Below are 55,835 nucleotides of genomic sequence, written 5' to 3' on the forward strand. Positions count from 1 at the left end.
TGGTCGGCGGCGACGGTGACGACGTCGCCGAGGCTCGGCAGCAGCTCCCGGATGTGCCGGATGTGCGGCAGGAAGCGCGTCCACATGGCTTCCATCAGGAAGAGGTTCCGCTCCTTCGCCAGCGCGACGAGGTCCCGCGCCTCTTCGGCGTTCATGGTGAACGGCTTTTCGACCAGCACGGGCTTGCCCGCTTCCAGGGCGAGCCGCGCGTTGCCGTGGTGCAGGGGGTGCGGAGTGGCGACGTAGACGACGTCGACGTCCGGGTCGTTCGCGAGGGCTTCGTAGCTGCTGTGCCGGGTCGGGACACCGCGCGCGTCCGCGAACCGCTCGGCGCTCTCGGCCGTGCGCGACCCGACGGCCGCGACGACGCCGGAGTCCGTCAGCTTCAGGTCTTCCGCGAAGGCGCCGGCGATGCCGCCGGTGCCCATGATTCCCCAGCGCAGGGGCTTGTCGGTCATGCCGGAACCCTATGTCGGCAAAAGCACGGTGGGTGCCCGCCGCGCGGTCGGGCACGGTGGGGGTTCCCGAGTCGAGCGGAGGCTCGCCGTGCCCCGTCGCCGTGTGCCCGAACGCGCCACCCCCGTCGGCGCCGGCCGGATCTTCCTGCCGGTGATGCTGGTCGTCTTCGGCCTGGGGACGCTGGTGCTCCTGGTCGCCACGGTCAGGGTGCTGGCGAGCGACCCCGACCGGTCGCCGTGGCTGGTGCTGTCGGCGTTCGCGACGGCGATCCAGCTGATCGCGGTGGTCGCGCTCGGCTTCAAGCGCCGCTGGGGCGCGCAGGTGCTGGCGGCGGCGTTCGTGGCGAGCGTGCTGCTGGACTTCGCGTCGGTGAGCGGGCTGACCACGGGCGCGGCCCTGATCAAGATCATCGCGGCCGGCGTGCTGGCCACGGCGGTCCTGGTGCGGTGGGACGACCTGGTCGCTTGACCGCCCCTGGTCGACGTGATCGACACCACAGGCGACAATGGAGGACGTGACCGCCACCCTGAGCAAGCCCGCCCTGAAGATCGGCCCCTACCAGGTCGATCCCCCAGTCGTGCTCGCTCCGATGGCCGGCATCACCAACGTCGCCTTCCGGCAGCTGTGCCAGGAGTACGGCGCCGGCATCTACGTGTGCGAAATGATCACCGCGCGAGCCGTCGTCGAACGGCACCCCGGGACCATGCACATGATGACCTTCGGGGCCCACGAAAAGCCCCGGTCCATGCAGCTCTACGGCGTCGACCCGAAGACCATGGCCGAAGCGGTCCGGATCATCGTCGGCGAGGGGCTCGCCGACCACGTCGACTCCAACTTCGGCTGCCCGGTCGCGAAGGTGACGCGCAAGGGCGGCGGGGCGGCGCTGCCGTACAAGCGGAAGCTGTTCGAGGCGATCGTCCGGGAGTCCGCCCGCGCGGCGGGCGACGTGCCGTTCACGGTGAAGTTCCGCATCGGCATCGACGACGACCACCGCACGTTCCTCGACGCCGGCCGCATCGCCGAAGCCGAGGGCGCGGCGGCGGTCAGCCTGCACGCGCGCACCGCCGCGCAGCGCTACTCCGGCCAGGCCGACTGGACGAAGATCGCGGAGCTGAAGGAAGCCGTCACGAGCATCCCGGTGCTGGGCAACGGCGACATCTTCACGGCGGACGACGCGCTGCGCATGGTCGCCGAGACGGGCTGCGACGGCGTCGTCGTCGGCCGCGGCTGCCTGGGCCGGCCGTGGCTGTTCGGCGAGCTGGAAGCGGCCTTCGCCGGACGCCCGCTGCCGACCCCGCCGAACCTCGGCGAGGTGGCCCGCGTGCTGCGCCGCCACACGGAACTGCTCATCGAGCACGACGGCCACGACAAGGCGATGCGCGACATCCGCAAGCACATGGCCTGGTACCTGATGGGCTTCCCGGTCGGTTCGGAGCTGCGCCGCGGGTTCGCGATGGTGTCGTCGATGGACCAGCTGGACGACCTGATCGCCCAGCTGGACCACGCCGCGCCCTTCCCCGAGGCGGCGACGGGCCCGCGCGGGCGTCAGGGCTCCCCGGGCAAGGTCACGCTGCCGCACGGCTGGCTCGACGACCCGGACGACGACTGCGTCCCCGAGGCGGAAGACATGCACTCAGGAGGCTGAGCCCGAAGAGCAGCACCCCGAGCGGCACGTGCACGACCTTGACGTGCGCGATCCCCAGCGCGACCTGGGCCAGCACGAGCACGAGAAAGCCCGCGGCGAACCCGATCGGCCGCGGTGAGCCGCCACCGGGCCGCCACGCCAGCACCGTCGCGATCACCTGGACCACCGCCACGCCGAACACGGTGTACGCCGCCGCGCTGTGGAGCGGATGGCCGGCTTTGGTGGTGAGCAGCAGGCCGGCGGTGACGGCGGAGAGGAAGACCGCGAGGGTCTGCACGAGGCGCAAGAAGGTTCCCATGCGGACCCGACGACGCAGGCACGCGGAATGTGAGGCCGTGACATCTGTCAGGCCGAAGTCGTGGCGGACGGCATCCGTGCCGGACCTCCCGCGGCGCCAAGCTTTTCCCATGACGAACAACGGTTCCCCGCTCAAGTCCCTCGCGATCGACATCGCGGTCCCGATCGGCGTCTACTACGGGCTCCACGCGCTCGGCGTCAGCGTCTTCCTGAGCCTCGCCCTCAGCGGTGTCGTCCCGCTCGCCCGGACGCTCCACCAGTTCGCCAAGGAGCGCACCCTCAACGGTCTCGCGCTGGTCGTCCTGGTCACGAACGTCGTCGGCATGCTGCTGACCTTCGTCTCCGGCGACGCCCGGATGATGATCGCCAAGGACTCGCTCGGCAGCGGCATCACCGGGCTCGTCATCCTCGGCTCCGCGTTCACGGCGGCGCCGATCATGACCAAGACGATCCAGCCGTTCATCACCCGCGGCAAAGCCGAAAACGAAGCCGCCTGGGACCGCGTCAGCGGCACCGCGCAGTTCCACCGGATCATGCGCCGCACCAGCGTCATCTGGGGCATCGGGTTCGTGCTGGAGTCCACCGCCCGCGTGATCGGCGCCTTCACGCTGCCGGTCGAAACCATGGTGTGGCTGAGCACTGTCATCTTCGTGAGCGCCTTCGCGGCGATGATGGTCATCGGCGGGAAGACGGCCGAGCGGGCCGGCAAGCTGGTCGAAGCCGAAGCCAGGCAGCTCGTCGCGGCTTGACCTGCGACAACACCAGGGTGTACAGGTGTGTACATGTACAGCAAGCGGCAGCAGCTCGTCGGTGACCTCTCCGACCTGATCCGCTCGGGCCGCCTCGCCCACGGCGAACGGCTCCCCGGCGAAAACCAGCTCGCCCTGCAGTACCAGGTCAGCCGCGGCACCGTCCGCAGCGCCCTGTCCGAGCTCCAGCAGCTCGAGCTCATCTCCACCCAGGCCGGCGTCGGCTCGTTCGTCACCTTCGACGGCGTCCAGCTCGACCAGCGGATCGGCTGGGCCCGCGCCCTCGCCGACGCCGGCGCGCCCGTCACCACCGAGCTCCTCGGCATCGAGGCCGTCGAAGACCAGGCCCTCGAAGAGGAGTTCGGCGAGACGGCCTACGTCGCCGTCCGGCGGCTGCGGCGGGAACACGACCGAGGCGTCTCGCTCGAAACCGCCACCGTCCCGGCCACCGGCCTGCTCGCCGACCTCCCCGAGACCGGCCTCCGCGACGGTTCCCTCACCAAGACCCTCGAAGCCGCCGGGCGGATCTCCGTCGGCGGCGATCAGTGGATCAGCACCGAACGCCTCGACGCCGGCGCCGCCGAACTGCTCGGCCGCAGCATCGGCGAGCTCTTCCTCCGCGCCGAACGCACCTCGGTCGACATCGAGGGCAGGCTCGTCGAACGCGTCGTCAGCCTGCTGGACCCCGACCGGTTCCAGTTCCACCTCACCTTCGGACACCGGTGAGCGCGCGGGACCGGGCGGTCGGCGCGTTCACCGGCCTCGCCGTCGGCGACGCGCTCGGCATGCCGACGCAGTCCATGTCCCGCGCCGCGATCGCCGCCGCCTACGGGCCGGTGACCGGCCTGCTGACCGCCGTCGCCGAGCAGCCGGTCGCGCCGTCGATGCCCGCCGGGTCGGTCACCGACGACACCGAACAGGCCGTCCTGCTGGCCCGCCTCCTCATCGACGGCCGCGGCACCGTCGAGCCGCACGTCTTCGCCGACGCCCTGCTCATCTGGGAGGCGGACATGGTCCGCCGCGGCTCCGCGGACCTGCTCGGGCCGTCGACGAAACGCGCGCTTTCCCAGCTGCAGAACGGCGTCCCGGCCGACGAAGCCGGCCGCACCGGCACGACCAACGGCGCCGCCATGCGCGTCACGCCGGTCGGCATCGCCACGCCTTCCGAGGACCTGCACCGGCTGGTCGACGCCGTCGTCGCGACCGCGCGCGTCACGCACAACACCAGCCTCGGCATCGCGGCCGCCGCCGCGGTCGCGGCCACCGTGTCCGCCGGGATCGACGGCGCGAGCCTGCCCGAAGCGCTCGACGCCGGCGAGCGCGCGGCAGTCGTCGGCGGGGAACGGGGCCACTGGGCGCCCGGCGGGGAGATCGCCGCCCGGATCCACTGGGCGCGCGGCTGGGTGCGGGGCATGGCGCCGGACGCCGTCGCCGACGCCGTCGCCCGGGTCATCGGCACGTCCGTCGCGTCGCAGGAGTCCGTCGTCGCCGCCTTCGCGCTGGCCGAGGCCATGGGCGACGACCCGCCGGCGGCGTTGCGGCTGGCCGCCGGGCTCGGCGGCGACACCGACACGGTCGCCGCGATCTGCGGGGCGATGCTCGGCGCCGCGCACGGCGTCGGCGCCTTCCGCCCCGACGTCGTCGAGACCGTGCTGACCGTCAACCGCCTCGACCTCGGCCCGCTGGTCGACGAGCTGCTCAAGCTGCGCCGCCGATGACCGGGCGGCTGGTGCACACCGGGCAGGTCGTCCTCGACCTCGTCATGGCGGTACCGGCCCTGCCCCCGCCGGGTGGCGACGTGCTGGCGTCTTCGACGGACCTGGCGCCCGGCGGCGGTTTCAACGTCATGGCCGCGGCCGCGCGCTCCGGCGCCCGCGTGCTCTACGCGGGCAGCCACGGCACCGGCGTCTTCGGTGATCTCGTGCGGGCCGCCCTGACGGCCGAAGGCATCGAGCTGGCCCACGACCCGACCCCGGAGCTGGACACCGGGGTCGTCGTCGCGCTGGTCGACAGCACCGGCGAGCGCACCTTCGCGACCGGCACCGGCGCCGAAGGGCGGCTGACGCCCGCGGCGCTCGCCAACGTCCTCCCAACGAGTGACGACGTCGTGTACGTATCCGGCTACAGTTGGTTGCACAAGAGCAATCGCAGGGCTCTCGCCGAGTGGCTTCCCCACATCTCTGGCTCGAGAACCCTTTTCGATCCCGGCCCGCTGGCCGGTGACCTCACTCCCGGAGACCTGCACGAGTTACTGTCCTATGTAGACATATTGAGCTGCAACGCGCGCGAAGCCGACGTGCTCGGCGAGCTGCCGGAAGTGGCCATCATCCGCGACGGCGCGAAAGGCTGCCGCGTCCACGACCACGGCCGCGTCACCGACGTGCCCGGCTTCCCCGTGGACGCGGTGGACACCAACGGGGCCGGCGACACGCACTGCGGCGTTTTGGCCGCGGAACTGCTGCGCGGCAGTACCCTCCTCGACGCCGCCGTGCGCGCCAACGCGGCGGCCGCGCTTTCGGTGACCCGCCGCGGCCCGGCGACGGCACCGCGCCGGGCGGAGATCGACGAGCTGGTGGAGGCCACGACATGAGCGGTACCGAAACCCGCGGTCTGAAGGTGGAGACCAACGGCCTCGACGTGATCGACGACGCCGAGCGCCGCGGGCGCCCGCGGCAACTGTTCTGGCCGTGGTTCGGCGCGAACGTGTCGGTGCTGGGGCTGAGCTACGGCTCGTTCACCCTCGGCTTCGGCATCTCGTTCTGGCAGGCACTGGTCGCCGGCGTCGTCGGCATCCTGTTCTCGTTCCTGCTGTGCGGGTTCATCGCGATCGCCGGCAAGCGCGGCTCGGCGCCGACGATGCTGCTCTCGCGGGCGGCGTTCGGTGTCCGCGGCAACCGGCTGCCGTCGGCGATCTCGTGGCTGCTGACGGTCGGCTGGGAAACCGTGCTCACGGCGTTGGCGACGCTGGCGACGTCGACGGTCTTCGAGCGCCTCGGCTGGGGCGGCGGGACCGCGACGAAGGTGATCGCGCTGGTCGTGGTCGCCGCGCTGACGGTCGCCGCCGGCGTGCTCGGCTTCGACGCGATCATGAAGCTGCAGACGTGGATCACCTGGATCACCGGCGTGCTCACGGTGGTCTACGTGGTGCTCGTGGCCGGTGACGTGCACTGGGCCGCGGTCGGCGCGCTGCCGTCCGGCTCGGCGCAGCAGTGGGTCGGCTCGCTGGTGTTCCTGATGACCGGCTTCGGCCTCGGCTGGGTCAACGCGGCCGCGGACTACTCGCGCTACCTGCCGCGTTCGGCGTCGGGCCGGGGCGTGGTCGGCTGGACGACGTTCGGCGCGTCGGTCGCGCCGCTGGTGCTGCTGGTGTTCGGGCTGCTGCTGGCCGGCTCGTCGCCGGACCTGAACAAGGCCATCGCGGCCGACCCGATCGGCGCGCTGACGACGTTGCTGCCGCTGTGGTTCCTGGTGCCGTTCGCGATCGTCGCGGTGCTCGGCCTGGTCGGCGGCGCCGTGCTCGACATCTATTCGTCGGGCCTGGCGCTGCTCTCGGCGGGGTTGCGCGTGCCGCGCCCGCTGGCGGCGTTCGTCGACGGCGTGCTCATGGTGGCGGGCACGATCTACATCGTCTTCTTCGGCGGCGAGTTCCTCGGCCAGTTCCAGGGTTTCCTGGTGACGCTGGGCGTCCCGGTCGCGGCGTGGTGCGGCGTGATGCTCGCGGACGTCCTGCTGCGCCGGCGCGACTACGCCGAGGCCGACCTGTTCGACCCGGCCGGCCGCTACGGCGACGTCCGGGTGGGGCCGATCGCGCTGGTCCTGGTGTCCACGGCGCTCGGCTGGGGTCTGGTGACGAACACGTCCGCGGACTGGCTGAAGTGGCAGGGCTACCTCTTGGAGCCGTTCGGCCTCGGCGGCCGCGACGGCTCGTGGGCGTACGCGAACCTGGGCGTGCTGCTGGCGCTGGCGCTCGGTTTCGTGGTGACGTTGTCGACGCGCCAACGCATCCGCGCGCAGGAGGCAGCGGCGTGAGATCGGTCCTGGCGGTCATCGACCTGCAGAACGTGTTCGCCGACCCGGCGAGCGAGTGGTTCACCCCGCGCTTCGCCGAGGTGGTGCCCCGGATCGCCCGCCTGGTGACGGCCTTCGGCGACGACGTGGTGTTCACCCGGTTCATCGCACCGGCGAAGCCGGAAGGAGCGTGGCAGCAGTACTACGAGCAGTGGCCGTTCGCGTTGCAGCCGCCGGAGTCCCCGCTGTACCAGGTGGTCGACGCGTTCCACCCACAGTCCACAGTGGACGCGACGACGTTCGGCAAGTGGACGCCCCGCATGGCCACCCGGGTGGGCGGCGCGCGCCTGGTGCTGGCGGGGGTCTCGACGGACTGCTGCGTGCTGTCGACGGCGCTGGCGGCGGCGGACGCGGGGGTGTCGGTCACGGTGGTATCGGACGCCTGCGCGGGAGTGGACGACGAGAGCCACGCGAAGGCACTGGACATCATGCGGCTGTACGGCCCGTTGGTGAAGGTGGCCACCACGGAGGAGGTGCTGGGCTAACGTTGGCGCGGTGAGCCTCGAAGCCTCGGCGATCGCGTTGACGACAGCGGTGGTGAAGGCCGCCGCGAAGATCTGGCTGGGCGACCGCCCGATCGCCGCCGACGCTTCGGCCAAGGCACTCGACCTGCTGGAGAAGCAGGTCACCGGCCTGAACGACCGCCGCAAGCTCCGCCTGCTGTTCACCAACCTGGAATCGCGGGTAGCGGACCGGCTGCTGCCCTTCCTGGACGTCGAGTTCCGGGCGCTGCCGGAGAACGAGCGGGCCGCAGCGGTGGACGCGGTCCGCGAAACGTTCGACGAAGCCGCCCTGACCGACGACGACCTGTTCGCCACCGACCTCGACGCGGCGTACCTCTACCGCTACCTGCTCCGAACGGTCCCCGGCGTGACCACGCTCCTCTCGGCGGACGCGACCGAGCTGTACCAGCGGGTCCTGCGGGAGTGCTGCGCATACCTGGTGCAGGTGACGAGCACCTTGCCCCGCTTCCAGCCGGGCGCGCTGGTCGAAGTACTGCGCCGCGAGACGGAGATCCTGGAAACGGTCCGCAACGTCCTGGCGGCATTGCCCGAACGCCGCCACCCGGAAGACTTCGCGGCGGACTTCCGCCGCCAGGTGGTCACAGCGCTGGACCGGATGGCCCTGTTCGGCGCGGGCCTGACCGACGCGACCCGGCTGTACCCGCTGTCGGTCGCCTACCTCAGTCTCACCGTCAGCACCGACCGGGAAGGCATGCCGGCGGACCGGATCGAGCACGTCCTTCCCCAGACCCGGCGGATCCTGATCCGGGGCGAAGCGGGCTCCGGCAAGACGACCATGCTGCAGTGGCTGGCCGTCAAGTGCGCGAACCGGGAGCTGCGGAACATCGACGGCTGGGACGATCTCGAACCGTTCCTGGTGCGGTTGCGGCAGTTCAGCTGGTCTCCGCTGCCGGCACCGGAGCGGTTCCTCGACGACGTCGGCCGGCACATCGCCGACGAAATGCCGAAGGGCTGGGTGCACCGGCGCCTGCGCCAGGGCCGGGCCGTCGTGCTCGTGGACGGGATCGACGAGCTGCCCGAGGAACGCCGCCCCGAGGTGCGGGAATGGCTCGGCGAGCTGATCGAGACGTTCCCGCGCGCCCGGTACGTCGTCACGACGCGTCCGGCCGCGGTGGGGCCGGGCTGGCTCTCCGCCGAGGACTTCACCGAGGTGCGGCTGCAGCCGATGACGCCACGCGATGTCCGGACGTTCGTCACCCGCTGGCACGCGGCGATGGGCGAGCACCTGGCCGAGCGCCGTGACGCTCTGGTTGCGGCCATCGGCACGCGCAGTGCCTTGCGGCGGCTGGCCGAGAACCCGTTGCTGTGCGCGCTGTTGTGCGCGTTGCACCACGAAGGCAACGGGCAGCTTCCGGACAACCGGATGGAGCTGTACGAAGTCGCCCTGCGGATGTTGCTCGACAGCCGTGACGTCGAACGGCGGATCGAATCCGACGTCCGGCTGTCGCTCACCGAAAAGCTCGTGCTGCTGCGGTACCTGGCGTACTGGCTGGTCCGCAACGGGCACGCGGACATCGCTGCAGAAGACGCGGAGACGCGGATCGCGGCGAAGCTGGCGTCGATGGGTCAGATCGACGCCAGCCCGCACAAGGTGTTCCGGCACCTGCTCGATCGTGGCGGGGTACTCCGGGAGCCGGTGCCGGGGAGGATCGACTTCGTGCACCGGACCTTCGGCGAGTACCTCGCGGCCAAGGCGGCGGTCGAAGAAGACGACATCGGCATCCTGGTGGCGAACGCCGATCGTGACGATTGGCGTGAGGTCGTCGTCCTGGCAGCCGGTCACGCGTACCCGGCGCAGCGGGAGAAGCTGATCCAGGGCATTCTCGACCGCCGGGTCACCCAGCTCAGCCTGGTGGCGTTGGCGTGCCTGGAAACTTCACCCGAGCTGCCCGACCGGTTGCGCTCGGAAATCCACCGCCGGACCGCGGCACTGATCCCGCCCAAGAACAAGGGCCGGGCGGAATTCCTCGCGAAGGCGGGCGAGTTCGTTCTCGACCTCCTCGCCGAATGCGATCCCGCCGAACCCGAGACCGCGGCGGCGACCGTCCGCGCGATCGGGTTGATCGGTGGCCAGGGTGCACTGGAACTGCTGACCCGCTTCGGCGGGCGGTCGGACCCCGCTGTGGTGAAGGAACTGGTCGCGGCGCGGGAACGGTTCGATCCGGCCGAGTACGCCGAGAGCGTGCTCGCCCATGCCGTCTTGCCGGACGGCTACCTGCACGTGACCGACCCGGCGCTGCTCGATGGCCTGGAACACCTGCGGTACCTCGAAAAACTCGACTGTTGGTTCGAGGCGGGCTACGGAGACCTCGGGTTCGTCCGGAAGCTGCCCCGGCTGCGCAGCCTCGGCGTCGGCGACCTAGCCGGGTTCGACCTGCGTTCGCTGGCCGGAACCGCGCTGGAACGCATCACCTTGATGGGAAATCCGCTGCCCGGGTCCGTCGACATCGGCGTGCTCGCGGACATACCCGGCCTGACCACCTTCATCACCGACGTGGAGACCCACGGGTGGTCGCGGTTCGCGCGGCTGCGGCACCTGGAACACCTGCAACTGAGCTGGGTCCAGGACCCCGGGACGCTGGCAGAGCTGACACCGCTGAGCTATTTGCCTTCGCTGGCCCTGTACCAGGTCGCCGACCTCACGGACTTGAATCCAGTGTCCTTCTTGGCCGCACCGCGCACGCTGAGCTTCGACTCCTGCCGGGCGCTCCGGGACATCTCGGCCGTCACCGAGTGGTCCGCGAGCCTGACCGATCTCCGGCTGCGCAGCTGTCCCGCCGTGGACCTGGCACCACTCGGCAGGCTGACCGAGCTGCGCACGCTTCAACTCGTCGACGTCGACGAAGCCGACCTCACGCCGCTCGCCGGCAAGGCCGGTCTCACGGTGCGCGTGACCGACGGCACCCGGCTGGCCGGTGCCGGCCTGCTGGGTCCGGGCAGCGAAGTCGAGCGACGCTGACACCGAACGTTCAACCGGGCGAAGTAGATTCGGCCTCGTGATCGACCACATCAGCATCCCCACCGAAGCCGGTTCCTTCGACGCCATCGCGGCCGGGCCTGAAGACGGCCGGCCCGTGTTGCTGCTGCACGGCTTCCCCGAGGCCGCCGTCGAGTGGGAGCACCAGGTCGCCACCCTCGGGGTGCTCGGCTACCGGGCCGTCGCGCCCGATCAGCGTGGCTACTCGCCCGACGTGCGGCCCGAGCAGGCCGCCGACTACTCCATCGATCACCTCGTCGGGGACGTCGTCACGATCACCGAACGGCTCGGCTGGCAGCAGTTCGACCTCGTCGGGCACGACTGGGGCGGCGCCGTCGCCTGGTGGACCGCCGACGCGCACCCCGAACGGCTGCGCAGCCTCACCGTCGTCTCCACGCCGCACCCCGCCGCGCTCGCCGACGCCATGAAGACCGACGAGGACCAGCACCTGCGGACGCGGTACATGACCGAGTGGCGCCAGACCCGCGTCACCGAGCGGCGGATGCTCGAGAACGACGGCCGCGCGCTGCGGGAGATGTTCGAGCGGCGGCTGCCGCCGTCGAAGGTCGACGACTACGTGCAGCGGCTGTCCGAGCCGGGCGCGCTCACCGCGGCCCTCAACTGGTACCGCGCCGGCCGGCCCGGCGGGAAGATCGGCAAGATCTCCGTGCCGACGCTCTACATCTGGAGCACCGAGGACGTCTCGTTCGGCTCGACCGCCGCGCTCGACACCGCGAACTGGGTCACCGGCCCCTACCGGTTCGAAATGCTGGAAGACGTCACGCACTGGGCGCCGGAAGAGGCGCCGGAAGCCGTCACCACGCTCATCGTCGAGCACCTCGACGCGCGGTAACGACCCGTCACCCGGCCGGGCGGACCGCCGGTAACCCACCCGCATCGCGGTACGGGCGCCGGTCGTCCGTCGTGTTCACTGGGGTGGTGGACATCGCGACCGAACCCGAGACCGAGCAGGTCGTCTTCGTCACCGAAGACGGCGTGCCCACCGGCGAAACCGGCCCGAAGCTGGCCAGCCACCACGAGCACACCCGGTTGCACCTGGCCTTCTCCTGCTACGTCTTGCGACGCGCGGACAACGCCCTGCTGATCACCCAGCGCGCGCTGCACAAGAAGGTCTGGCCAGGGGTCTGGACCAACAGCGTCTGCGGCCACCCGGCGCCGGGCGAGTCCCTCGAGGACGCCGTCCGCCGGCGCGCCGGCTACGAGCTCGGGCTGCCGTCGCTGTCCGGCCTGCACTGCGTGCTGCCGAAGTACCGGTACCGGACGCCGCCGTTCCAGGGCATCGTCGAGAACGAGTTCTGCCCGGTCTTCGCCGCCTGGGCCGACGCCGAGCCGGAGCCGAACCCGGCCGAGGTCGGCGACTGGCGCTGGGTTCCGTGGACCGACTACCAAGAGCTACTGAACGACGAAACGGCTAATGTGAGTTACTGGGCCAAAGACCAGTTCGCCCAGCTCAAGGGGATCGAGCCGTTCTCCGGACTCTGACGGTTTGACTCCGGAGCGTCACTGCCGTACTCCCGTTTGAGCGAAATTCACCTTCGTCCTCAAGCGCGACCTCCGCTACGACGACAACCAATGCGTGGTGGAGGTGGGCATGGTCGCCGGGGACGAAGCCGTGCTGCGCCGGAGCCCGGACGCGCCGGACCTGCTCCGCCTGCACGAGGCCGTCGCGACGCTCTTCGCCACCCAGGGCGACTGGCGGCGCGCCTACCAGCACCTCCGCTCGGCGCTGGACATCGCCCGCGACGGCAGCCTGCGCGACGCGCTGACGTCGAGCTACAACCGTCGGTACCTCGACGAGCGGTTGTCCGGACCGTTCGCCGACCGGCAGCCAGGGCCGCTCGGCATCGCGCTCGTCGATCTCGACCGCTTCAAGCGCGTGAACGACACGTACGGTCACCTCGTCGGCGACCGCGTCCTCCGCCGGGTGGCCGACCTGCTCCAGGAAAAGCTGCCGCCGGACGGCTTCTGCGCCCGCTACGGCGGCGAGGAGTTCGTGCTGTGGCTGCCCGGCGTCGACGCCGGGCACGCCGTGGAGATCGTCGACGCGGCCCGCGTGCGCGTCGCCCGTCATCCCTGGTCAGAACTGCAGCCGGGACTGCGCGTGACCATCAGCGCCGGCCTGGCCCACGAGGGGTCGGGCGCGCCGGCGCGCCAGCTGCGCAGCGCCGATGACCTGCTTTACGCCGCGAAACGGGCCGGACGGAACAAAGTCGCCTATCAGGGCGCGCAAAGCACGCGGTTAATAACCCACTCTGAGTAACGTAAACGGCCCATTACCCCGGAAAGCTGCGGGCATCGGTCACCCGTTTGTCGACGGCCAGCGGCCGTTCGTCGACTCAAGGTGAAGAAAATTCCGGGAGGGTGTCGTCACGAACGGGGGGTATCCGTACGATAACGAAAACCTCCGGGGGAACGATCACCTCTCGCGGGGGAAGACGGCCAAGTCACGACCCCGCCTTCGATCGCGCGAAAGGAGACCGAGTGCCGGACGAGCACGACAGCCCGGGAACCGGTCGCCGTTCGGACGGTCCCGCGCGGCCCCGCACCGGCAGGCGCCGGTCGATGGAGGACCAGGGCGGGATCAGCGTCTCCGACGTCGTCGCCAAGTCCACCGGCGTTCGCCCCCTCCCGGCGCGCGAGGACCGTCCCGAACAGCCGGGACGCCGGGCCCGCGCCGCCGAGCCGCACTCGCGGTCGGCGGAACCCGCCGAAGACCCAGTACCCACGGACGCCACTCGTCAACCACGCCCGCCGAGGCCGCGCCAGCCGCGCCGCACGACGGCGGCGGCACCGGCACCCGAGGCCCCGCTCCAGCGCAGGCCCCCGGCGGCCAACCCAGGCCCCCAGCAGACGGCGGCGGCCCCCCAGCCCCCGCGGCGCATGCGTCGGCCGGCTCCGGAGGGGGAGAGAGCCGCACCGCAGCGCCCGGCGGCGCCCGGTGGTCCGGCTCGCCGCGGCGCAGTGCCGGAGGGGGCCGAGGCAGCCGCGCCGCGTCCGGCAGGCCGCCGCGCGGCTTCCGAAGGTTCTTCCGAGGTAGCTGCGCCGCGCCCGGCCCGACGCCCCGCCGAAGGACGCCCCGGTTCCGAAGGTTCTTCCGAGGCAACCGCGGCGCGGCCGGCCCGCCGCGCCGCCGAAGGACGCCCCAGTCCGGAAAGCTCGGCCGAAGCCGCCGCACCCCGCCCGGCCGGCCGACGCGCTGCCGCCGAAGGCCGCCAGGGTCCCGAAGGCTCCCCCGAAGCGGCCGCACGCCCGGCAGGTCTCGCCCGCCGGGCTGCTGAAAGCGCTCCCGACGCACCTCAACGCCCGGGCGCCGCCGCTCGGCGCGGCACCTCCGACGGCCCCGCTGCCGCTCGGCGCACCGAAAACTCTCCGGAAGCGGCCGCACCGCAGCGCCCCGCGGCTCGCCGGGCCGGAGCGCCCGAAGCCGCCTCCCGGCGCCCCGGGCCCGACAGCTCCGAGGCGGCCACTCCGCAGCGGCCGGCCCGTCGTCCCGCGGCCGAAGGGCCGCGCCGCACGCACGCCGACGGGCCCGCGCCTCGCCTGGCCGGAGCAACCGGGGCAACCGAAGCGGCCGGACCTCGGCGCCCGGGTGCCACGCCCGACAGCCCCGGCCCGCGCCGCGCCGCGGCCGATGGTGCCGTCGCACCCGCCGAAACCGGCGTCGATGCTCCCACCCAGAAGCGTCCTCCGGTCGCCGATGCTCCCAAGCGGCGTCCTGGTGCGGTGCCGGCCCGCACCGAGCTCGATCCGCTCACCATGACCGACGAGATGGAAGCGATCGACGAGGCCACGCAGTACCGCCGCAAGATCGACCACACCCTCGCCCGGTTCTCCGCCGCCCACGACGAGATGGAAGCCGAGGAAGCGAAGCGCCGCGAACGCCGCGAACGCCTCTCGCCCGCTTCGCTCATCGAGAGCACGCGTACAGCGCTTCAGCGTGTCGTCACGCCTACGCCGTCGCCCGAAGAAGCCGCGGAAGAAGCCGCGCAGACCCGGCTCCAGGAGAAGAAGGCCCGGAAGATCGAGCGCTCGGCCCGGTTCGGCCGGATCGCCGCTGCCGTCGTCGCCGGGCTCGTCTTCCTCGGCATCGGGGGCGCCTGGGGCGCGCAGACCTACTTCGACGCCAAGTTCACGCAGGTCTCCGCGCTCGACGAGAACTCGTCCGACATCCAGGACGCCGACGCGCAGGCCAACGACGAGAACTTCCTGATGGTCGGCTCCGACACCCGCGACGGCGCGTCCGCCGAGGAAGGCGTCGGCACCGCCGACAGCACTCCGGGCGCCCGGAGCGACACCGTGATGGTCGCGCACATCCCGGCCGACCGGAAACGCGTCGTCGTCACCTCCTTCCCGCGCGACCTCGAGATCAACCGGCCCGAGTGCCAGCGCTGGGATCCCGCGCAGAGCAAGAACACCGACGAGAAGGTCCCCGCCCAGAAGATCGCGAAGCTCAACACCGCGTACGCCGTCGGCGGGCCGTCGTGCGTCACGAAGGTCATCCAGCAGATCACCGGGCTGCGGATCAACCACTTCGTCGGCATCGACTTCAACGGCTTCAAGGAGATGGTCGACGCCGTCCACGGCGTCACCATCCACAACGAGATCCCGATCGACGACTCCGTTCTCGGCAAGGTGCTGCTGGAGACCGGCGACGTCACGATCTCCGGTGACCAGGCCCTGAACTTCGTGCGCGCCCGGCACGTCAAGGGCGACCCGACGTCCGACTACGGCCGCATCAAGCGGCAGCAGGAGTTCATCGGCGCGCTGCTGCGGAAGGTCATGTCGTCGGACGTCGTGCTCGACCCCGGCAAGCTCAGCGACTTCATCACGGCGTTCGCGAAGGCCACCTTCGGCGACAACCTCGGCGTCAAGCAGATGATGACGCTGGCGCAGTCGATGAAGGGCCTGGACCCGTCCAAGATCTCGTTCCTGACCGTGCCGACGGTCGGCGTGGCCAACAGCCGCGGCAACGAAGTCCTCGTCGTCAGCAAGACCAAGGCCCTCTTCGATGCGCTGCGCAACAACACCCCGCTGCCGGACCCGAACGCGCCCGTCCCGCAGAGCGAGCAGCCGCCGCCGACGAGCACGTCCAAGTCGAAGACCAGCACGTCGAAGTCGACCACGAGCAAGAAGAGCGGCACCACCGGCTGACTCGCGAGGATCGTTAGACCGGGTTCACGTGCGGTTCACCCGGCGATGCGGTGTTTGGTCACGGTTGGCCGTAGGGTTGGGCCATGCGTGAGGCTTACCATGTCGAACTCGAACAGCTCGCCGACCACCTGGCCGCGATGTCGGTCCAGGTCGCCGACGCCATGGAGCGCGCCACGCGGGCACTGCTGGAGGTCGACCTCAGTCTCGCCGAACAGGTGATCAGCGACGACGCGAAGGTCGACGACGCCCGCGCCCAGTGCGAGGAGCAGGCGTACGCCCTGCTGGCCCTGCAGGCGCCCGTGGCGACCGATCTGCGCACGGTGCTGGCGGCGATCCACGCCGCCGAAAGCCTGGAGCGGATGGGCGACCTGGCGCTGCACGTGGCGAAGGCCGCGCGGCGCCGCCACCCCGAGCCGGTGCTGCCCGAGGCGGTGCGGCCGTACTTCGCCGAGATGGGCGAGGTCGCGGTGAAGCTGGCCCGGCAGACCGAGCAGGTCATCAAGTCCAAGGACGTCGAAGCGGCGAAGACGCTCGAGTCCGACGACGACCAGGTGGACGACATCCACCGCCACCTGTTCACGGTGATCATGGACCGCGAGTGGCCGCACGGCGTGGCCGCAGCCGTCGACGTGACCCTGCTGGGCCGCTTCTACGAGCGCTACGCCGACCACGCGGTGTCGGTCGCGAAGCGGATGATCTTCGTGGTGACCGGCAAGATGCCGGGCTACGGCTCCGACGACGACATCTGAGCACCCTCTTCGAAAAGGCCCCTGGCGCAGGTCAGGGGCCTTTTTCGTGGCGACCGACGAGTTTCGCGGCACGCGTGTCTCTCAACGGGTGACAGCACACCCCACGAAGGAGCCGGACATGCGCAAGGTCATCGCCTACGTCAACCTCACCCTCGACGGCCACCTGGCCGGCCCGGCGGGCGAGCTGGACTGGATGCTCCCCGACCCCGAGCTGAACATCGCCCTGTCGGACGAGCTGCGCGGGCGCGTCGACACGATCCTCACGGGCCGGAACTTCCACCACGGGATCGAGCAGAACTTCCGTGCCCAGGCGGCCGACCCGGCGAGCCCGGCCGAGCTGGCCGACTTCGCCACGTGGATGATTTCGACGCCGCAGGTGGTCTTCTCGCGGTCGCTGACCGAAGTGGCCGCACCCCACCGCCTGGCCGGCGACCTCGCCGGGGAGGTCGCGAAGCTGAAGGCGTTGCCCGGCAAGGACATGGTGCTCTTCGGCGGGGTGTCGATCGTGCGGCAGTTCGTCCGCGAAGGGCTGGTCGACGAGTACTGGATCAAGCTCTACCCGACGGCGATCGGCGCGGGGCAGCCGATGTTCACCGAACGGCGGCGGGAACTGCGGCTGGTGGAAAGCAAAACGTGGGAATCGGGAATCCTGACGCTGCGGTACACCCCCAAGCGGTGATCCACAAAGGACAAAAGAAAAGGCCTTTCTCGCCGACCCCGAGCACCGGCGAGAAAGGCCTTGTCCCCCAACGACGACTCAGCCGAAGCGGCCGGAAATGTAGTCTTCCGTGGCCTTTTCGTCCGGGTTGGAGAAGATCTTCTCCGTGTCGTTGAGCTCCACCAGCCGGCCCGGCTGCCCCACGCCCGCCAGGTTGAAGAACGCCGTCTGGTCGGAAACCCGCGCCGCCTGCTGCATGTTGTGCGTCACGATGACGATCGTGTAGTCCTTCTTCAGCTCGCCGATCAGGTCCTCGATCGCGAGCGTCGAGATCGGGTCCAGGGCCGAGCACGGCTCGTCCATCAGCAGGACGTCCGGCTGCACCGCGATCGCCCGCGCGATGCACAGCCGCTGCTGCTGACCACCCGACAGGCCGCCGCCCGGCTTGTTCAGGCGGTCCTTGACCTCGTTCCACAGGTTCGCGCCGCGCAGGGCGCGCTCGGCGATGTCGTCGAGGGTCTTCTTGCCCTTGGTGCCGCCCAGCTTCAGGCCCGCCACCACGTTGTCCTTGATGGACATCGTCGGGAACGGGTTGGGACGCTGGAACACCATGCCGATCGTGCGGCGCACCTGCACCGGGTCGACCGCCGACGCGTAGATGTCCTCGCCGTCCAGGAGCACCTGGCCGTCCACGCGGGCGCCCGGGATGACCTCGTGCATGCGGTTCAGCGTCCGCAGCACCGTCGACTTGCCGCAGCCCGACGGGCCGATGAACGCGGTGACGTTGCGCGGCGGCACCGAGAGGGTGACGCCGTCCACGGCGTGGAACTTGCCGTAGTAGATGTCCACGTCCTTGACGTCGATTCGCTTGGCCATGACTGACAGCTCACTTCTTCTTCGGGGCGACAAGGCGCGCGAACACGGTGGCGAGGAGGTTGATGACGGCGATGATGAGCACCAGGGTCAGTGCCGCGCCCCAGATCCGGTCGAAGCCGACCGAGCCCGGGTCCATCGGGTTGCTGACCCGTTCGTTGTTCATCAGCAGCGGCAGGGCCGCCTGCTCGCCGTGGAAGATGTCCCAGTTCGTGTAGGCCGAGTACCCGACCAGGACCAGCAGCGGCGCCGTCTCGCCCATCACGCGGGCCAGCGCCATCATGACGCCGCCGACGATGCCGGACAGCGCCGTCGGCAGCACGATCTTCATGATCGTCTTCCACTTCGGCACGCCCAGCGCGTACGACGCCTCGCGCAGGTCGTCCGGGACGATCCGCAGCATCTCCTCCGACGACCGGACGACGACCGGGATCATCAGCAGCACCAGGGCCAGCGACACGGCGAAACCGCTGCGCGGCAGCCCGAGCGTGGTGATCCACAGCGCGTAGATGAACAGCGCCGCCACGATCGACGGGACACCGGAGAGGATGTCGACCATGAACGTGGTCGCCTTGGCGAGCTTGCCGTTGCGGCCGTACTCGACGAGGTAGATCGCGACGAGCATGCCGATCGGCACCGCGATGACCGCGCAGACCAGGCCCTGCAGCAGGGTGCCGATGATGGCGTGCAGCACGCCGCCGCCGACCTCGTCGGACAGGACCGAGCCGAAGTCCTCGGACCACCAGTTGCTGTACGGGATGCGCTTGATGCCGTACGCGATCACCGTGTACAGCACCCACACCAGCGGGACGACGGCGATCAGGAACGACAGCCAGACCAGTGTGGTCGCCAGCCCGTTCTTGACCTTGCGGCCCAGGCTGACCTGCTGGAACGCCGGGGTCGTCGCGGGAGCTTCGAGCGTGGTGGACATGCTCAGTCCCCCTTCTTGCCGATGATGGACCGCGCGAAGAAGTTCACGACGAACGTGAGCACGAACAGCACCAGGCCGGCCGCGATGTACGCGCCGGCCGAGACCTCGTTGTTGAACTCGCTGTAGTTCGCGGCGATCTTCGAGGCGAAGGTCGCGCCGCCGTCGAAGAGGCTCCAGTCGAAGTTCTTGCCCTGCGGGATCAGCAGGATGACGGCGAGGGCGATCGTCTCGCCCAGTGCGCGGCCGAGGCCGAGCATGGACGCGCCGACGTAGCCCGCCTTGCCGAACGGCAGCACCGTCGTGCGGATGACCTCCCAGCGCGTCGCGCCGAGGGCGAGCGCGCCTTCGATGTGCGGCGTCGGCGTCCGCTCGAACACCTCGCGGGACAGCGACGTGATGATCGGCAGGATCATCACGGCCAGCACGATGCCGGCGGTGAAGATGGTGCCGCGCACGCTGGGCGCGACGTTGCCGGGCGCGAGGATCGGGAACCACGAGAACGTGTCGTTGATCCACTGCGCGAACGGCTCGATCGCCGGGGCGAACACGAGGATGCCCCACAGGCCGAAGATGATCGACGGCACCGCGGCGAGCAGGTCGATGATGTACGCGAACGGCCGGGCGAGCCGCGACGGCGCGTACTGCGTCAGGAACAGCGCGATGCCCAGCGAGATCGGCATCGCGATGATCAGCGCCACGACCGACGTCGCCACGGTGACCTCGAGCAGGTCGAGGATGCCGAACGACATGTTCGCCGGGTCGCTGGTCGACCAGCCGTGGTTGGTCAGGAAGTTGACCTTGTCGGCCTTCAGCGCCGGGATCGCCTGGATGAGCAGGAAGAGCCCGATCAGGCCGATCAGGGCGACGACGAAGATCCCGGCCCCGGTGGTCAGGTTCTGGAAGATGCGGTCACCGGGCCGCACCTTCTTCGCTTTCTCGCTCGCGGGCGGCTGCGGCGCCGCCGGGGAGCCTGGTTGCTCCGAAATCGGGACCTCCGGGGGCGTCGTGGCGGACGACGAACGCCCACCGGGGTCGCCGGTGGGCGTTCGCGTCGAGGATGACTCGCTCATCAGCTACTTCTGACCAGCCTCTATCACTCGGATGTCAGTCGCAACGCCGGGTCAGGAGATGGCCTTGACGGCGGCCAGGACCTTCGTCTGCAGCGACTGCGGGATCGGCACGTAGCCCTTGGCGGACAGCGGCTGCTGGCCGTCGGTGGCGGCCACCGTCAGGAACGCCTTGACGGCCTTCGCGACGTCCGGGTTCGCGTACTTCGAGCAGACGATCTCGTAGGTCGTCAGCAGCAGCGGGTAGGCACCCGGGGTGTTGCTGGCGTAGATCGCGTTCAGGTCGAGCGCGAGGTCGTTCGAGCCGTCCTTGAGGAACTTGGCCGCGTCGAGGGACTTCGCCACGTTCGCCGCGTTGAGCTCGACGCCGCCGGAGCCGCTGTCGATCAGCGCCGGGGTCAGGCCGTCCTTGGCGAACGCGCCCTCGACGTAGGTGATGCCGCCGTCGGAGGCCTTCACCGCGGTCGCGACACCGTTGGAGCCCTGGGCACCGTTGCCGACGCCGCCGTTGAACTTCTTGCCGGCACCCTTGGTCCAGTCGGCCTTGGCCGCCGCGGACAGGTACTTCTGGAAGTTGTCGGTGGTGCCCGACTCGTCGGCGCGCGAGACGACCTGGATGGGCTTGTCCGGCAGGTTCAGGCTCTCGTTGCCCTTGACCGCCTTGATGGCCGGGTCGTTCCACTTGGTGATGCCACCGCTGAAGATCTTCGCGACGACCGACGGGGTCAGCGTCAGCTTGTCCACACCGGACAGCTTGTAGGCGACGGCCACCGGGCCGACGACCATCGGGATGTTCCAGGCGTCGCTCGCGCAACGCTTGTTGGCGGCTTCGAGGTCCGCGCCGGTGACCGGCGAGTCCGAGCCGCCGAAGTCGATCTGGTTGGCGTTGAACTGCTTGACGCCCGCGCCCGAGCCGCTCGGGTTGTAGTTGACCTGCTGGCCGGAGCACTTCTTGCCGTACTGCTGCGTGAAGATGTCGATGGCGTTCTTCTGCGCCGACGAACCTTCCGCGGAGAGCGGGCTCTTGCCACCGCACTCCACGTCGGCGGTGCCGGTGGCAGCGGGCGCCGAAGCCGAGTTCGAGCTGCTGCTGTTGGACGCCGCGGGGTCGGAACCACAGGCGGCGAGCACGAGGGCGGCGCTCGCGACGATGCCCACCGCGCTCAGGGGCCGCATGATCTTCACTGCTGTTTCCTCCATCAGGAGCTTGACCGGGTCGCCGCGGCGTGGTGCCGCAACGGATCCGGACATTAGGCAGCCCTGGTGGACGGTCGGCCCTCATCAAATGAACGCGAAGTGAACAAGGCGCCCGATGTGAGGAGTGCTACTAGCCTGGAAGGGCGCCGTGTCCTGGCCGTGACCTGCGCGTATGCCCTCAGTGACGAGCCGCTCGCGCCGCGTCGACCGTGGTCACCGACCGTACTGGACGTCGGTTTCGTGACGCGTGAACCCGAGCTTGGTGTAGACCGCGAGCGCCGGGGCGTTGTCGCCCTCGACGTACAGGATGATCTGCCCCAGCCCCCGGCTCGCGAGGTACCGCAGGCCGGCCAGCGTCAGCGCCCGCCCGAGCCCGCCGCCCTGCGCCGCCGGGTCGACGCCGACGACGTAGACCTCGCCGACGCGCTCGCCGCCGAACCGGCCCGGCGTCGGCTCGTGGACCTTCGTCCAGTGGAAGCCGATGACCTCGCCCTGTTCTTCGGCGAGGAAGAACCCGTCGGCGTCGAACCACGGACGAGCCTCGTCGGCGCGGATGTCGTCGGCGGTCAGCGCGCCCTGTTCGGGGTGCCAGTCGAAGGCCCGCGCGTTGACCCGCACTACGGCGTCCTCGTCCTGCCCCGGCACGAACGTGCGCAGCGAGACGCCGTCACGCAGCCGCGGCTCCGGCCAGTCCGCGTCCTTGACGTCGGTGTGCAGGATCAGCAGCTCGCGCTTGCGCTCGAAGCCGACCTTCTGCGCCAGCTTCCGCGCCGCCGGGTGGTCGCCGTGCGCCCAGATGCGGAAGCCGACGGCGGCCCGCTCGTCGACCGCCCGCAGGAGCTTCGCGCCGTAGCCGCGGTCGCGGTGGGCGGGGTGCACGAACAGCTCGGCGACCTGGTGCCCGAAGGAGTCGCCGGTGGTGTCGAGGTGGGCGTAGCCGACGACCTCGCCCTCGACGCAGGCGACGAGGTGCTCACCGCCGTCGAACTCACCAGGCAGCGGCCCGTCGGGTTCGACCTCCGGCCGCCCATCGGCGTCGCGGACGGCCAGCAGCAGCCCGCGGACGTCGTCGAGTTGCTTGTCGTCCAGTTCCTGGCGCCACTCGCCGTCTCCAGTCACCCTGCGACCGTACCCGCGCCGGAGGCAACGCGACGGCTGTCACCGCGTCCTGGAAAGTGTGATGGCGTCAGTGCGCGAGCTCGGGGGTCTCCGCCGGTGCTTCGGCCGGGACCGCCGCCTGGCGGGGGACGCCGCCCTTGGCGGGCCGCTCGAACTTGTAGCCGACGTTGCGCACGGTGCCGATCATCTGCTCGTGCTCGGGGCCGAGCTTCGCGCGCAGCCGCCGGACGTGCACGTCGACCGTGCGGGTGCCGCCGAAGAAGTCGTAGCCCCAGACCTCCTGCAGCAGCTGGGCGCGGGTGAAGACCCGGCCGGCGTGCTGGGCGAGGTACTTGAGCAGCTCGAACTCCTTGTAGGTCAGCTCCAGGGTGCGCTTGCGCAGGCGGGCGGTGTAGGTCGCCTCGTCGATGACCAGCTCGCCGACGCGCAGCTCGGCGTCGACCTGCTGGGAACCGCCGTCGCGGGTCGTCACCAGCCGCAGCCGGGCGTCGACCTCGGCCGGGCCCGCGGTCGGCAGGAGGATGTCGTCGGTGCGCCACTCGGCGCTCACCGCGACCAGCCCGCCCTCGCCGACGACGGCGATGATCGGGGTCGCGGCCTCGTCCTCGCCGGTGCCCTTGAGCAGCCGGCAGAGGCTCTTCGCCGAGGCCAGGTCGCTGCGGGCGTCGAGGAGGATCACGTCGCGGTGGCCCGCGTCGAGCAGGGCCGTCACCTCGGGAGCGCGGACGCGTACGGTGTGCGGCAGCAGGTCCAGCGCGGGGAGCACCGAAGTGGCGTCGGCTTCCGCAGTCAGTACCAGAAGGTCCAGGCTCATCAGCCGCACCGCCTTCACAAGTCGTCGCCTCACAGGTGGCGTTCGCCGGTGCTAAGTGAGAATAGCGGCTGAACGGCCGGGCACCTAACCCTTGCTGGATCGATCACACCTGGAGGAACTCCCGGGTGTCCCCGACGAACAGGAGTACGGACGCGATGGTGAGCAGGCCCGTGACCCGGGACGACCGACCCGCACCGAGGCCGGACGCGCGGCGCCGCGGGCGCCGGGCCCGCCGCTGGGTGATCGCGCTCGTCGTCCTGGTCTTGCTGCTGGTCGGCGCCGATTTCGGGGCCGCGGCGTACGCCGAGCACATGATCTCGCAGAAGGCCCGTACGCAGCTGCAGCTGACCGACGACCCGTCGGTGACGATCCACGGCTTCCCGTTCCTCACGCAGGCCCTGGGCGGTGACTACAGTCACATCAGCGTGTCCGCCGCGGGCGTGCCGGTCGCCGGCAAGCTCCAGGACGTCGCCGTGAACGCCGAGCTCGAGGACGTCACCGCGCCGCTGTCGGACCTCACCAACGGCAACACGAAGGCGATCACGATCGGCAAGCTGACCGGCTCGGTGACCGTCAAGGCCGCCGACCTCGCGCGCCTGTCGCCGCTGGACAAGATCAAGGACCTGCGGATCGAGCCGTCGACCACCCAGTACGTCCAGAACGGCGACAGCGGGCAGAGCGAGCCGACGCCGACCACGACGACCACCGAGGGCCAGGCCGACCAGGACGAGTCGAGCACCGGCGTCCGCATTTCGGGACACCTTCCGTTCGCGGGCAAGGATCTGGAAATCTTCTGCTTCGCGATGATCGAGGCCGACGCGAAGGGCGGGACGATCGACTTCGTCCCCAAGCGGCTGCAGTTCGGGAATGACCAGGAGACGACGGTCGTTCCCCAGGCGGTGCAGAACGCGCTGATGCCGAACTTCAAGGCGTCGATCAGCACGAAGGACCTGCCGCTGTCGGTCACCCCGACCGGCGTGCGGGTGCAGAGCGGATCGGTGACGATCAAGGGCGAAGCGACGAACGTGTCCTTCGCGGACCTGAGCAGGTAAGGAGCCGCCGGTGACGGGGCTGTGGGTGCTCGTGGCGGTGCTGGTGGTGGCCACGGCCGTCGGCCTGCTGCTGAAGGCGCGCAACGGCCGGGTCCGGAACGCCAAGCCCGCCGGCCGTGCGCTGCCCGGCCCCGTCACCGACGTGCTCGACCCGGCGTCCGCCGTCACGCTGGTCCAGATCTCCACCACCTTCTGCGCGCCCTGCCGGCACGCGAAGGCCGTGCTCGAGCCGCTGGCCGAGCGCACCGACGGCCTGCACCACGTCGAACTCGACGTCACGAACTCCCCGGAGGTCGCGCAGTCGCTGTCCGTCCTGCGGACGCCGACCACGATCGCGCTGACGCCGGACGGCCGGGAGCTGCTGCGCGTCGGCGGCGTCCCCAAGGGCCCTGAGCTGCTGGACGCGCTGCGGCCCCATCTCACGACCCGGACGTCCTGACCAGCGATTGTCCCGAGTACTGGGAATCGTCCCAAGGTATGAACGTGGTTCCCACCCTGAGAGAGCTCTGGGTACCCTCGCACCCGTGACCGGGCTGACCACCTTCTTGACGCAGCGACGCGCAGTCGACCTCTGCCGCGTCCGCAGCAGCCTGTGTCGCGCTTCCTCCGACCGGCGCTGAAGCACGTCCGGTCCCGCCCAGCCCCGATGCCGCTGAAGCGTGCCGTTCGCACGCACCCCGCTTTGCCCCAGCTGGAGGAACCATGTCCGCCGGACCGGCCGTCGACCCGCGTGGCCCGCGGTTCGCCGCCATCCTGACCACGATCGTGCTCGCGGTCGTCCTGGTCACCCAGTGGTGGCCGCTGCTGGCGATCCAGACCGTCGTGTTCGCCATCGGCGCGTTCGTCGGGCTCAAGCCGGCGCCTTACTCGATCGTGTACCGCGCGCTCGTGGCCCCGCGCCTCGGCCCGACGTCCGAGCGCGAGGACGCGGCGCCGCTGCGGTTCGCCCAGGCCGTCGGGTTCGTGTTCGCCCTGGTCGGCACGATCGGTTTCGCCGCGGGAATCGCCCCGCTCGGCATCGTCGCGACGGCGTTCGCGCTGTTCGCGGCCTTCCTCAACGCGGCCTTCAACTTCTGCCTCGGCTGCGAAATGTACTTGCTCATCAAGCGCTTCAGCCCCGCCCGCGCGTCGTCCTGAAGTCCAACCCAGAAAGAGAGTTCTGTTCTCATGAGCCGTGAAGACGTCCTGGTCACCACCCAGTGGGCCGAGGAGAACCTGGACACCCCCGGCGTCGTGTTCGCCGAGGTCGACGAGGACACCACCGCCTACGACGCCGGCCACATCCGGGGCGCGGTGAAGTTCGACTGGCGGAAGGACCTGCAGGACGGGGTGCGCCGCGACTTCGTCTCCAAGGAGGGCTTCGAGAAGCTCCTGTCGGAGAAGGGCATTTCGAACGACGACCTCGTCATCCTCTACGGCGGCAACAACAACTGGTTCGCGGCGTACGCGTACTGGTACTTCAAGCTGTACGGCCACGAGAAGGTCAAGCTGCTCGACGGCGGCCGCAAGAAGTGGGAGCTCGACGGCCGCGAGCTGAACTCGGACGAGGTCAAGCGCGACCGCACCGAGTACAAGGCCCAGGACCAGGACCTGTCGCTGCGCGCGTTCCGCGACGAGGTCGTCCAGTCGATCGGCGTGAAGAACTTCGTCGACGTGCGCTCGCCCGACGAGTTCTCCGGCAAGCTGCTCGCCCCGGCGCACCTGCCGCAGGAGCAGTCCCAGGTTCCCGGCCACATCCCCGGCGCGCTGAACGTGCCGTGGGCGAAGGTCGCCAACGAGGACGGCACCTTCAAGACCGAGGAAGAGATCAAGGAGCTCTACAAGGACGAGGGCATCGACGAGGGCAAGGGCACCATCGCCTACTGCCGCATCGGTGAGCGCTCCTCCATCGCCTGGTTCGCGCTGCACGAGCTGCTGGGCTACGAGGACGTCAAGAACTACGACGGTTCGTGGACGGAATACGGCTCGCTGGTCGGCGTGCCGGTCGAGTTGGGAGCCAAGTGATGGCGGTAGACGACAGCTGCGGCGCACCGGTCCAGGAGGCCACGCCGGCGGACTTCGACACCCGGGGGCAGGTCGTGCTCGCCGGCAAGGTGACGGGCGCGAACGGGCCGGTCGGCGGCGCGTTCGTCCGGTTGCTGAACGGCGGCGGCGACTTCACGGGCGAGGTGGTCTCCTCGGCCGACGGCGACTTCCGCTTCTACGCGGCGCCGGGTGACTGGACGGTCCGCGCCCTGCACCGCACGGGCAACGGCGAGGCTTCGGTCACGGCCGAGGGCCCGGGCCTGCACCAGCTGGCCATCTCGGTCGGCTGACGTTCGTTCCCGGGAAGGGCACCGCCACTTCGGTGGCGGTGCCCTTCTTCGCGTTTCCGGCCGGGTGACTGTGCTCACCGTGGCGACCCTGCGCGGGGCCGGACGCGGGGCGGCGGACTAAGCTGCCAGCCGTGGAAGCCTTGTTTACGACCCTCCTGGTGCTGGCGGGCGTCGCGATCACCTGGTTCGCCGTCTACGTCGTTTACCGGCTGTACGCGGACCAGCGCTGACCCATGACCGCCAGCGGCGACGAAGCCATCGCGGCAGCGGAGGCCCGTGCGGAGAGCACCCGTACGCGCAACCTCCCGCTGTGGGACGACCTGCCCATCCCGAACGACACCGCGAACCTGCGTGAGGGCCCGAACCTCAACGACGCCTGTCTCGCGCTGCTGCCGCTCGTCGGCGTCTGGCGCGGGGAGGGCGAGGTCGACTACCCGACCATCGACGGCCCGTACAAGTTCGCGCAGCAGCTGACGATCTCCCACGACGGCCGCCCCTTCCTGATCCACGAGGCCCGTTCGTGGCTGCTGGACGACGACGGCAACGTCATCCGCCCGGCCGCCCGCGAGTCCGGGTTCTGGCGGCCGCAGGAGGACGACACGATCGAGCTGCTGCTCACCCACAACACCGGCATCGTCGAGCTGTACTACGGCAAGCCACGCAACCAGACGTCCTGGGAGCTCGGCACCGACGCGGTGATCCGCACGGCCACGGCCAAGGACGTCACCGCGGCCCAGCGGCTGTACGGCCTGATCGAAGGCTCCCTCGGCTACGTCGAGGAACGCGCGATGGTGGGCCAGGAGATGCAGCCCCACTCCTCGGCCCTGCTGCGCCGCGTCGTCGGCTGACGCCGTGCGCTGGCGGCCGTGTGGCGCGGACGCCGCCCTGCTCGACTGCGACTCCCTCGAGCAGATGCGGGCGGCCCACGCGACCGTGGCTGCCGCCCGCCCGGCCGGGGTCGTCGACCTCGTGCCCGGCGCTCGCAGCCTGCTCGTCGTCGGCGGGGTCGCCGCCGTGAAAGCCCTGCTCGAAGACGCCGATCTGACGCACCCACCCGCCGGTGAACCGCGCGAAGTGACTCTCGACGTCCGTTACGACGGCGAAGACCTCTCCCTGATCGCGTCGGATGCCGGGATCTCCACCGACGCCGTCGTCGAGCTGCACACCGAAGCCGTCTACACGGTCGCCTTCACCGGCTTCGCGCCCGGTTTCGGCTACCTGACCGGGCTTCCCTCGCCGCTGCGGCAGCCGCGGCTGGAGTCCCCGCGCACCCGCGTCCCGGCCGGGTCGGTGGGCCTGGCCGGCGAATTCACCGGCGTCTACCCACGCGAATCGCCGGGTGGCTGGCGGCTGCTCGGCCACACGTCGGCGACGCTGTTCGACCCCCGCGCCGACCCGCCCGCGTTGTTCGCGCCCGGCGACCGCGTCCGCTTCCGGAGCGTCCGGTGAGGTCCCTCGAAGTGCTCGACCCCGGGCGGTACGCGCTGGTCGAGGACCTGGGCCGGCCCGGCTACGCGCACCTCGGGGTCGCGCCGTCCGGCGCGCTGGACACGGGGTCCCTGCGGCTGGCGAACCGGCTGGTCGGCAACCCCGCGACGGCCGCGGGCATCGAAGCGCTGCTGGGCGGCATCGAGGTGCGGCTCACCTCCTCCGCGACGGTCGCGGTGACCGGCCCGGCCGTCGATGTCTCCGTCGACGGCCGCTCCTTCGGCTCCCACGTCCCGGTGCCGGTGCGGGCCGGGCAGACGCTGACCGTCGGCACGCCGTCGGCCGGTCTGCGCTGCTACCTGGCGGTGTCCGGCGGGATCGCCGTCGAGGAGGTGCTGGGCAGCCGCTCCCGCGACGTCCTGTCCGGCATCGGCCCCGAGCCGCTGGCAGCCGGGGCCGTGCTGCCCCTCGGCGAGCCGGCCGGGATCCCGGCGGGCGCGGACGTCGTCGTCCCGGCACCGGCGCCGGCCGAGCTGGTGGTGCCGGTGACGCTCGGCCCGCGCGACGGCTGGCTCGCCGACCCGGCGCGCGGGCTCTCCGCGTGGTGGACCGTCACGGCGGAGTCCAACCGCGTCGGCCTGCGCCTCGACGGGACGCCGCTGCGCCGCGCGATCGACGGCGAGCTGCCCAGCGAAGGGGTCGTCACGGGCGCGATCCAGGTGCCGCCGAACGGGCTGCCGGTGGTGTTCCTCGCCGACCACCCGACGACCGGCGGCTACCCCGTCGCGGCCGTCGTGCGGCCCGCCGCGCTGAGCGCGCTCGCCCAGGCCCGCCCGGGCGTCCGCGTGCGGTTCCGGCTGACCTGAACCGCCAAGCGGGTGAGACCCGGATCACCCGGTGCACCCGTCCGCGTGAGTGCTGGAACCATGTCGCGCCGTCACCCGTCCTGATAGGCGTGGAACAGGTGACGATCAGCGGTGGCACGGGTTTCCTCGACGTGAACACGCGGGTGCGGGCGGAGCTGCCCCAGTCGCTGCGGATCGCGCTGGCCACCGGCCAGCTGCGCCGCCCGCTCGCCACCACGCTCGGCCCGGTCCTCGACCTGCTCGTCGACGGCGACTACCGCGTCAGCGGCCCGGAACGGCTGCCCGAAGACCGGCTGCTGACCCCGACCGACGCCTGGCCGCCGTCCGACGAGGCCCGCGTCGGCTACTACCGGACGGCGATCCGCACCGGCCACCGCCCGGTCGCGGTCGTGCTGGCCGACGGCGACCGCGAGCTGATCATCGACGGCCACCACAAGATCGCCGCCTACCGCGCCGAAGAGGTCGCCCCCGCCGTCGTCCGGATCCGCCTCGGTCAGGAGTACTCGGCCTCGTAGGCCGCCACGAGCTCGGCGTAGACCGCCGACGAGTCCGGCAGCCGCTCGCCGTCGAGGGTGTGCACGCGGGTCAGCTTGCGCACGCTCGACGCCATGAAGACGCCGTCGCCCTCGACGAGGTCGCGCACGGTCAGCGGCTCGACCTTGACCGCCCAGCCGGCCTTCTCGGCGCCGCGGAACAGCGCGGCCTGGGTGGTGCCCGGCAGGATGCCGATGCTCGACGGCGGCGTGTAGAGCGTCCGCCCCTTCGCGAGCACCACGGTCGAGGTCGGCCCCTCGAAGATCGAACCGTCGGCGGCGGTGAAAATCACATCGTCGGCGCCGCGGCGGCCGGCTTCGCGCACGGCCGCCATGTTCATCGCGTACGACAGCGGCTTCGCGCCGAGCAGCAGCCAGGGCGCCCGCTCGGCGAGGTCCGGCGGGAAGCCGCGTTCGAGGGTGATCGCGGCGACGCCTTCGGCGCGCGCCGTCAAGATCGACGGCGGGACCTCGGAACCCAGGGCGAACCCGGTCGGGACGGCGGCCGGGTCGCCGTCGGATCCCCTGGTGTACACCAGTTTCAGCGTCATTTCGCGGCCGCCGGTCCACCGCTGGAGCACCTGCGCGACCACGCGTTCCCACGCGGCGAGGTCGGGCTCGGGCAGGTCGAGCATGGCCGCCGAGCGGGCCAGCCGCTCGAGGTGGGGACGCAGTTCACGGGGCTTGCCGTCGACGACCAGGATCGTCTCGAAGACCCCGTCCCCGCGCAGCAGACCGAGGTCGTCGACCTTGATCTGGGCGGCTTCGGGGTCGGCCGGGGTTCCGTCGAGGAAGACGAGCACGCGCATGCCGACACGGTACTCACCTAGGCTGGGCGGTATGCCGTACCGCTCGCCGCTGCTGGACGTGCCCGGATCGATCCCCGCCCCTGAGTCTGACACTGTGCACCCCGAGGCCGGAGTGCCCTGGCACTGGGGAGACCCCTTCGCGGAGCAGCGCACGGCCTCGCGCAGCGCGGTCGTCATCGACCGGTCGCACCGCGAGTTCCTCGCCGTCAGCGGCGAAGAACGGTTGTCGTGGCTGCACCTGGTCATCTCGCAGCACGTGACCGAGCTGGCCGAAGGTTCCGGCACCGAGGCGCTGGTGCTGGACAGCCAGGGCCGCGTCGAGACGCACATGGTGGTCGCGCACCTCGACGGCACCGTCTACCTCGACACCGACCCGGGCACGAGTGTCACCAGCGCGCTGCCCAAGGGCGGCCCCCAGACGCTGCACGAGTACCTCGAGGCGATGAAGTTCTGGTCCAAGGTGGACATCCGCGACGCGACCGGCGAGCTCGCGCTGCTCACCGTGCTCGGCCCGGACGCCGAGCGCGTGCTGAGCGCGGTCGGCGCCGAGATCGGCCCGGAGCCGTACGCGGTCGCGGCGCTGCCCGGTGGCGGGTTCGCGCGGCGGATGCCGTGGCCCGGCCGGTGGAGCGTCGACCTGGCGGTGCCGCGCGGCTCCCTCGTCGAGTGGTGGAAGCGGCTCACCGACGCAGGCGCCCGCGCCGCCGGCAGCTGGGTGTTCGACGCCCTGCGCGTCGAGTCGCTGCGGCCGCGGCTGGGTGTCGACACCGACGACCGCACGATCCCGCACGAGGTGGGCTGGGTCGGCTCGGCCGCGCACGTCGCGAAGGGCTGCTACCGCGGCCAGGAGACCGTGTCGAAGGTCCACAACGTGGGCCGCCCGCCGCGCAACCTCCTCCTGCTGCACCTCGACGGCTCACCCGAGGTCACACCCGAGACCGGCGACCCGGTGCTGCTCGACGGCCGGACCGTCGGCCGGATCGGCACGGTCATCCAGCACCACGAGCTCGGCCCGATCGCGTTGGCGCTGGTCAAGCGCTCGACGCCGGTGGGCGCCGAGCTGCTGACCGGTTCCGAGGACAACCTTGTCCAGGCGGCGATCGATCCGGATTCCGTCCCTTCGGAGCAGCCCGCACCCGGCCGTGCGGCGGCGGCGCAACTCCGTGGCTGAACGAAAGCCCCTGACAGCGAGATCACGCTCAACCGGGATAAACTGCGCTGTGATCGAAGTGCGGCCCGGCGGCAGGCGGCGGATCGACCGCGTGCTCGGCCCGGGGTACCTCAGCGGCCTGGGCGAACTGCCGCTGAAGGTGCTGCGCGAGCGGCGCGACGAAGCCGCGCAGGAAGAGACGGACCTGTCCTACCTGCGCCGGCTCCTGCACGCCCGGATCGACATCGTCCGCGCCGAGCAGGCCCGCCGCAGCTCCGGCGGCGAGTCGAGCATCGTCGACCAGCTGGCCACGATCCTCGCCGACAACGCGCTGGGCCCGGCCGCGGGCTCCGGACGGCACCAGCAGCTCGAGCCCTCCCGCGCCGGTGAGCACCGGCGGCACGCCGAAGCCCTGATCGGCGACACCGACCTGACCGACGTCGAGTCACTGACGGACGAGAAGCTCGCCTCCGCTTTGGACACCTACGCCAGCGAAGAGCTGTCGGTTTCGTCCTTCCGCCGCGAGGTCCAGGGCGTGATGGACGCGCTCAACGCGGAGATCGCGAAGCGCTACCAGCAGGGTTCGGCCACTGTGGACGAGCTGCTGGAGAGCGAAGGCGGGCACGGCGAGTGACGAACCCCGTCCTCGCGGAAGTCGTCCGGTCCGGTTTCGTGGAAAGCGTCCACCGCGGCGCGCTCGTGGTCACCGGCCCGGAAGGCGACGCGCGCCTGGCCCTCGGTGACGTGACGTCGCCGGTCTACCCGCGCTCGTCGAACAAGCCGCTGCAGGCCGTCGGCATGCTGCGGTCCGGACTCGACTTCACCGGCGAGGAGCTGGCCCTGGCGTGCGCGTCGCACTCCGGCGAGCCGGGGCACGTCAAGCGGGTGCTCGAGCTGCTCGGCGCGGCCGGGCTGCGCGAAGACGACCTGGCCTGCCCGCCCGACTTCCCGCTGCACGTCCCGAGCATGCGCGACGCCGCCGAGCCGCGGCGCGTGATGATGAACTGCTCGGGCAAGCACACGGCGATGCTGACGACCTGCGTCCGCGCCGGCTGGCCGACGTCCGGCTACGAGTCCCCGGACCACCCGCTGCAGCAGGCGCTCGCGGCGACGGTGGCGGAGCTGACGGGCGAGCCGATCGCCCACACGGGCGTCGACGGCTGCGGCGCGCCGCTCTTCGCGTTCTCCCTGACGGGGCTGGCCCGCGCGTTCGGCCGGGTCGCGTCGGCTCCGGCGGGTCCGCTGTCCGAGGTCGCTTCGGCCATGCGCGCACACCCGTGGCTGGTGGCGGGGACGGGCCGCGAGGACACCGAGCTGATGTCCGCCGTGGACGGTCTGGTCGCCAAGGGCGGCGCGGAGGGCGTCCACGCGTTCGCGCTCCCGGACGGGTTCGCGGTGGCGATGAAGATCGACGACGGCAACAAGCGGGCGTGCGCGCCCCTGGCGGTCGAGGCGCTGCGGTACCTGGGCGCGGACGTCTCGGGGCTCGGCGAGCTGGCCCGCGGCTCGGTGCTCGGTGGCGGGCGCCCGGTCGGCGAGGTGCGGGTGCCCGAGCTGCGCTGAGCAGCCCCCGTTTTCCACGCTACCGGTGGGGGCCGACAGTTCCGCTAGTTCGAGCGTTCCTTCGCCGCCAGGTCGCCCCAGAACTCGCGCAGGTCGGAGAACAGTTCGGCCAGCTCCTCGACGTTGCCCGAGCGCAGCGCGTCCAGGATGTCGTGGACCTCGTCCGCGGTGTTGTCGGACTCCAGGACCGGGTCCGCGAACAGCTGGACCAGCCCGCCGTAGTCGAGCTCGACCACCGAGTCCGCGTGGAAGTTGTCCAGCCACCGCCGCGTCTCGTACAGCACGCGCCCGGGTCCGGAGTCGCCGAACGTGTGCTCCAGCAGCTCGCCCGCCTCGCGCGCCCGGTGCTGCGCGTCGGCGAGGGTGGTCCGCCAGGAGAGCTCGCGCTTCGGGTCGTCGCGGCCGCTGCCGAGCACCAGCCGGCGCTCGTCCGGGTCGACCAGCACGAACCACGGCAGCGGCACGGTCCACGTCGTCGACAGCGTGTGCGCCGCCGTCGTGGTCAGGTCCGCCATCGCCGACTTCGTCCGCGCGCGGATCGTCTCCTGGGTGAAGCCACCCTCGTCCAGGACGACGTTCTTCAGCGCCGGGTGCGCGTCCCCGATGAACGTGACCAGCGCCGCGGCCGAGCGGGCCCGCAGCTCCAGCGGGCAGACGAACGGTCCCTGCCCGGCCCGGCCGTCCGGGACGTCCTCGGGCGCGAGCACCAGGACGTCGGTCAGCAGGCTCGGCGCGGGACGCCCGTCGGCGAGCTCCGCGGGCAGCAGCCGCCGCGGCGCCGCGACCTGTGACTTGAGCCACATGGCCTGTTCGCGGGCTCCCGCGTCCGTCCGCCGCAGCTTGGCCGCCGCGACGGCCGCACGCAGCCGTTCGTCCGGCGGCTCGCCCAGGGCGAGCAGGGGTTCGTACACCCGCAAGTAGGCCGCGAAGGGACGGAGCACGAGTAGATCGTGGCACGCCTACCTGCGCCGATCGCCACCGACCGGCCGGTAACCGGTGTCCGGCGGACACTGTCACCACCGGCACACCGTGCCACGTCGCATCCAACCCCCCGGACACGGTACGGTGTGAGCAGGAAAGAATTGTCGAGACGATGCGGGGCCGCCGATTCCCCCGGCCGCCCCGCCCCTGTGCGAGGGGGTCGAGCCATGGGGCGCGGCCGGGCTAAGGCCAAGCAGACGAAGGTGGCGCGTGAGCTCAAGTACAGCTCGCACGAGACCGACTTCGATGCTTTGCAGCGCGAGCTGTCCAGTAACTCCTCGAATGATCATCACCACGAGGAGTCCGACAGCCAGTATCAAGACCCGTACGACGACGGGTACGACGAGTACCGTCGTTGAGCACGCGTAACCGCGCGAGGGCGTAGCCGGGCACCACCCGGCGACCGCCCTCGCGCGCTGCGTGCTGCCCACAAAGCAGCCGGGTCGGCGAAGCGGACAAGGAGTGAGCCGGTGGTAAGTCGGGTTGGAGTCGTCGGGGCGGGCCTCATGGGGTCCGGCATCGCCGAGGTGCACGCCCGGTCCGGGTTGGACGTCGTGGTCACCGAGGTGAACCAGCCGGCGCTCGACGCGGGCAAGGCCCGCATCGAGAAGTCGCTGCAGCGCGGCGTCAAGAACGGCAAGCTCTCCCCGGAAGACGCCGACGCGGCACTGGGCAGGCTCCGCTTCACCACGGACATCGCCGAGTTCGCCGACCGCGAACTGGTCATCGAGGCGATCCTCGAGCAGGAGCAGGCGAAGGTCGACGTCTTCCGCCAGCTGGACAAGATCGTCGAGGCGGAGGACGCGCTGTTCGCGTCCAACACGTCGTCGATCCCGATCATGAAGCTGGGCATGGCGACGAGCCGGCCGCAGCAGGTGGTCGGCATCCACTTCTTCAACCCGGTGCCGGTGCTGCCGTTGGTGGAGCTGGTGCCCTCGCTGCTGACGAGCGAGGAGACGGCCCGCCGCGCGGAGGACCACGCGACGACGGCACTGGGCAAGACGGTCATCCGGTCCCAGGACCGCGCCGGCTTCATCGTGAACTCGCTGCTGGTGCCGTACCTGCTGTCGGCGATCCGCATGATCGAGTCGGGCTTCGCCTCGGCGGAGGACATCGACCGCGGCATGGAGCTGGGCACCGCGCACCCGATGGGCCCGCTGCGCCTGTCCGACCTGATCGGGCTGGACACGATCAAGGCCATCGCGGACTCGATGTACGCGGAGTTCAAGGAGCCGCTGTACTCGTCGCCGCCGCTGCTGCTGCGCATGGTGGACGCGGGCCTGCTGGGCAAGAAGACCGGCCGGGGTTTCTACTCCTACAGCTGATCGAACTGCACGGGCGCGTCGAAGGCGGCCCGCCGGGCGGCCCGCCGCAGTACGGCGAGAACGGCCGGCCCGAGCAACACGATCGCGACGGCGTTGGTGATCGCACGGCCGGTGTCCCAGCCGAGCGTCGACGTGAGGACCGTGAACGCCGCGAACCGCCGCAGGTTGTCGGTCAGTGGTGCGCCGGGCACGAACCCGAGCTGGGTGCTGGTGCCGGCGAGGAACGGCCACGACCACAGGCTCATCAGCAGCCCGAAGAAGTAGGCCGCGAAGACGCCGTACGCGACGAGCATGCCGATTTCGGCCTTGCCGCGAGGTTTGCGCGGAAGCAGCCCGGCCCCGAGCCCGATGAGCGACGACGCGAGCATCTGGAACGGCAGCCACGGCCCGACGCCGGCGGTGAGCAAGGCGCTGGTGAACAGCGACGTCGAGCCCAGCACGAACCCGAAGCCGGGCCCGAACACGCGCCCGGCGAGGACGAGCAGGAAGAAGACCAGCTCGATCCCGCCGGTGCCCGCGCCGAGGGGGCGCAGGCCGGCGTTGACGGCCGAGAGCACGCCGAGCAGGGCGAGCGCTTTGGCGTCGATGCCACCGCGGGACAGCTCGGCCAGGACGACCAGGATCAGCACCGGCAGGGTCGCCATGAAGACGAACGGGGCGTCCGCGGTGTGCGCGGCCGCGGTCGGTGCCGGGTGGGCGAAGAGGGGCCAGCAGAACATGGCCAGCCCGAGGACGGTCGCGATGCCGAGGACCAGCGCGGGCCGCAGGGTGACGCGGACCGCGCGTGGTGGACTGAGGAAGTCGGTCATGTCAGGCCCACCGAGGACGCGCGCGGACCGCGGGGGAGGTCACCGACGCACCGCCTGTCGAGCCGTCGCCGGCCGCAGGGCGCGCCGAGGCGCTGAACAGCAGGCGGTGCCGGCACACGCCGCGGGACCGCGCCGCGGCGCCGGGCGACCGGCCTTGCCGGCGCCCTCCGGCCCACCGAACCGGCAAGACACTGCCAGGCGCGCAACGCCGGCAAACCACCGGCCACGCCGGGGGCTTGGCGCGACCTCCGAGAGGCCGTGGCATGGTGCTGACCAGGGCCCCCCGCCCCCACCCCGCCCCTCCGCCTCCTCCGTCCCCATGCCGGCGTCCTCATGCCAGCGCCTCGGCTACCTCGTCCACCGTCAACCACTGCTCCGGCGCCAGGATCTTCGCCACCTGCGGCGCGAACGCCGGGGAGGCGACGACCACCTCCCTCGTCGGGCCGTCGGCGACCACCTCGCCCTCGGCCAGCACCACCACGCGGCTCGCCACCGTGGCCACGAACTCGACGTCGTGGGTGGCCAGCACTACCGCGTGGCCCTGCGAGGCCAGCTCTCGCAGGGCCGACGCGAAGCGCCGTTTCGCGTGGTAGTCGAGACCGCGCGTGGGCTCGTCCAAGAGCACGACCGGCGGGGCCGCCGCCAGCTGGACCGCCAGCACCAGCGCCAGTCGCTGCCCTTCGGACAGGTCGCCGGGGTGCGCTTCACCGGCGATCCCGGGGGCGAGCCGGTCCAGCAGGGCCCGGGCCGTACCCGCCGGTACCTCGGATTCCGCGTCGGCCTGTGCGCACTCGGCGTCTACCGAATCGAGGTACAGCAGGTCGGCCGGGGTCTGCGGGACCAGCCCCACGCGCTGACGGGCCGCTCGTGGCTTGAGCAATGCCGGGTCCGCTCCGCCGACGTCGACCTTCCCCGCCGACCTCGGCCCGCTGCCCTGCACCGCCCAGAGAAGCGACGACTTGCCGGAGCCGTTGCGTCCCATCAGCGCGACTACTTCCCCCTGCCCGACGCGCAGGTCCACCCCACGCACCGCCAGGACATCGCCGTAGCGGACCACCACCTCTCTCACGTCCAGTGCCGAACCGGTCACCGAGAGAGTACGACCCACCACCGACAATTTCTGCAGCCGCGATCGCAGCGGCCCCGCGACCCGCCGGGCGTCCCGGACCGACAACGGCAGCGGTGACCAGCCGGCCAGCCGTCCCAGCTCGGCGATCGGCGGGGCGATGGCCGACGTCGCCAGGATCTCCGCGGGCGGGCCCGAGCGCACCGAACCGTCGCCCGGCAGGTACAGCAGGCGGTCCGCGTACTGCGCCACCCGCTCCATCCGGTGCTCCGCGACGACCACCGTCGTGCCGAGGTCGTGCACCAGCCGCGTGATCGCCGCCAGGACGTCCTCGGCCGCCGTCGGGTCGAGCGCCGACGTCGGCTCGTCCAGCACGACCACCGACGGGTGCGCCGTCAGCACCGAGCCGATCGCGACGCGCTGCTGCTGCCCGCCCGACAAAGTCCGAAGTGGACGGCTGCGCAACTCCGCGATGCCCAGCAGGTCAAGGGTTTCCTCGACGCGCTTGCGCATGACGTCCGGCGGTACCGCCAGCTGCTCCATCGCGTACGCAAGTTCTTCCTCGACGGTGTCCGTGACGAACCCGGCGAGCGGGTCCTGCCCGACGACCCCGACGACCGAAGCCAGCTCACGCGGTGGGAACAGGGCCGTGTCGCGCCCGTCCACCAGGACCCGGCCGGCCAGCCGGCCGCCGGTGAAGTGCGGGACGAGCCCGTTGATCGCGCCGAGGAACGTCGACTTGCCGGCCCCGGTCGGCCCCGCGACCAGGCACAGCTCACCCTCCTCGACCTGCAGGGACACGTCCGAGAGCACCGGGCGCGGCGCGTCCGGGTAGGTCACCGTGACCCGCGAGAACTCGATCACCGGACGACCCCCGGCGAAGGCGGCGCGACGAAGGCGGGCAGCGCCGCGACGAGCAGGGAAACCACGTGCACCAGGGAAACCTCCGGCCACCGCAACGGGCTCAACGACGGGTACAGGTTCGCCGGATCGATTCGCGCCGAAACGAACAGCAGGACGCACGACCCGACCCCGGCGAGCGCGACCGCCGTCTCCGGCCACCGCCACGGATCCGGCCGGTACGCCGTCCGCCGGACGCGCCGGCCGCCGACGACGAACCCCACGACCGCCACCGCCAGGCCCAGGACCAGCAGCGGCACACCGGGCCACGAGGACGTCCCGTCGAGCACGCCGTAGACGCCGACGCAGACGCCGACCAGCCCGGAGAGGACGCAGGCGGCGATCAGCACCCGGACGCCCGGGCTCAGGTAGGCCCGGCGCCCGTAGCCCCGGGAGTCCATCGCGGCCGCCAGCCGCAGCGCCCGGTCCATCGCGTCCTCCAGCACCGGCACCACGATGCCCTTGACCGCCCGCAGCCCGCGAGTCCGGCCCGCCCGCAGCCGCCGCGCCCGCCGGACGCGCTGGACGCTCTCGACGAGCTGCGGCGCGACCGTCAGGGCGACCGTGACCGCCGTGCCCACCTCGTACAACGCTCCCGGCACCGCCTTGAGCAGGCGTTTCGGGTTGGCGAGCGCGTTCGCGGCGCCGACGCAGACGACCATCGTCGCCAGGCGCAGGCCGTCGTAGAAGCCGCCGAGCAGCGCCTCCGCCGACGTCGGCCCGAGCAGGGACAACCCGGCCGTCAGCGGGATCCGCGGCAGCGCGAGCAGCACGTGCCCGCCGTCTTCGCCGCCGACGAGGATCCGGAACAGCACGCGCGAGGCGACGATCAGCGCGCCGACGTACGCGTAGAGCCGGAACGCCAGCGCCCAGGGCGCGGCACTGCGCCGGTTCGCGACGACGAACCCCGCGACGGCGATGATCAGGCCGAGCAGCAGCGGGTTCGTCGTCCGGCTGGCGGCGACGGCCAGCGAGAGCGCCCACACCCACCAGGCGCCGGGGTGCAGCGCCCTACTGCGCACGCCGGCGACGGGCCACGACGATCCCGGCCCCGGCGACCACCACGATCACGACGGCTCCGATGACCAGGCCCCACGGGAACGAACCGCCCTGCTCGGCGGGAGCGGGCGCCGGAGCGGGGGTGGCCGCCTGCCGCACGGGCGCCACCTTGGGGGGTGCCGGCAGGTCGTTCGCCGACTTCGGCCGCGCGAACGCCCAGCCCTCGAAGCCGCCGGCCACCGGCTTCGAAGTCTGCGCACCCTCCTGGCTCGACTCCCAGGTCCCGCCCGCCGCGGCGTGCCAGTAGCTCCAGTACGCCGTGGCCGACGGCATGCCCGCGCACGACTCGACGTCGGGTCCCGGCTTGCCGTCGATCCGGCAGGCGACGGCCAGGCCGTACTTCTGCGAGCCGGCGACGTCGATCCCGGCCTCCTGCAGGGCCGCGATGCCGTTCGCGGGCGTGCCGGGGGCGCAGCGGACCAGCGGCTGCGGGCCCAGGTCGCCGAAGTCGACGACCACCGTCACGCCGCCGCCCTCCGGGCACGTCCCCGCCGTGCCCGTCGCCGAGGCGGGCGCGGCGCCCGCGAAGGAGGCGCCCAGCAGCAGGGCGCAGACGGCGGACAAGCGGGCGAAACGTGCGGCGATCATGCAAGAACCATAGCCAGCCGCGGACGCGGTTCCGGCGCGACGAGGGACACACCTAGACTTCGGGCCGTGGGACAGCTCATCGCGGACGGACAGCTGCGCGTCGGCCTGATCGGCGCCGGCCCGTGGGCGACGACGATCCACGCGCCCGGACTGGCGGATCACCCCGGTACGGCGCTGACCGCGGTCTGGGCCCGGCGGCCCGAGGCCGCGCAAGCGCTTGCTGAGACGCACTGCGCGACGACCGCCGGCAGCGTCGAGGAGCTGTTCGAGCAGGTGGACGCGGTCGCGTTCGCCGTTCCGCCGTCGATCCAGGCCGAGCTGGCCGTGCGCGCCGCCGAAGCCGGGAAGCACCTGATCCTGGAGAAGCCGATCGCCGCCGATCTCGCCGGGGCGCAGCGGCTGGCCGACGCCGTCGCGGCCGCGGACGTCGCCGCGCTCGTCGTGCTGACCCTGCGGTACTCCGCGCAGACCCAGGAGTGGCTCGCCGGCCTCGCCCAGGCGGGCGGCTGGGCCGGCGGGGGCGCGCGCTGGCTGTCCGGCGCGCTGCTCGGCGGCCAGTACGCCGCCTCGGAATGGCGCCAGGACGACGGCGGCGCGCTGTTCGACATCGGCCCGCACGCGCTCGACATGCTGGACGCCGCGCTCGGCCCGATCACCGAGGTCGTCGCCGCCCGGCGGAGCCCCGGCGACCTCTGGCACCTGATGCTCGCCCACGAAGCCGGCGTGATCAGCACCGCGACGCTTTCGCTGCGCCTGCCGGTGCAGCCGACGGTGGTCGAAGTCGCCGTCTGGGGCGAGCACGGGTACCGGACGCTCGGCCGCAAACCGGGCTCGGCGCAGGAGTCCTACACCGCGCTGCTGGACGACTTCGCCGCGATGATCGCGAGCGGCACCACCACCCACCCGTGCGACGTCCGGCGCGGCCTGCACCTCCAGAACCTGCTCGAACAGGCCCGCGCGCTCGCCGAGTAGTACACAGGCCCGGCGCGCGGTTTTTCGTTGTGAAGTAAGGCTTCTTCCTCAACTCCCCGAATTCATCCACAGGGTTGTCCACAATCTCCACTGTGGACAGTGCGGCCCCCTGACCGAACCACGGGAAGACAAACACCGCCACCGGAAAGATCACCGAATAGTGCGGTGCCCTCGGACTGCCGAGTTGATCTTGCGGTGCGAAGGTGAATCCGAACGGAGGGGTTCCAAGAGAGGACGCGCATGGAAGCGCTGCTTCGTGCCTTCTGGGGGATGATTCCGATTTCGGCGATCGCACTGCCGTACGCGCTGCTGGGGTGGCCGTTGCTCGCGGCCCGGCGGCGACGGAGACTGCCGGCCCGCTTCGCGACCGCGACGGCCGGCGTCGACTGCGCCGCCGCGCTCCTGGCGTTCCTGGTGTTGTGCCTGGTCGTCATGCCGGTCGGCGGCTCCTCCGAGAGCACGCTCGACCTCGTCCCGGGCTCCGACATCACCGCGGCCTTCGCCGACGACGGTTCACTCTGGCAGGTGACCGGCAACGTCCTGCTGCTGTGCCCGCTGGGCGCGTTGCTGCCGTTGCGGATCCGCCGTCTGCGCACGCTCCTGCGCGTCGCGCTGGCCGCGCTGCTGGCGTCCGTGCTGGTGGAAGGCACGCAATATCTGATCCACTGCGGCCGGGTCACCTCGGCCGACGACGTCCTGCTCAACACCACCGGCGCGACACTCGGCGCCGCGCTGAGCCGCCGTGGGTGGCGCGCGCTGGAACCGCCGCCGCCACCGGTGGCCGTCCCGGCGCAACGGCGCCGGATCTGCGAGTCGCCGACGCTCCGGCTGCGGGTGCCGCGCTCGGTCTGGGACACCCGCTACGCGGCGATCGCGCACCCGGAGCGCCAGTAATCCGGTTGCGGGCCGTGCCAGGATGGCCCCGAGGACAGTTCCCTTCGAGTCAAGGAATGACCGCCTATGCCTGGCGCCGCCCCCGGCGTCGGCCCCCGCTAGGCCCGACGCCCGGCGATCCGCCCGCGAGCCCGCACCGGGCCGCGGTTCCTTGACGTGCTTTCGAAAGGTTCACATGTCCGCCATCCAGGCATATGTCCGCACGACGGCGCCACGCGGCCGGGACACCGAGCGGGTCGGCCCCTTCCTGGCCACCTACTCGCCGGGCACGCCGCACCCGATGCTCAACTACGCGATCCCGGACGACGGCGCACGGCCGACGCCGGCCGAGATCGACGCCCTGACCGAGGCGTACCGCCGGCGGGACCTGCTCCCGCGGCTGGAGTACTTCACCGACGTCGCCCCGGAGCTGGAGAAACTGCTGGTCGGCGCGGGGTACGGCCTCGAACGCCGGGTGCCGCTGATGACCTGCACCCCGGAGAGCCGGATCGACCGGCCGGCGCCGGCGGGGATCCGGCTGCGCGCACCGGAGTCCGACGAAGACATCCGGCGCATGCGAGTAGCGCAGAACACCGCGTACGGCGAGGCACCGGAGGTCGGCGCCGAAGAGGTCGAACGCCTCAAGGCCGGCCTGCGGGCCGGGGTCCGGCACGCGCTGGCCGAAGACAGCTCCACCGGCGCCGTGGTCGGCGGCGGGCTCGCGCTCGAGGTGGTCGACGGGACCACCGAGATCGCCGGGATCGGGGTGCTCGAGACCCACCGCGGACGCGGGATCGCCGCGGCGCTCACCGCCCGGCTCACCCGCGAAGTCCACGAGGCCGGCGCCCACACGGCGTTCCTCACCCCCGGTGACCTGGGGATCGGGAACGTCTACGCCCGCGTCGGCTACCGGCCGGCGGGCGAGTGCGTGCACCTGTCGCTGGCCTAGTCGTCGAAGCGGCCGGAGCGGCCTCGTTTCACGTCGCTGCGGCGCTTCTTCGACGCCAGGCGGCGCTCCTTCGAACCGCGGGACGGTTTCGTGGGGCGCCGCTTGGCGGGCGGCGGCGCCGACGCGTCGAGCAGGAGGTTCGCGAGCCGGCCGCGCGCCGCCTCGCGATTCTGCAGCTGCGAGCGGTGTTCGCTGGCCGCGATCGTCAGGACGCCGTCGACGAGCCGGTTTTCGAGCGCGGCCAGCACGCGGTCACGCAGGTGCTCCGGGATCGACGGCGACCCGGCGACGTCGAACGACAGCTCGACGCGCGAGTCCGTCGTGTTGACGCCTTGACCACCGGGGCCGGACGACCGCGAGAAGCGTTCGCCGAGCTCGGCTTCCGGGATGACGAAGCGGGAGCCGACGACGACGTCCCCGGTGGCCACGCTCAGAACCGCGGGTGGTCGCCCGAGAGCACCGCGCGCGGGCCGTCGACGTCACCGGCCGGCTGGACGTCGCCCAGGATCCACGCCGGGACGTGCCGCGCGGTCAGCATGGCCAGCGCCCGGTCGACGTCCTCGGCGCCGACGATCGCGACCATGCCGACGCCCATGTTGAACGTCTTCTCCAGCTCGGCCCGCTCGACCTTGCCGCGCTGGCCGATCAGGGCGAACACCGGCGCCGGCGTCCAGGTGCCGCGCTCGAGCCGGGCGACCAGGCCGCGCGGCATGACGCGAGCCAGGTTGGCCTCCAGGCCACCGCCGGTGATGTGCGCGAACGTCCGGACCTCGGTCTCGGCGGCGAGCGCCAGGCAGTCCTTCGCGTAGATCCGCGTCGGCTCCAGCAGCTCCTCGCCGAGGGTGCGGCCGAACTCCTCGACGTGCCCGTCGAGGGGCATCCGCGCGATGTCCAGCAGCACGTGCCGGGCCAGGGAATAGCCGTTGGAGTGCAGGCCGGACGAGCCGAGCGCGAGCACGACGTCGCCCGGGCGGACCTTCTCCGGCGAGAGCAGCTGGGACGCCTCGACGACGCCGACGCCGGTGGCCGACATGTCGTAGTCGTGCTCGCCCATCAGGCCCGGGTGCTCGGCGGTCTCGCCGCCCAGCAGCGCGCAGCCGGCCTGGACGCAGCCCTCGGCGATGCCGCCGACCAGCGCGGCGATCTTCTCCGGGTGCACCTTGCCGACGGCGATGTAGTCCTGCAGGAACAGCGGCTCGGCGCCGGTCACGACGAGGTCGTCGACGACCATGGCGACCAGGTCGATGCCGACCGTGTCGTGCTTGTCGAGCGCCTGCGCGACCGCGATCTTGGTGCCGACGCCGTCGGTCGACGACGCGAGCACCGGCTCCTTCCACTTGTCGAGCTTCAGGGAGAAGAGCCCGGCGAAGCCGCCGACGCCACCCAGGACCTCGGGCCGCGTGGCCCGCTCGGCGTGCGGCTTGAGCAGCTCGACGGCTTGGTCGCCGGCGTCGATGCTGACCCCGGCGGCGGCGTACGTGGCGCTCGTGGACTCGCTCACGGTGGACGGACTCCCTACTGGAAGGAACTCAGGGACGCCGGACGGCGTCTTCGGCACCGTACCCGGCGGGGCTGACCGGGAGCGAAGACACTGTCGCGCCATCCTTTGAACTGAGGCTTTCGAGCAGGTGCTTCCCGATCAGCGCGTCCTCCGGCAGCGGGATCGGGTACTCGCCGGAGAAGCACGCCGTGCACAGCCGCGACTTCGGCTGTTCCGCGGCCGCGACCAGGCCGTCCAGGGAAATGTAACCCAGGGAGTCGGCTCCGATCGAGCGCCGGATGCCGTCGAGGTCGACGCCGTTCGCGACCAGCTCGGCCCGCGAGGCGAAGTCGATGCCGTAGAAGCACGGCCAGCGCACGGGCGGTGACGCGATCCGGACGTGCACCTCGAGCGCGCCGGCTTCGCGCAGCATCCGGACCAGCGCGCGCTGGGTGTTGCCGCGGACGATCGAGTCGTCCACCACGACCAGGCGCTTGCCGCGGATGACGTCCCGCAGCGGGTTCAGCTTGAGCCGGATGCCGAGCTGGCGGATGGTCTGCGACGGCTGGATGAACGTGCGCCCGACGTAGGCGTTCTTCACCAGGCCGGTGCCGTAGGGGATGCCCGAGCCCTGCGCGTAGCCGATCGCGGCGGGCGTCCCGGACTCCGGCACCGGCATGACGAGGTCGGCTTCGACCGGCTGCTCGGCGGCGAGCCTGCGGCCGATTTCGACGCGGGTGGCGTGCACGCCGCGGCCGGCGATCGTGGTGTCGGGGCGGGCGAGGTAGACGTACTCGAAGACGCAGCCCTTGGGGTCCGGGTTCGCGAAGCGCGAGGAGCGCAGGCCCTCGGCGTCGATCGCGATGAGCTCGCCCGGCTCGACCTCGCGGACGAACGACGCGCCGACGATGTCGAGGCCGGCCGTCTCGCTGGAGACGACCCAGCCGCGCTCGAGCCGGCCGAGCACCAAGGGGTGCACGCCGTGCGGGTCACGCGCCGCGTAGAGCGTGTTCTCGTCGGAGAACACCAGGCAGAAGGCGCCCTTCAGGGTGGGCAGCAGGTCCATCGCGGCGGCTTCGATGCCCTTGTCGGCGGCGTTCGCGGCGAGCAGCCCGCAGATCAGGTCGGAGTCGCTGGACGAGCCGGTCAGGCCCGCGTGCGGCTTGAGCCCGGCCTCGATGGTGCGTTCGCGCAGCTCGGCCGTGTTGACGAGGTTGCCGTTGTGGGCGAAGGAAAGCCCGCTGCCGGTCTCGGTGGTGCGGAAGATCGGCTGGGCGTTCTCCCAGATGGTCGCGCCGGTGGTCGAGTACCGGCAGTGCCCGACGGCGATGTGGCCCTGCAGCGACTGCAGGATCTGCTCGTCGAACACCTGGCTGACCAGGCCGAGGTCCTTGAAGACCACGATCTGCGAGCCGTCGGAGACGGAGATGCCGGCGGCCTCCTGGCCCCGGTGCTGCAGGGCGTAGAGGCCGTAGTAGGTCAGCTTCGCGACTTCTTCCCCGGGAGCCCAGACGCCGAAGACGCCACACTCCTCACGGGGTTCCGGTTCGGGCTGGTCGGACACGAGCTGCGGGTCGGAAACCACCGAGGAGCTCCTGGGAAGACGTGGTCAGGCCAGCTTCAGTGTAGACGGTGCGGACATGAGTCAGGCCCCGCCCGACGTGGTACTGACCACTTCGGACAGGGCCTGAAGTCTTCGTCCCTAGCAAGCATCCGGCAGCGAGAGGATCTCCGTGAGCACTTGCGCGCCTTCCCCGCGGCGGCGCCACAACCAGCGCTCCGGCTCGAAGATGTTCTCCTCGGTGCCGGGCATCCGGGTCGCCACGACGTCGTCTTCGGCGTTGAGCCGGACCACGTCCACCACGTCGTCGTGCACCCGCACGCCGACGACGGCGACGACCTCGCCGCGCTCGTCGGCGGGGTGGACGAACTGGTAGCCGCGGGCGACCAGCTCCTGCAGTCCGGTCTCGATGTCGAAGACGGCGACGGCCTCAGCCGAGGACATCGTCGAATTCACCGTCCTTGGCACCGGCCAGGAAGGCCGCCATCTCCGCGCGCGTGTAGACGAGCGCCGGACCGGCCGGGAAGCGCGAGTTGCGCATCGCGATCTCACCGCTGGACAGCGGCGCGACCTCGACGCAGTTGCCGACGGCACCGCTGTAGCTGGCCTTCCGCCACTCGGCACCGGACAACCGGTCGGCCGGGATGCCGTTCTCGAATCGCTCTGCCATGGTCCCACCTCTCGATGTGGAAAAGCTTCGAGGGCGTTGCATCTGCATGTGCATTTGCCCGCGTATCGGAGGCTAGCACGTGTGCCTGCAGCGGTAAATGCACGTGCAGAATTTCTTGCAAAGTTCTCGGACGGTAAAGAATCACCAGGTCATGGTTAACCTATCGGGTGACAGATAGCGGCACGAACGGGTTAGCTGCTACTGGGGGTTACCGCTCAGTGGGCACACGTCCGCGCCGCCAGGGTGGTTCACCGGTTGGGGCGACGCCTAGATTTCCGCGCGCCGCTTGGCGAGCAGGGCGCGGCTGCGCTCCGGCGTCTCCGCGTCGACCGCCAGCATGTCCAGCGCTCGGCTGTACTTCTCGATCTCTTCGCGCTTTTCGATGTAGTGCGCGCCGGTCAGGTACTCGACGTACGCGATGTTCGGCAGTTCCGGCTCGCCGAACCGCAGCAGCGAAAACGCGTGCTCCGCCGACAACCCGCTGCGCGAATACGGCAGGACCTGCACCGACACGTGCGGCAGCGCGCTCATCTCCAGCAGGTACTCGATCTGCTGCTTGAGCACTTTCACGCCGCCGATCGGGCGGTACAGCACCGACTCGTCGAGCACCATCCACACCCGGGGCGCGTCCGGCCTGCTGAACATCTTCTGCCGGCGCATTCGCAGCGCGACCAGCTGGTCCACGCGCTCGTCGGCCATCTCCGGGCGGCCGTGGCTGAAGATCGCCCGCGCGTACGGCTCGATCTGGAGCAGGCCCGAGACGTACAGCGGCTCCCAGATCTGGATCCGGGCGGCGGCTTCTTCGAGGCCGACGAGGTCGGTGAACCAGTTCGGCATCGTGTCGCCGAAGCGGCGCCACCAGCCGGGCTCGTTCGACTGCTTGACCATGTCGAGGAACGTCTGGCGCTCGGTCGGGTCCTCGACGCCGTACATCGTGAGCAGGTCGGTGACGTCGCATTCCTTGAAGCCGACCCGGCCCAGCTCGAGGCGGCTGATCTTGGACTCGGACCCGCGGATGTTGTAACCGGCCTGCTGACGGGTGATGCCGGCCTCTTCACGGAGCCGGCGGAGCTGCGAGCCCAGGATCATCCGGCGCGCCGTGGGGCCGATGTTCTGTTCACCTGCGGACGCGTTCACCGCGTTCATTCCCGGACCTTCCGCGCTCACGTCACCAGGGGGTTCTAGCCCGACTACCGAAAGTACACGTTGGGCCGTCCTGCGCAAAGAGGTGACCCGGTTTACCGCATGCGTGTGGAGTCCTACTCTACGTAGAGTACGAGACTTTCGACACAGAACTTGCGAGGTTCAAGATGCCCGACGCCGCGACCCGGACCGAACGAGTTCCCGTGGGGGTCGACCCGACCCGAGCGAGCATCGCGCGCGTGTACGACGCCTTCCTGCTCGGGAAGGACAACTACGAGATCGACCGGGAGGTCCTGCACAAGGTGCAGCAGGCCGCGCCGGAGGCCCAGGACCTCGCGTTCGAGAACCGGGGCTTCCTCATCCGCGTGTGCCGCTTCCTCGCGAGCCAGACCGGCATCACCCAGTACCTCGACCTCGGCTCCGGCCTGCCGACGGCGGAGAACACCCACCAGGTCGTGCAGCGGATCCACCCCGAGGCCACGGTCGTCTACGTCGACAACGACCCCGTGGTCCTCGCCCACGGCCGCGCGCTGCTGGAGGAGAACGAGCACACGCACTTCGTCGCCGAGGACATCTTCGAGCCGCAGCGCATCCTCGAGAACGAGGTCATCCGCGAGCACATCGACTTCACCCAGCCGCTCGTGCTGCTGCAGATGGGCACGCTGCACCACTTCAAGGGCGACCACGACCGGCCGAAGGAGATCATGAAGGAGTACGTCGACGCGCTGCCGTCCGGCTCCTTCGTCGGGATCAGCCATTTCTTCGACCCCGAGAACGAGGACTCCGCGACCGCGCGCCGCATGGAGGACTTCTTCGTGCACAGCCCGATGGGCTCCGGCACGTTCCGGACGCAGAAGGAGATCGAGGAGCTCTTCCCCGGCCTCGAACTGGTCGACCCGGGCGTGACGCTGTGCGCCGACTGGTGGCCGGACGGCCCGCGGCTCAAGGAGCTCAACGTCGCGCAGCGGACGATCGCCGGCGGCGTCGGCCGCAAGCCGTAGGCACCGGCGTCCGTCAGAGGCGGACGAGCGGCAGCCAGTGGGAAAGGTCGGCCCGGGTGCCCGAAGCGGACACCCGGCCGTCCGCCACCGCCGTGGTCCAGTCCAGCCGGCCGGTGGCCAGTTCGAGCCACGTGCGCGGGTCGGTCTCGATCACGTTCGGCGGGGTGCCGCGGGTGTGCCGCGGGCCCTCCACGCACTGCACCGCCGCGAAGGGCGGCACGCGGACTTCGACCGTGCGGCCCGGCGCGTCGGCCGCGAGCGCGCGCAGGCTGAGCCGGACCGCCGCGGCCAGTTCCGGCCGCGCGGGATCGGGCGCGTCGCCCTGCAGCCATGGGGAAATCGCCAGCACCGCCGCACGTAACTGTCCGGGGTCGACCGAACGCGAAGAGGCCATGGGCAAACAGTAGAGTGGCGCACCAAGACTTTTCAGGGACACCCGAGAACGTGGGGATGAGATGGCGCAGCGGGACGAGGCAGATCGGATGGTTTCGCAGCAGCCCACCGGAAGCGGGGCCGATCGCCCCGGCAAGCACAGCAAGCCCGGCCGCGCCGCGCGCCGCGGTGGGCAGCAGGCCCGGCGCTCGGGCAAGCACGGCACTCCCGAGATCACCGCGGAGATGCGCGCGAACGCCCGCACCAACCCCAACAGCTGGCTCTACGTCATCGACGAGGCCTTCGACCCGAACGGCCCGGTGCCGTCGTGGGCCGTCGTCGGCGCCTACCCGGTGAACGGCGCCGGCGACGTCGTCGCGGACTTCCACCCGAACGACCGCTACCGCCCATCGCCCAAGGCGCTCGGCTTCCCGGAGCCGGCGAACGACCTCGAGCAGCTGCTGCAGCTCGTCCGCACCGAGCACCGGCCGCCGTCGGACCTGCCGAAGGCCGTCCTCGACGCGACGCTGTTCGTCTACGCGATGTCGCCGGTGCAGCGCACGGTGATCGGCTTCCACAACACCGACGGCCGGGTCATGGTGCCCGCCTACACGCGCAAGGCGCTGGTGCCGCGCGAGTGGCCGCACGCGCGGGCGGTGCTCGGCCGCGACATCGTCGGCCTGCTCGGCGGACACCCGGTCGCGATCAACCCGCACGACCTGATCACCGCCGTCGTGCCGGCCGAGCACCTGCTGAAGGCGCTGGCCGACGAACAGCGCTGACCTGCGGGTTTGACCCCATCGAGTGACCACCCGAGTCGCCGATCGCGCGACTCGGGTGCATCGTGAGACTGGAGAAGTCTCACGAGAACGGTGGGGAGCATGAGGGTGAAACGTGCATTGCTTCCCTTCGCCGTCGCCGGTCTGCTCGTCGCCGGTCAGGCGCCGGCGACGGCCGGCGATGTGTACGAAGGCGCCGAAGACCACTACGCCGGTTCGCAGATCGCCAAGGTCGAAGGCGTCGACGCGGCGCCCGGCGTGCTCTACGGCGGCGACGACCAGCAGCTCGGCCACGACGTCAGCGGGCACCAGGGCCCGGTCGACTGGCCCGGCGCGGCGCGGACGGGCGCGAAGTTCGTCTACGTCAAGGCGACCGAGGGCACCGGGTTCGTCAACCCGCAGTTCGCCCAGCAGTACAACGGCTCCTACAACGCGGGCCTGATCCGCGGCGCCTACCACTTCGCGCGGCCGGACATCTCCGACGGCGCGTCGCAGGCACGCTACTTCCTCGCCCACGGCGGCGGCTGGTCGGCCGACGGCCGGACCCTGCCGGGCGCGCTCGACGCGGAGTACAACCCGTACGGCGAAACCTGCTACGGCAAGGACGCGGCCGGCATGGTCGGCTGGATCGCCGACTTCTCCGAGACCTACCGCGCGGCCACCGGGCGCTACCCGACGATCTACACGTCGACGAGCTGGTGGAAGCGCTGCACGGCGAACAACGGCGGCTTCGGCGCCAACCCGCTGTGGATCGCCCGCTACAACACCTTCATCGGCGAGCTGCCCGCCTCCTGGAACATCCACACGATCTGGCAGTTCGCGGACAGCGGCAGCCTGCCCGGCGACCAGAACTGGTTCAACGGCTCGGCGGACCGGCTGCGCGCCCTCGCGCTGGGCTGAACCCCCGGCTCACGAATTATAGGTGTTAACTGGTCACCGATTGACGAGCGTCTTCCCGGGAAAATCACCCACGCGTATACCCAATTTCACGGAACTGAGTGACAAACGCCACTTCGTCACCAACAATCGTGCACGGGCGGCTACCTGCAGTAAGCCGCCCTCAGCGAGGGTATCTGTGAAGGGATTCAACGATGTCCACTTCCCGAAGAGGGCGGCTGTTCGCCGCCCTGGTCGTCCCGGCCACGCTGCTCCTGCTCGGCAGCACGGCCCAGGCGGCGACCTTCTCCCCCGAGGCCGACCCCGTGTCCGCGATCAACGCGGACATCGCGCAGCACAACCACGAACTGGGGTCGCAGATCCGGCGCGTCGAAGGCGATTCCTCGACTCGGGACTCGCAGAAGGCGGCCCAGCAGCCGCAGCCGGCCCAGGCGATCCCCAACCAGGTGCTGGCCACCGTCGCCGGCATGGACGTCGCCAGCTACCAGGGCAACGTCGACTGGGCGAGCTGGTGGAACCAGGGCAAGCGGTTCGTCTGGACCAAGGCCACGGAGAGCACCAGCTACACCAACCCGTATTTCGCGCAGCAGTACAACGGCTCCTACAACCAGGGCTTCATCCGCGGCGCGTACCACTTCGCCACGCCGAACACCTCGAGCGGCGCGGCGCAGGCCCGGTACTTCGTCGCCCACGGCGGCGGCTGGTCCAAGGACGGCAAGACGCTGCCCGGGGCACTGGACATGGAGTACAACCCGTACGGCGCGACCTGCTACGGGCTCAGCAAGGCGGGGATGACGTCGTGGATCCTCGACTTCCACGACACCTACCACTCCCTCACCGGCCGCTACCCGGTGATCTACACGTCGACGAGCTGGTGGAGCAGCTGCGTGAGCGGTGACTTCTCCAGCACGGCCCCGCTGTGGGTCGCGCGGTACGCGTCGTCGGTGGGCACCCTGCCGTACAACTGGGGCTACTACACCGTTTGGCAGTACACCTCGAGCCCGCTCGACCAGGACACCTTCAACGGTGCCTACGACCGGCTCCAGGCACTCGCCAACGGCTGACCCGCACCCCGGCTCCCGGATCGTGACGAGTTCGCGTCGTCGCGCCCGGGAGCCGGTTTCATGCCGTACCGTCCGAGCTTGCAGAATGCTGCTCACCACGTCCTGGGGGAACCAATCGGGCCTTGCGGACGTCGGAAGCGCACGAACACCCAGCGCCCGGAAGGCATGAAAGATGACGTACCCGCCTCAGCCGGGCCAGCCCGGCCAGCCCGACCCGTACGGCCAGCAGCCGCAGTCCGGTGGCTTCCAGCAGCCGTACCCGCAGCAGGGCGGGTGGGACCCCAACCAGCAGCAACAGCCCTACCCGACGCAGCAGTACCCGCAGGGCTTCGACCCGAGCCAGCAGCAGGGCTACCCGTCGGGCGGGTTCCCGGCGAGCCCGCAGCCGCAGTGGGGCGACCCGAACGCCCAGCAGCAGCAGGGCTGGGGTGACCCGAACGCGCAGCAGTCGGCCTGGGCGGACCCGAACGCGCAGCAGTACGGCCAGCAGGCCTGGGACCCGAACCAGGGCGGTCAGATGTCGGGCTGGGAGCAGCCCGGCGGCTACGGCCAGGGCTTCGGCGGGCCGCCGGCGCCGCCGAAGCAGAGCAAGACCGGGATGTGGATCGCCATCGGCGCGACCGTCGTGGTCGTGCTCGCCGCCCTGGGCATCACGGGGTTCGTCGCGCCCGGGTTCTTCCTGTCGAAGGACGACAACACCGTCGCGGCCCCGCCTTCGTCGAGCACGTCGGCCAAGCCGTCGACGCCGAAGTCGACCACGAAGAAGACCCCGACGTCGACCAGCAAGCCGCCGTCGTCGGGTGGTGGCGCGGACGCCAAGGTCGTGCTGCAGGGCTTCATCGACAAGCTGAACGCGGGCGACAACGCGGGCGCGCTCGCGCTGGGCTGCTCGGACTCGAAGGACCTGCTCGACTCGTGGCTCAAGACGTTCCTCAAGCCGCCGCTGCAGCTGACGCTCGGCGAGGTGCCGGACGACGAGTTCCTCGTCGAGGGCCAGGTCACCGGGACGTCCGCGGGCAAGAACGTCAAGGGCACGCTGAGCGCGACGAACTTCGACGACAAGGGTTTCTGCGTCAGCACGATGCTGGTTTCCTGACCAGGTGAAGCTGTGGCGATCACCGCTGGCGTGGACGTTCCTCGCGTCGGTGGTCCTGCTGGCGGGCGTCGGCGGCTGGCTGCTGACCGACCCCGCCACCAGCCGCAGTGAGGCGCTGAAGACGGGCGGACTCGCCGGCGGCGCGATCGTGGCGTTGTACGCGCTGTGGCTGAACGACCGGCGCCGCCGCGTCGAGGAGCGACGTCAGGACATCGAGCGGCGCCGCCACGAGCTGGAGTCGCAGCGCGCGGAGCAGGACCGCGAGCGGGTGGCCGACGAGCGGTTCGCGAAGGCCGTCGAGCTGCTGGGCCACGACGCCGACCAGGTGCGCGTCGGTGCGCTGCACGCGTTGGCGGGGCTGGCCAGGAGCCGACCGGAGTACACGCAGACGGTGCTGGACGTGCTGTGCTCCTACCTCCGGCGGCCGTTCCAGCACCCGCGGTACGAAGACGACGTCGACCGGACGAAGCGCGCCTCCGTGGTCGGGCCGCCGGACGCCGAACGCGAGCTGCAGGTGCGGTTGACCGCGCAGCGGCTGGTGGTCGGGCTGCTGCCGCGCGCGGACGCCGAGAACGCCCCGGAGTACGACCTCGACCTGACCGGCGCGACGCTGGAGTACTTCGATCTCTCCCGCTGCCGGGTCCGCGACCTCTGGCTGCGCTACGCGAGCCTGTTCAGCAGCACGAACCTCAGCGGCGCGGTGTTCACGGGCAAGGCGTACTTCACGGGCGCCGGCACGGGTTCCGGACGGCTGATCGGGATGTTCCGGTGCCGCGGCACGGAGTTCCGCGGCCACGCGTGGTTCAGCGGCACCCGGTTCGCCGAGACCGCCGACTTCACGAACACGACGTTCGCCGGCCCGACGACCTTCAAGGACGCGGTGTTCGCCAACGCCGCGGTGTTCCCCGGCGTCCGGGCCACGGACTCGCTGGACCTGCGGCGCGCCCGGTTCGACGGGCAGACGGATCTGCGGTTCGCGTCGCTGCCTTCGGCGGTTTCGCTGTACAACACGTTGGTACGCGCCGAAAAGGACGTACAACTGCCGGCGGAGTGGACGCTGGAGGAACTGCGCGACGGCGAGTCCCGGATCACCGCGGTGAGCGGGTGAAGCGGGTCTCGCCGCTGCTGGTGGCGTTCGTGCTGAGCGCGGTCGCGTTCGGCGGCGTGCTGGTCTGGCTGCTCGCGGACCGCGCGACCAGCCGCGGCGACGCGCTCAAGACCGCGGGCCTGGCGGGCGGCGCGGTCGCGGCGCTGTTCGGGCTGTGGCTGAACGACCGCCGCCGCCGCGTCGAAGAAGACCGGCACGAACTCGAGCGGACGCGGATTTCCGACGAGCGGTTCGCGAAGTCGGTCGAACTGCTCGGGCACGAGGCCGACCAGGTGCGCGTCGGGGCGGTCCACGCGCTGGGCGGGCTCGCGCGGACCGAGCCTTACACGCAGACAGTGCTCGACGTGTTGTGCGCGTACTTGCGGCGGCCGTTCGATGCCGAGGGGACCGAGGCCGCGCGGGAGTCGGAAGTCCGGCGCACCGCCCAGCGGGTGATCCGGGCGTCGCTGCCGGAGGCCGGGACCGGTCCGGCGTACACGCTCGACCTCTCGGGCGCGCGGCTGGACCGCTTCACCCTCTCAGGCAAGCACGTGGGCCTGCTGGGAGCGCAGGGTGCGACGATCGTCAACGGCGTTTCGTTCGCGGACACGGCGTTCACGGGGTCGGTGTTCCTGACCGGGGCGAGCGTGCACGGGCCCGTCGACTTCACGCGGACGAAGTTCGGGGCGGGGACCGGGTTCCGGGACTTCACCGCGCACGACGAGGTGACTTTTCGCGATGCTTCCTTCGCGCTGGCGCCGGATTTCGGCCAAGCGCGCTTTCCGGCGGGGACCGAACTGCCCTGAGCAGCCCCCGTTTTCCACGCCAGCGGAGGGCACCGACAAGAACCGGTGCCCTCCGGTCACGTGTCCACAGGTCAGTCGAACAGGGCCGGGAGCGTGGACTCCCACGCCGTGCGGAGCTCGTCGAGGGTGAACTCCGTGATGCCCTGCAGTTCCAGCGTTCCCGACTCCGGATCGACCACGCCCGTCTTGCGCCACGGCAGCCCGCGGGCCGTGCACATCTCCGTGAAGCGCAGCTCCTCCGTGCGCGGGACCGCCACCAGGACGCGGCCCGACGACTCGGAGAACAGCTGGACGAACGGGTCCTCGTCCGAGTCAAGGAACACCCGGGCGCCGCACTGTCCGATGAGGACGGTCTCGACCAGTGTCTGGATCAGGCCGCCGTCCGAGAGGTCGTGGGCCGCCGAGATCATGCCGTCGCGGGAGCCCGCCACCAGGATCTCGCCCAGCAGCTTCTCGCGGGCCAGGTCCACCTTCGGCGGCACGCCGCCGAGGTGGCCGTGGAGCTCGCGGGCCCACGCCGAACCGTCCAGCTCGTCGTGCGTTTCGCCCAGCAGCAGCAGGGTTTCGCCCGCCTCCGCGCCGATGCCGGTCGGGATGCGGCGGGTCACGTCGTCGATCACGCCGAGGACGCCGATCACCGGCGTCGGCAGGATCGCCGTGTCACCGGTCTGGTTGAAGAAGCTCACGTTGCCGCCGGTGACCGGGATGCCCAGCTCGACGCAGCCGTCGGCGAGACCGTGCACCGCCTGCTCGAACTGCCACATCACGCCCGGGTCCGTCGGCGCGCCGAAGTTCAGGCAGTCCGACACCGCCACCGGCGTCGCGCCGCCGGTGGCCACGTTGCGGTACGCCTCCGCCAGCGCCAGCTGCGCGCCGCGGTACGGGTCGAGGTAGACGAACTTGCTGTTGCAGTCCGTCGCGACCGAGACGCCGCGGCCGGTCGACTCGTCGATCCGGATCATGCCCGAGTCCGACGGCTGCGCGAGCACGCTGTTCCCGCGCACGTACCGGTCGTACTGCGACGTCACCCATTCCTTCGACGCCTGGTTCGGCGACGAAATCAGGCGCAGGATGTCGGCCCGCAGTTCGTCCGGAGTGGACGGACGCGGCAGCTTGGCCGAGGTGTCCGCGATCAGCGCGTCCTGAGTGGACGGACGCTCGATCGGCCGGTCGTACACCGGGCCCTGGTGGGCGACCGTGTGCGCCGGGACGTCGACGACGACCTCGTCATGCCAGGTGATGACCAGGTGCTCGCCGTCGGTGACCTCGCCGATGTCGGTCGCGATGACGTCCCACTTGCGGCAGACCGCCATGAACGCCTCGACGTTCTCCGGCGAGACGA

61 protein-coding genes (2 of these 61 only partly in view) are annotated in these 55,835 nt (G+C 71.1%); 39 read left to right on the plus strand and 22 right to left on the minus strand.

Annotated elements, in window-relative coordinates; all coding sequences use genetic code 11:
* Positions 1 to 458 carry the start of a Gfo/Idh/MocA family oxidoreductase gene (locus AB0J40_RS04715; protein ID WP_364447614.1) on the minus strand. The gene continues 505 nt to the left of window position 1, outside the view, so only the first 458 of its 963 coding nucleotides appear in the window; its start codon is at positions 456 to 458; its stop codon lies off the left edge, out of view.
* An 88-nt stretch (positions 459 to 546) separates the two neighbouring features.
* Between AB0J40_RS04715 and AB0J40_RS04720 the strand changes: the two genes are divergently transcribed.
* Both AB0J40_RS04720 and dusB read left to right on the plus strand, forming a co-directional pair.
* Positions 547 to 927: a hypothetical protein gene (locus tag AB0J40_RS04720; RefSeq protein ID WP_364447617.1), complete on the plus strand. Its 381-nt coding sequence runs from the start codon at positions 547 to 549 to the stop codon at positions 925 to 927.
* Between the two features lie 37 nt (positions 928 to 964).
* Positions 965 to 2,104, plus strand: a complete 1,140-nt coding sequence (dusB, locus tag AB0J40_RS04725; protein ID WP_364447619.1) for a tRNA dihydrouridine synthase DusB — start codon at positions 965 to 967, stop codon at positions 2,102 to 2,104.
* Here dusB and AB0J40_RS04730 read toward each other — a convergent pair.
* Positions 2,025 to 2,402 (minus strand): hypothetical protein, encoded by a 378-nt coding sequence (locus AB0J40_RS04730; RefSeq protein WP_364447622.1) that lies wholly within the window; start codon positions 2,400 to 2,402, stop codon positions 2,025 to 2,027. The genes dusB and AB0J40_RS04730 overlap by 80 nt on opposite strands.
* 109 nt (positions 2,403 to 2,511) lie before the next feature.
* On the opposite strand from AB0J40_RS04730, the gene AB0J40_RS04735 reads away from it, so the two are divergent.
* The 13 genes from AB0J40_RS04735 (at position 2,512) to AB0J40_RS04795 (ending at position 17,319) form a co-directional block, all read left to right on the plus strand.
* Entirely contained in the window at positions 2,512 to 3,150 is a 639-nt protein-coding gene (locus AB0J40_RS04735; protein ID WP_364447624.1) for a VC0807 family protein, read from the plus strand.
* Positions 3,151 to 3,183: 33 nt separating this feature from the next.
* Entirely contained in the window at positions 3,184 to 3,876 is a 693-nt protein-coding gene (locus AB0J40_RS04740) for a GntR family transcriptional regulator (protein WP_364447627.1), read from the plus strand.
* Positions 3,873 to 4,868 (plus strand): ADP-ribosylglycohydrolase family protein, encoded by a 996-nt coding sequence (locus tag AB0J40_RS04745; protein ID WP_364447630.1) that lies wholly within the window; start codon positions 3,873 to 3,875, stop codon positions 4,866 to 4,868. Before AB0J40_RS04740 ends, AB0J40_RS04745 begins: the two co-directional genes overlap by 4 nt.
* Complete coding sequence (locus AB0J40_RS04750; protein WP_364447633.1) at positions 4,865 to 5,740, plus strand: PfkB family carbohydrate kinase; 876 nt, start codon at positions 4,865 to 4,867, stop codon at positions 5,738 to 5,740. Before AB0J40_RS04745 ends, AB0J40_RS04750 begins: the two co-directional genes overlap by 4 nt.
* Positions 5,737 to 7,179 (plus strand): cytosine permease, encoded by a 1,443-nt coding sequence (locus AB0J40_RS04755; RefSeq protein ID WP_364447635.1) that lies wholly within the window; start codon positions 5,737 to 5,739, stop codon positions 7,177 to 7,179. Before AB0J40_RS04750 ends, AB0J40_RS04755 begins: the two co-directional genes overlap by 4 nt.
* Positions 7,176 to 7,703, plus strand: coding sequence for a cysteine hydrolase (locus AB0J40_RS04760; protein ID WP_364447638.1), 528 nt, complete (start codon positions 7,176 to 7,178; stop codon positions 7,701 to 7,703). Before AB0J40_RS04755 ends, AB0J40_RS04760 begins: the two co-directional genes overlap by 4 nt.
* A gap of 10 nt (positions 7,704 to 7,713) precedes the next feature.
* Entirely contained in the window at positions 7,714 to 10,701 is a 2,988-nt protein-coding gene (locus tag AB0J40_RS04765) for an NACHT domain-containing protein (RefSeq protein WP_364447641.1), read from the plus strand.
* A gap of 37 nt (positions 10,702 to 10,738) precedes the next feature.
* Complete coding sequence (locus AB0J40_RS04770; RefSeq protein WP_364447644.1) at positions 10,739 to 11,572, plus strand: alpha/beta hydrolase; 834 nt, start codon at positions 10,739 to 10,741, stop codon at positions 11,570 to 11,572.
* Positions 11,573 to 11,658: 86 nt separating this feature from the next.
* Positions 11,659 to 12,222, plus strand: coding sequence for an isopentenyl-diphosphate Delta-isomerase (gene idi / locus AB0J40_RS04775; RefSeq protein WP_364447647.1), 564 nt, complete (start codon positions 11,659 to 11,661; stop codon positions 12,220 to 12,222).
* Positions 12,223 to 12,331: 109 nt separating this feature from the next.
* On the plus strand, positions 12,332 to 13,000 hold the full coding sequence (locus AB0J40_RS04780; protein ID WP_364447650.1) for a GGDEF domain-containing protein: 669 nt from the start codon (positions 12,332 to 12,334) through the stop codon (positions 12,998 to 13,000).
* 1,463 nt (positions 13,001 to 14,463) lie between these two features.
* Positions 14,464 to 15,891, plus strand: coding sequence for an LCP family protein (locus AB0J40_RS04785; protein WP_364447653.1), 1,428 nt, complete (start codon positions 14,464 to 14,466; stop codon positions 15,889 to 15,891).
* Positions 15,892 to 15,974: 83 nt separating this feature from the next.
* Positions 15,975 to 16,640, plus strand: a complete 666-nt coding sequence (phoU, locus tag AB0J40_RS04790) for a phosphate signaling complex protein PhoU (protein WP_364447655.1) — start codon at positions 15,975 to 15,977, stop codon at positions 16,638 to 16,640.
* A 118-nt stretch (positions 16,641 to 16,758) separates the two neighbouring features.
* Entirely contained in the window at positions 16,759 to 17,319 is a 561-nt protein-coding gene (locus AB0J40_RS04795; protein WP_364447658.1) for a dihydrofolate reductase family protein, read from the plus strand.
* A gap of 78 nt (positions 17,320 to 17,397) precedes the next feature.
* Here AB0J40_RS04795 and pstB read toward each other — a convergent pair whose 3' ends face one another.
* From pstB to AB0J40_RS04825, 6 genes are all read right to left on the minus strand, one after another.
* On the minus strand, positions 17,398 to 18,174 hold the full coding sequence (gene pstB / locus AB0J40_RS04800; protein ID WP_086862623.1) for a phosphate ABC transporter ATP-binding protein PstB: 777 nt from the start codon (positions 18,172 to 18,174) through the stop codon (positions 17,398 to 17,400).
* 10 nt (positions 18,175 to 18,184) lie between these two features.
* Positions 18,185 to 19,102 (minus strand): phosphate ABC transporter permease PstA, encoded by a 918-nt coding sequence (gene pstA / locus AB0J40_RS04805; RefSeq protein WP_364447661.1) that lies wholly within the window; start codon positions 19,100 to 19,102, stop codon positions 18,185 to 18,187.
* Positions 19,103 to 19,104: 2 nt separating this feature from the next.
* Entirely contained in the window at positions 19,105 to 20,025 is a 921-nt protein-coding gene (gene pstC / locus AB0J40_RS04810) for a phosphate ABC transporter permease subunit PstC (protein ID WP_364448686.1), read from the minus strand.
* A 198-nt stretch (positions 20,026 to 20,223) separates the two neighbouring features.
* Positions 20,224 to 21,354, minus strand: coding sequence for a phosphate ABC transporter substrate-binding protein PstS (pstS, locus tag AB0J40_RS04815; protein WP_364447664.1), 1,131 nt, complete (start codon positions 21,352 to 21,354; stop codon positions 20,224 to 20,226).
* 225 nt (positions 21,355 to 21,579) lie between these two features.
* Positions 21,580 to 22,485 (minus strand): mycothiol synthase, encoded by a 906-nt coding sequence (gene mshD, locus AB0J40_RS04820; protein WP_364447667.1) that lies wholly within the window; start codon positions 22,483 to 22,485, stop codon positions 21,580 to 21,582.
* A gap of 67 nt (positions 22,486 to 22,552) precedes the next feature.
* On the minus strand, positions 22,553 to 23,299 hold the full coding sequence (locus AB0J40_RS04825; RefSeq protein WP_364447669.1) for a response regulator transcription factor: 747 nt from the start codon (positions 23,297 to 23,299) through the stop codon (positions 22,553 to 22,555).
* A gap of 155 nt (positions 23,300 to 23,454) precedes the next feature.
* On the opposite strand from AB0J40_RS04825, the gene AB0J40_RS04830 reads away from it, so the two are divergent.
* From AB0J40_RS04830 to AB0J40_RS04870, 9 genes are all read left to right on the plus strand, one after another.
* Positions 23,455 to 24,351 (plus strand): DUF2993 domain-containing protein, encoded by an 897-nt coding sequence (locus AB0J40_RS04830; protein WP_364447672.1) that lies wholly within the window; start codon positions 23,455 to 23,457, stop codon positions 24,349 to 24,351.
* 10 nt (positions 24,352 to 24,361) lie between these two features.
* Positions 24,362 to 24,790 (plus strand): thioredoxin family protein, encoded by a 429-nt coding sequence (locus AB0J40_RS04835; protein WP_364447675.1) that lies wholly within the window; start codon positions 24,362 to 24,364, stop codon positions 24,788 to 24,790.
* A gap of 263 nt (positions 24,791 to 25,053) precedes the next feature.
* A complete protein-coding gene (locus AB0J40_RS04840) occupies positions 25,054 to 25,488 on the plus strand; it encodes a DUF4395 domain-containing protein (protein WP_364447678.1) in 435 nt (144 codons plus the stop codon).
* A gap of 30 nt (positions 25,489 to 25,518) precedes the next feature.
* Positions 25,519 to 26,355: a sulfurtransferase gene (locus AB0J40_RS04845; RefSeq protein ID WP_364447680.1), complete on the plus strand. Its 837-nt coding sequence runs from the start codon at positions 25,519 to 25,521 to the stop codon at positions 26,353 to 26,355.
* Positions 26,355 to 26,666, plus strand: a complete 312-nt coding sequence (locus AB0J40_RS04850; RefSeq protein ID WP_364447682.1) for a DUF1416 domain-containing protein — start codon at positions 26,355 to 26,357, stop codon at positions 26,664 to 26,666. Before AB0J40_RS04845 ends, AB0J40_RS04850 begins: the two co-directional genes overlap by 1 nt.
* A 233-nt stretch (positions 26,667 to 26,899) precedes the next feature.
* Complete coding sequence (locus tag AB0J40_RS04855; protein WP_364447685.1) at positions 26,900 to 27,514, plus strand: FABP family protein; 615 nt, start codon at positions 26,900 to 26,902, stop codon at positions 27,512 to 27,514.
* Between the two features lie 4 nt (positions 27,515 to 27,518).
* Positions 27,519 to 28,115 carry an allophanate hydrolase subunit 1 gene (locus AB0J40_RS04860; RefSeq protein WP_364447688.1) on the plus strand — a complete coding sequence of 199 codons (597 nt, stop codon included), beginning with the start codon at positions 27,519 to 27,521 and terminating at the stop codon, positions 28,113 to 28,115.
* Positions 28,112 to 28,960 carry a biotin-dependent carboxyltransferase family protein gene (locus AB0J40_RS04865; protein WP_364447690.1) on the plus strand — a complete coding sequence of 283 codons (849 nt, stop codon included), beginning with the start codon at positions 28,112 to 28,114 and terminating at the stop codon, positions 28,958 to 28,960. The genes AB0J40_RS04860 and AB0J40_RS04865 overlap by 4 nt, the downstream gene beginning before the upstream one ends.
* A gap of 89 nt (positions 28,961 to 29,049) precedes the next feature.
* A complete protein-coding gene (locus AB0J40_RS04870) occupies positions 29,050 to 29,475 on the plus strand; it encodes a hypothetical protein (RefSeq protein ID WP_364447692.1) in 426 nt (141 codons plus the stop codon).
* Here AB0J40_RS04870 and AB0J40_RS04875 read toward each other — a convergent pair.
* Positions 29,454 to 30,302, minus strand: a complete 849-nt coding sequence (locus AB0J40_RS04875) for an aminodeoxychorismate lyase (protein WP_364447694.1) — start codon at positions 30,300 to 30,302, stop codon at positions 29,454 to 29,456. The two genes, AB0J40_RS04870 and AB0J40_RS04875, sit on opposite strands and share 22 nt — an antisense overlap.
* Positions 30,303 to 30,333: 31 nt before the next feature.
* Here AB0J40_RS04875 and AB0J40_RS04880 point away from each other — a divergent pair, with 31 nt between their 5' ends.
* From AB0J40_RS04880 to AB0J40_RS04890, 3 genes are read left to right on the plus strand one after another with little or no spacing between them, the layout of a single operon-like run.
* Entirely contained in the window at positions 30,334 to 31,473 is a 1,140-nt protein-coding gene (locus AB0J40_RS04880) for a folate-binding protein (RefSeq protein WP_364447696.1), read from the plus strand.
* A gap of 49 nt (positions 31,474 to 31,522) precedes the next feature.
* Positions 31,523 to 32,086 (plus strand): aerial mycelium formation protein, encoded by a 564-nt coding sequence (locus AB0J40_RS04885; RefSeq protein ID WP_364447699.1) that lies wholly within the window; start codon positions 31,523 to 31,525, stop codon positions 32,084 to 32,086.
* Positions 32,083 to 33,015: an asparaginase gene (locus AB0J40_RS04890; protein WP_364447702.1), complete on the plus strand. Its 933-nt coding sequence runs from the start codon at positions 32,083 to 32,085 to the stop codon at positions 33,013 to 33,015. Before AB0J40_RS04885 ends, AB0J40_RS04890 begins: the two co-directional genes overlap by 4 nt.
* Before the next feature lie 44 nt (positions 33,016 to 33,059).
* Here AB0J40_RS04890 and AB0J40_RS04895 read toward each other — a convergent pair whose 3' ends face one another.
* The gene (locus tag AB0J40_RS04895) at positions 33,060 to 33,956 is read right to left on the minus strand and encodes a hypothetical protein (protein ID WP_364447705.1); all 897 of its coding nucleotides are present in this window, start codon (positions 33,954 to 33,956) and stop codon (positions 33,060 to 33,062) included.
* A gap of 207 nt (positions 33,957 to 34,163) precedes the next feature.
* Here AB0J40_RS04895 and AB0J40_RS04900 point away from each other — a divergent pair, with 207 nt between their 5' ends.
* Positions 34,164 to 34,355, plus strand: coding sequence for a DUF3073 domain-containing protein (locus AB0J40_RS04900; RefSeq protein ID WP_364447707.1), 192 nt, complete (start codon positions 34,164 to 34,166; stop codon positions 34,353 to 34,355).
* A gap of 111 nt (positions 34,356 to 34,466) precedes the next feature.
* A complete protein-coding gene (locus AB0J40_RS04905; protein WP_364447710.1) occupies positions 34,467 to 35,321 on the plus strand; it encodes a 3-hydroxybutyryl-CoA dehydrogenase in 855 nt (284 codons plus the stop codon).
* Here the strand turns inward: AB0J40_RS04905 and AB0J40_RS04910 are convergent.
* From AB0J40_RS04910 to AB0J40_RS04925, 4 genes are all read right to left on the minus strand, one after another.
* Entirely contained in the window at positions 35,312 to 36,130 is an 819-nt protein-coding gene (locus AB0J40_RS04910) for an ECF transporter S component (protein WP_364447713.1), read from the minus strand. The genes AB0J40_RS04905 and AB0J40_RS04910 overlap by 10 nt on opposite strands.
* 331 nt (positions 36,131 to 36,461) lie before the next feature.
* Complete coding sequence (locus AB0J40_RS04915; RefSeq protein ID WP_364447717.1) at positions 36,462 to 38,060, minus strand: ATP-binding cassette domain-containing protein; 1,599 nt, start codon at positions 38,058 to 38,060, stop codon at positions 36,462 to 36,464.
* Positions 38,057 to 39,118 (minus strand): energy-coupling factor transporter transmembrane component T, encoded by a 1,062-nt coding sequence (locus AB0J40_RS04920; protein WP_364447719.1) that lies wholly within the window; start codon positions 39,116 to 39,118, stop codon positions 38,057 to 38,059. Before AB0J40_RS04920 ends, AB0J40_RS04915 begins: the two co-directional genes overlap by 4 nt.
* Positions 39,108 to 39,743, minus strand: coding sequence for a hypothetical protein (locus tag AB0J40_RS04925; protein WP_364447722.1), 636 nt, complete (start codon positions 39,741 to 39,743; stop codon positions 39,108 to 39,110). The genes AB0J40_RS04920 and AB0J40_RS04925 overlap by 11 nt, the downstream gene beginning before the upstream one ends.
* A gap of 66 nt (positions 39,744 to 39,809) precedes the next feature.
* On the opposite strand from AB0J40_RS04925, the gene AB0J40_RS04930 reads away from it, so the two are divergent.
* From AB0J40_RS04930 to AB0J40_RS04940, 3 genes are all read left to right on the plus strand, one after another.
* Positions 39,810 to 40,715 carry a Gfo/Idh/MocA family oxidoreductase gene (locus AB0J40_RS04930; protein WP_364447725.1) on the plus strand — a complete coding sequence of 302 codons (906 nt, stop codon included), beginning with the start codon at positions 39,810 to 39,812 and terminating at the stop codon, positions 40,713 to 40,715.
* Positions 40,716 to 40,955: 240 nt separating this feature from the next.
* A complete protein-coding gene (locus AB0J40_RS04935) occupies positions 40,956 to 41,609 on the plus strand; it encodes a VanZ family protein (protein ID WP_364447727.1) in 654 nt (217 codons plus the stop codon).
* 175 nt (positions 41,610 to 41,784) lie between these two features.
* On the plus strand, positions 41,785 to 42,537 hold the full coding sequence (locus tag AB0J40_RS04940) for a GNAT family N-acetyltransferase (protein WP_364447729.1): 753 nt from the start codon (positions 41,785 to 41,787) through the stop codon (positions 42,535 to 42,537).
* Here AB0J40_RS04940 and arfB read toward each other — a convergent pair.
* From arfB to AB0J40_RS04970, 6 genes are all read right to left on the minus strand, one after another.
* Positions 42,534 to 42,965 carry an alternative ribosome rescue aminoacyl-tRNA hydrolase ArfB gene (gene arfB / locus AB0J40_RS04945; protein WP_364447732.1) on the minus strand — a complete coding sequence of 144 codons (432 nt, stop codon included), beginning with the start codon at positions 42,963 to 42,965 and terminating at the stop codon, positions 42,534 to 42,536. The two genes, AB0J40_RS04940 and arfB, sit on opposite strands and share 4 nt — an antisense overlap.
* Before the next feature lie 2 nt (positions 42,966 to 42,967).
* Entirely contained in the window at positions 42,968 to 44,038 is a 1,071-nt protein-coding gene (purM, locus tag AB0J40_RS04950; protein WP_364447735.1) for a phosphoribosylformylglycinamidine cyclo-ligase, read from the minus strand.
* Between the two features lie 28 nt (positions 44,039 to 44,066).
* The gene (purF, locus tag AB0J40_RS04955) at positions 44,067 to 45,602 is read right to left on the minus strand and encodes an amidophosphoribosyltransferase (RefSeq protein WP_364447738.1); all 1,536 of its coding nucleotides are present in this window, start codon (positions 45,600 to 45,602) and stop codon (positions 44,067 to 44,069) included.
* A 117-nt stretch (positions 45,603 to 45,719) separates the two neighbouring features.
* Positions 45,720 to 46,022, minus strand: a complete 303-nt coding sequence (locus AB0J40_RS04960; protein ID WP_364447741.1) for a hypothetical protein — start codon at positions 46,020 to 46,022, stop codon at positions 45,720 to 45,722.
* Entirely contained in the window at positions 46,009 to 46,248 is a 240-nt protein-coding gene (locus AB0J40_RS04965; RefSeq protein WP_364447743.1) for a DUF397 domain-containing protein, read from the minus strand. The genes AB0J40_RS04960 and AB0J40_RS04965 overlap by 14 nt, the downstream gene beginning before the upstream one ends.
* Positions 46,249 to 46,515: 267 nt before the next feature.
* Positions 46,516 to 47,394 (minus strand): helix-turn-helix transcriptional regulator, encoded by an 879-nt coding sequence (locus AB0J40_RS04970; RefSeq protein WP_364447745.1) that lies wholly within the window; start codon positions 47,392 to 47,394, stop codon positions 46,516 to 46,518.
* Between the two features lie 200 nt (positions 47,395 to 47,594).
* On the opposite strand from AB0J40_RS04970, the gene AB0J40_RS04975 reads away from it, so the two are divergent.
* Positions 47,595 to 48,392 (plus strand): SAM-dependent methyltransferase, encoded by a 798-nt coding sequence (locus AB0J40_RS04975; protein ID WP_364447748.1) that lies wholly within the window; start codon positions 47,595 to 47,597, stop codon positions 48,390 to 48,392.
* Positions 48,393 to 48,405: 13 nt separating this feature from the next.
* Here AB0J40_RS04975 and AB0J40_RS04980 read toward each other — a convergent pair whose 3' ends face one another.
* On the minus strand, positions 48,406 to 48,786 hold the full coding sequence (locus AB0J40_RS04980; RefSeq protein WP_364447750.1) for a sterol carrier family protein: 381 nt from the start codon (positions 48,784 to 48,786) through the stop codon (positions 48,406 to 48,408).
* 61 nt (positions 48,787 to 48,847) lie between these two features.
* Between AB0J40_RS04980 and AB0J40_RS04985 the strand changes: the two genes are divergently transcribed.
* The 6 genes from AB0J40_RS04985 (at position 48,848) to AB0J40_RS05010 (ending at position 54,493) form a co-directional block, all read left to right on the plus strand.
* Positions 48,848 to 49,546, plus strand: coding sequence for a type VII secretion system-associated protein (locus AB0J40_RS04985; protein ID WP_364447753.1), 699 nt, complete (start codon positions 48,848 to 48,850; stop codon positions 49,544 to 49,546).
* A gap of 99 nt (positions 49,547 to 49,645) precedes the next feature.
* Positions 49,646 to 50,443, plus strand: coding sequence for a lysozyme (locus tag AB0J40_RS04990; RefSeq protein WP_364447755.1), 798 nt, complete (start codon positions 49,646 to 49,648; stop codon positions 50,441 to 50,443).
* A 191-nt stretch (positions 50,444 to 50,634) separates the two neighbouring features.
* Positions 50,635 to 51,504, plus strand: coding sequence for a lysozyme (locus AB0J40_RS04995; protein WP_364447758.1), 870 nt, complete (start codon positions 50,635 to 50,637; stop codon positions 51,502 to 51,504).
* Positions 51,505 to 51,676: 172 nt separating this feature from the next.
* Entirely contained in the window at positions 51,677 to 52,600 is a 924-nt protein-coding gene (locus tag AB0J40_RS05000) for a hypothetical protein (protein WP_364447761.1), read from the plus strand.
* A 4-nt stretch (positions 52,601 to 52,604) separates the two neighbouring features.
* A complete protein-coding gene (locus AB0J40_RS05005; protein WP_364447764.1) occupies positions 52,605 to 53,708 on the plus strand; it encodes a hypothetical protein in 1,104 nt (367 codons plus the stop codon).
* A complete protein-coding gene (locus AB0J40_RS05010) occupies positions 53,705 to 54,493 on the plus strand; it encodes a pentapeptide repeat-containing protein (protein ID WP_364447767.1) in 789 nt (262 codons plus the stop codon). The genes AB0J40_RS05005 and AB0J40_RS05010 overlap by 4 nt, the downstream gene beginning before the upstream one ends.
* 71 nt (positions 54,494 to 54,564) lie before the next feature.
* On the opposite strand, the gene purL is transcribed toward AB0J40_RS05010, so the two are convergent.
* Positions 54,565 to 55,835, minus strand: partial view of a phosphoribosylformylglycinamidine synthase subunit PurL gene (gene purL / locus AB0J40_RS05015; RefSeq protein ID WP_364448687.1) — the 3' portion only. The gene runs 1,012 nt beyond the window's last position; only the last 1,271 of its 2,283 coding nucleotides appear in the window; its start codon lies off the right edge, out of view; it ends in the stop codon at positions 54,565 to 54,567.

The organism is Amycolatopsis sp. NPDC049691 (genome assembly GCF_040675005.1).
Classification (GTDB): Bacteria; Actinomycetota; Actinomycetes; order Mycobacteriales; family Pseudonocardiaceae; genus Amycolatopsis.

Coding starts and splice junctions, on each gene's coding strand:
- AB0J40_RS04830 (WP_364447672.1), top strand. CDS start 23,455: ATGGTGAGCAGGCCCGTGACCCGGGACGACCGACCCGCACCGAGGCCG.
- phoU (WP_364447655.1), top strand. CDS start 15,975: ATGCGTGAGGCTTACCATGTCGAACTCGAACAGCTCGCCGACCACCTG.
- AB0J40_RS04840 (WP_364447678.1), top strand. CDS start 25,054: ATGTCCGCCGGACCGGCCGTCGACCCGCGTGGCCCGCGGTTCGCCGCC.
- AB0J40_RS04880 (WP_364447696.1), top strand. CDS start 30,334: ATGCCGTACCGCTCGCCGCTGCTGGACGTGCCCGGATCGATCCCCGCC.
- AB0J40_RS04845 (WP_364447680.1), top strand. CDS start 25,519: ATGAGCCGTGAAGACGTCCTGGTCACCACCCAGTGGGCCGAGGAGAAC.
- AB0J40_RS04755 (WP_364447635.1), top strand. CDS start 5,737: ATGAGCGGTACCGAAACCCGCGGTCTGAAGGTGGAGACCAACGGCCTC.
- AB0J40_RS04780 (WP_364447650.1), top strand. CDS start 12,332: ATGGTCGCCGGGGACGAAGCCGTGCTGCGCCGGAGCCCGGACGCGCCG.
- AB0J40_RS04980 (WP_364447750.1), bottom strand. CDS start 48,786: ATGGCCTCTTCGCGTTCGGTCGACCCCGGACAGTTACGTGCGGCGGTG.
- AB0J40_RS04730 (WP_364447622.1), bottom strand. CDS start 2,402: ATGGGAACCTTCTTGCGCCTCGTGCAGACCCTCGCGGTCTTCCTCTCC.
- AB0J40_RS04825 (WP_364447669.1), bottom strand. CDS start 23,299: ATGAGCCTGGACCTTCTGGTACTGACTGCGGAAGCCGACGCCACTTCG.
- AB0J40_RS04965 (WP_364447743.1), bottom strand. CDS start 46,248: ATGGCAGAGCGATTCGAGAACGGCATCCCGGCCGACCGGTTGTCCGGT.
- AB0J40_RS04985 (WP_364447753.1), top strand. CDS start 48,848: ATGGCGCAGCGGGACGAGGCAGATCGGATGGTTTCGCAGCAGCCCACC.
- AB0J40_RS04850 (WP_364447682.1), top strand. CDS start 26,355: ATGGCGGTAGACGACAGCTGCGGCGCACCGGTCCAGGAGGCCACGCCG.
- AB0J40_RS04735 (WP_364447624.1), top strand. CDS start 2,512: ATGACGAACAACGGTTCCCCGCTCAAGTCCCTCGCGATCGACATCGCG.
- AB0J40_RS04750 (WP_364447633.1), top strand. CDS start 4,865: ATGACCGGGCGGCTGGTGCACACCGGGCAGGTCGTCCTCGACCTCGTC.
- AB0J40_RS04875 (WP_364447694.1), bottom strand. CDS start 30,302: ATGCGCGTGCTCGTCTTCCTCGACGGAACCCCGGCCGACCCCGAAGCC.
- AB0J40_RS04740 (WP_364447627.1), top strand. CDS start 3,184: ATGTACAGCAAGCGGCAGCAGCTCGTCGGTGACCTCTCCGACCTGATC.
- AB0J40_RS04970 (WP_364447745.1), bottom strand. CDS start 47,394: ATGAACGCGGTGAACGCGTCCGCAGGTGAACAGAACATCGGCCCCACG.
- pstB (WP_086862623.1), bottom strand. CDS start 18,174: ATGGCCAAGCGAATCGACGTCAAGGACGTGGACATCTACTACGGCAAG.
- dusB (WP_364447619.1), top strand. CDS start 965: ATGGAGGACGTGACCGCCACCCTGAGCAAGCCCGCCCTGAAGATCGGC.
- AB0J40_RS04910 (WP_364447713.1), bottom strand. CDS start 36,130: ATGACCGACTTCCTCAGTCCACCACGCGCGGTCCGCGTCACCCTGCGG.
- AB0J40_RS04960 (WP_364447741.1), bottom strand. CDS start 46,022: ATGTCCTCGGCTGAGGCCGTCGCCGTCTTCGACATCGAGACCGGACTG.
- AB0J40_RS04990 (WP_364447755.1), top strand. CDS start 49,646: ATGAGGGTGAAACGTGCATTGCTTCCCTTCGCCGTCGCCGGTCTGCTC.
- AB0J40_RS04940 (WP_364447729.1), top strand. CDS start 41,785: ATGTCCGCCATCCAGGCATATGTCCGCACGACGGCGCCACGCGGCCGG.
- AB0J40_RS04900 (WP_364447707.1), top strand. CDS start 34,164: ATGGGGCGCGGCCGGGCTAAGGCCAAGCAGACGAAGGTGGCGCGTGAG.
- AB0J40_RS04855 (WP_364447685.1), top strand. CDS start 26,900: ATGACCGCCAGCGGCGACGAAGCCATCGCGGCAGCGGAGGCCCGTGCG.
- pstA (WP_364447661.1), bottom strand. CDS start 19,102: ATGTCCACCACGCTCGAAGCTCCCGCGACGACCCCGGCGTTCCAGCAG.
- AB0J40_RS04935 (WP_364447727.1), top strand. CDS start 40,956: ATGGAAGCGCTGCTTCGTGCCTTCTGGGGGATGATTCCGATTTCGGCG.
- AB0J40_RS05000 (WP_364447761.1), top strand. CDS start 51,677: ATGACGTACCCGCCTCAGCCGGGCCAGCCCGGCCAGCCCGACCCGTAC.
- AB0J40_RS04795 (WP_364447658.1), top strand. CDS start 16,759: ATGCGCAAGGTCATCGCCTACGTCAACCTCACCCTCGACGGCCACCTG.
- AB0J40_RS04995 (WP_364447758.1), top strand. CDS start 50,635: ATGTCCACTTCCCGAAGAGGGCGGCTGTTCGCCGCCCTGGTCGTCCCG.
- AB0J40_RS04925 (WP_364447722.1), bottom strand. CDS start 39,743: ATGATCGCCGCACGTTTCGCCCGCTTGTCCGCCGTCTGCGCCCTGCTG.